34 protein-coding genes and 8 pseudogenes (2 of these 42 running past the window's edge) are annotated in these 57,671 nt (G+C 66.3%); 20 read left to right on the plus strand and 22 right to left on the minus strand.

Annotation, left to right across the window (positions count from 1 at the left end; translation table 11 throughout):
• The 5 genes and pseudogenes from SHTP_RS30770 to SHTP_RS22905 form a co-directional block, all read left to right on the plus strand.
• Window positions 1-2,787, plus strand: the 3' portion of a protein-coding gene (locus tag SHTP_RS30770) for a beta strand repeat-containing protein (RefSeq protein WP_477505894.1). The gene continues 1,686 nt to the left of window position 1, outside the view; only the last 2,787 of its 4,473 coding nucleotides appear in the window; its start codon lies beyond the left edge, outside the window; the stop codon is at window positions 2,785-2,787.
• Between the two features lie 123 nt (window positions 2,788-2,910).
• Window positions 2,911-4,113 (plus strand): ISAs1-like element IS2404/ISMul1 family transposase, encoded by a 1,203-nt coding sequence (locus tag SHTP_RS22895; protein WP_420873042.1) that lies wholly within the window; start codon window positions 2,911-2,913, stop codon window positions 4,111-4,113.
• Window positions 4,114-4,169: 56 nt separating this feature from the next.
• Window positions 4,170-4,382 (plus strand): hypothetical protein, encoded by a 213-nt coding sequence (locus SHTP_RS22900; RefSeq protein ID WP_096371875.1) that lies wholly within the window; start codon window positions 4,170-4,172, stop codon window positions 4,380-4,382.
• Window positions 4,383-4,754: 372 nt separating this feature from the next.
• A pseudogene (locus SHTP_RS30775) lies at window positions 4,755-5,150 on the plus strand (PPE family protein); the annotation flags it as partial.
• 180 nt (window positions 5,151-5,330) lie between these two features.
• A pseudogene (locus SHTP_RS22905) lies at window positions 5,331-11,276 on the plus strand (PPE family protein); the annotation flags it as partial.
• 675 nt (window positions 11,277-11,951) lie between these two features.
• Here SHTP_RS22905 and SHTP_RS22910 read toward each other — a convergent pair.
• From SHTP_RS22910 to dnaK, 4 genes are read right to left on the minus strand one after another with little or no spacing between them, the layout of a single operon-like run.
• Window positions 11,952-12,338: a heat shock protein transcriptional repressor HspR gene (locus SHTP_RS22910; RefSeq protein ID WP_012392599.1), complete on the minus strand. Its 387-nt coding sequence runs from the start codon at window positions 12,336-12,338 to the stop codon at window positions 11,952-11,954.
• Window positions 12,339-13,529, minus strand: coding sequence for a molecular chaperone DnaJ (gene dnaJ, locus SHTP_RS22915; protein ID WP_096371877.1), 1,191 nt, complete (start codon window positions 13,527-13,529; stop codon window positions 12,339-12,341).
• Window positions 13,530-13,586: 57 nt separating this feature from the next.
• A complete protein-coding gene (gene grpE, locus SHTP_RS22920; RefSeq protein WP_012392597.1) occupies window positions 13,587-14,240 on the minus strand; it encodes a nucleotide exchange factor GrpE in 654 nt (217 codons plus the stop codon).
• Entirely contained in the window at window positions 14,237-16,105 is a 1,869-nt protein-coding gene (dnaK, locus tag SHTP_RS22925) for a molecular chaperone DnaK (protein ID WP_096371878.1), read from the minus strand. Before dnaK ends, grpE begins: the two co-directional genes overlap by 4 nt.
• Before the next feature lie 342 nt (window positions 16,106-16,447).
• Here dnaK and SHTP_RS22930 point away from each other — a divergent pair, with 342 nt between their 5' ends.
• Both SHTP_RS22930 and SHTP_RS22935 read left to right on the plus strand, forming a co-directional pair.
• Window positions 16,448-17,911: an amino acid permease gene (locus tag SHTP_RS22930; RefSeq protein WP_096371879.1), complete on the plus strand. Its 1,464-nt coding sequence runs from the start codon at window positions 16,448-16,450 to the stop codon at window positions 17,909-17,911.
• A 196-nt stretch (window positions 17,912-18,107) separates the two neighbouring features.
• Window positions 18,108-18,485, plus strand: a complete 378-nt coding sequence (locus SHTP_RS22935; protein WP_020731633.1) for a PE family protein — start codon at window positions 18,108-18,110, stop codon at window positions 18,483-18,485.
• Between the two features lie 15 nt (window positions 18,486-18,500).
• Here SHTP_RS22935 and SHTP_RS22940 read toward each other — a convergent pair whose 3' ends face one another.
• Window positions 18,501-19,049 carry a nucleotidyltransferase family protein gene (locus SHTP_RS22940; protein WP_096371880.1) on the minus strand — a complete coding sequence of 183 codons (549 nt, stop codon included), beginning with the start codon at window positions 19,047-19,049 and terminating at the stop codon, window positions 18,501-18,503.
• 159 nt (window positions 19,050-19,208) lie between these two features.
• On the opposite strand from SHTP_RS22940, the gene SHTP_RS22945 reads away from it, so the two are divergent.
• The 5 genes from SHTP_RS22945 (at window position 19,209) to SHTP_RS22965 (ending at window position 24,165) form a co-directional block, all read left to right on the plus strand.
• Entirely contained in the window at window positions 19,209-21,539 is a 2,331-nt protein-coding gene (locus SHTP_RS22945) for a xanthine dehydrogenase family protein molybdopterin-binding subunit (protein ID WP_096371881.1), read from the plus strand.
• Window positions 21,536-22,423: an FAD binding domain-containing protein gene (locus SHTP_RS22950; RefSeq protein WP_096371882.1), complete on the plus strand. Its 888-nt coding sequence runs from the start codon at window positions 21,536-21,538 to the stop codon at window positions 22,421-22,423. The genes SHTP_RS22945 and SHTP_RS22950 overlap by 4 nt, the downstream gene beginning before the upstream one ends.
• Window positions 22,416-22,892: a (2Fe-2S)-binding protein gene (locus SHTP_RS22955; RefSeq protein WP_020788863.1), complete on the plus strand. Its 477-nt coding sequence runs from the start codon at window positions 22,416-22,418 to the stop codon at window positions 22,890-22,892. The genes SHTP_RS22950 and SHTP_RS22955 overlap by 8 nt, the downstream gene beginning before the upstream one ends.
• A gap of 91 nt (window positions 22,893-22,983) precedes the next feature.
• The gene (locus SHTP_RS22960; protein ID WP_096371883.1) at window positions 22,984-23,547 is read left to right on the plus strand and encodes a hypothetical protein; all 564 of its coding nucleotides are present in this window, start codon (window positions 22,984-22,986) and stop codon (window positions 23,545-23,547) included.
• A gap of 36 nt (window positions 23,548-23,583) precedes the next feature.
• Window positions 23,584-24,165 carry a hypothetical protein gene (locus tag SHTP_RS22965; protein ID WP_096371884.1) on the plus strand — a complete coding sequence of 194 codons (582 nt, stop codon included), beginning with the start codon at window positions 23,584-23,586 and terminating at the stop codon, window positions 24,163-24,165.
• Between the two features lie 190 nt (window positions 24,166-24,355).
• Here SHTP_RS22965 and SHTP_RS30530 read toward each other — a convergent pair whose 3' ends face one another.
• On the minus strand, window positions 24,356-24,769 hold the full coding sequence (locus SHTP_RS30530; protein WP_172900591.1) for a hypothetical protein: 414 nt from the start codon (window positions 24,767-24,769) through the stop codon (window positions 24,356-24,358).
• Window positions 24,770-24,888: 119 nt separating this feature from the next.
• Here SHTP_RS30530 and SHTP_RS22975 point away from each other — a divergent pair, with 119 nt between their 5' ends.
• On the plus strand, window positions 24,889-26,721 hold the full coding sequence (locus tag SHTP_RS22975) for an Hsp70 family protein (protein ID WP_096371885.1): 1,833 nt from the start codon (window positions 24,889-24,891) through the stop codon (window positions 26,719-26,721).
• Between the two features lie 4 nt (window positions 26,722-26,725).
• Here SHTP_RS22975 and iniC read toward each other — a convergent pair whose 3' ends face one another.
• The 7 genes from iniC to SHTP_RS23010 all read right to left on the minus strand — a co-directional run bounded on the left by iniC (window position 26,726) and on the right by SHTP_RS23010 (window position 33,920).
• Window positions 26,726-28,207 carry an isoniazid-induced dynamin-like GTPase IniC gene (gene iniC, locus SHTP_RS22980; RefSeq protein WP_096371886.1) on the minus strand — a complete coding sequence of 494 codons (1,482 nt, stop codon included), beginning with the start codon at window positions 28,205-28,207 and terminating at the stop codon, window positions 26,726-26,728.
• Window positions 28,204-30,045, minus strand: a complete 1,842-nt coding sequence (gene iniA, locus SHTP_RS22985; protein ID WP_096371887.1) for an isoniazid-induced dynamin-like GTPase IniA — start codon at window positions 30,043-30,045, stop codon at window positions 28,204-28,206. Before iniA ends, iniC begins: the two co-directional genes overlap by 4 nt.
• 100 nt (window positions 30,046-30,145) lie before the next feature.
• A complete protein-coding gene (locus tag SHTP_RS30780) occupies window positions 30,146-31,714 on the minus strand; it encodes a hypothetical protein (RefSeq protein ID WP_477505897.1) in 1,569 nt (522 codons plus the stop codon).
• The gene (locus SHTP_RS30540) at window positions 31,597-31,953 is read right to left on the minus strand and encodes a hypothetical protein (protein WP_420872920.1); all 357 of its coding nucleotides are present in this window, start codon (window positions 31,951-31,953) and stop codon (window positions 31,597-31,599) included. The genes SHTP_RS30780 and SHTP_RS30540 overlap by 118 nt, the downstream gene beginning before the upstream one ends.
• A 12-nt stretch (window positions 31,954-31,965) precedes the next feature.
• Complete coding sequence (locus tag SHTP_RS30545; protein WP_420872921.1) at window positions 31,966-32,121, minus strand: hypothetical protein; 156 nt, start codon at window positions 32,119-32,121, stop codon at window positions 31,966-31,968.
• Window positions 32,118-33,098: an IniB N-terminal domain-containing protein gene (locus SHTP_RS30550; protein ID WP_231991199.1), complete on the minus strand. Its 981-nt coding sequence runs from the start codon at window positions 33,096-33,098 to the stop codon at window positions 32,118-32,120. Before SHTP_RS30550 ends, SHTP_RS30545 begins: the two co-directional genes overlap by 4 nt.
• A gap of 282 nt (window positions 33,099-33,380) precedes the next feature.
• Window positions 33,381-33,920, minus strand: coding sequence for an Rv0340 family IniB-related protein (locus tag SHTP_RS23010; RefSeq protein ID WP_096371891.1), 540 nt, complete (start codon window positions 33,918-33,920; stop codon window positions 33,381-33,383).
• A 203-nt stretch (window positions 33,921-34,123) separates the two neighbouring features.
• Here SHTP_RS23010 and iniR point away from each other — a divergent pair.
• Window positions 34,124-36,298: pseudogene (gene iniR / locus SHTP_RS23015) on the plus strand (isoniazid response ATPase/transcriptional regulator IniR); the annotation flags it as partial.
• Between the two features lie 16 nt (window positions 36,299-36,314).
• On the opposite strand, the gene SHTP_RS23020 reads toward iniR, so the two are convergent.
• Window positions 36,315-37,517, minus strand: coding sequence for an ISAs1-like element IS2404/ISMul1 family transposase (locus tag SHTP_RS23020; protein WP_420873043.1), 1,203 nt, complete (start codon window positions 37,515-37,517; stop codon window positions 36,315-36,317).
• Between the two features lie 64 nt (window positions 37,518-37,581).
• On the opposite strand from SHTP_RS23020, the pseudogene SHTP_RS23025 reads away from it, so the two are divergent.
• The 3 genes and pseudogenes from SHTP_RS23025 to SHTP_RS23035 all read left to right on the plus strand — a co-directional run.
• A pseudogene (locus tag SHTP_RS23025) lies at window positions 37,582-37,953 on the plus strand (LuxR C-terminal-related transcriptional regulator); the annotation flags it as partial.
• Between the two features lie 129 nt (window positions 37,954-38,082).
• Window positions 38,083-41,031, plus strand: coding sequence for a (Fe-S)-binding protein (locus SHTP_RS23030; protein WP_096371893.1), 2,949 nt, complete (start codon window positions 38,083-38,085; stop codon window positions 41,029-41,031).
• A 30-nt stretch (window positions 41,032-41,061) separates the two neighbouring features.
• Complete coding sequence (locus tag SHTP_RS23035) at window positions 41,062-42,351, plus strand: pyridoxal phosphate-dependent aminotransferase (RefSeq protein WP_096371894.1); 1,290 nt, start codon at window positions 41,062-41,064, stop codon at window positions 42,349-42,351.
• 93 nt (window positions 42,352-42,444) lie between these two features.
• Here the strand turns inward: SHTP_RS23035 and SHTP_RS23040 are convergent, their stop codons facing one another.
• Window positions 42,445-45,501 carry a PE family protein gene (locus SHTP_RS23040; protein WP_096371895.1) on the minus strand — a complete coding sequence of 1,019 codons (3,057 nt, stop codon included), beginning with the start codon at window positions 45,499-45,501 and terminating at the stop codon, window positions 42,445-42,447.
• A 434-nt stretch (window positions 45,502-45,935) separates the two neighbouring features.
• Between SHTP_RS23040 and SHTP_RS23045 the strand changes: the two genes are divergently transcribed.
• The 3 genes and pseudogenes from SHTP_RS23045 (at window position 45,936) to SHTP_RS23055 (ending at window position 50,239) form a co-directional block, all read left to right on the plus strand.
• Window positions 45,936-47,138: an ISAs1-like element IS2404/ISMul1 family transposase gene (locus SHTP_RS23045; RefSeq protein WP_420873005.1), complete on the plus strand. Its 1,203-nt coding sequence runs from the start codon at window positions 45,936-45,938 to the stop codon at window positions 47,136-47,138.
• A gap of 131 nt (window positions 47,139-47,269) precedes the next feature.
• Window positions 47,270-47,794, plus strand: a pseudogene (locus SHTP_RS29325) (PE family protein); the annotation flags it as partial.
• A 1,006-nt stretch (window positions 47,795-48,800) separates the two neighbouring features.
• Window positions 48,801-50,239 (plus strand): annotated as a pseudogene (locus tag SHTP_RS23055) (PE family protein).
• Between the two features lie 36 nt (window positions 50,240-50,275).
• Here SHTP_RS23055 and rfbA read toward each other — a convergent pair.
• From rfbA to dcd, 7 genes and pseudogenes are all read right to left on the minus strand, one after another.
• Window positions 50,276-51,142 carry a glucose-1-phosphate thymidylyltransferase RfbA gene (rfbA, locus tag SHTP_RS23060; RefSeq protein WP_096371898.1) on the minus strand — a complete coding sequence of 289 codons (867 nt, stop codon included), beginning with the start codon at window positions 51,140-51,142 and terminating at the stop codon, window positions 50,276-50,278.
• Window positions 51,143-51,171: 29 nt separating this feature from the next.
• A pseudogene (locus SHTP_RS23065) lies at window positions 51,172-51,547 on the minus strand (nuclear transport factor 2 family protein).
• A gap of 35 nt (window positions 51,548-51,582) precedes the next feature.
• Window positions 51,583-52,338, minus strand: a complete 756-nt coding sequence (locus SHTP_RS23070) for a maleylpyruvate isomerase family mycothiol-dependent enzyme (RefSeq protein ID WP_015354322.1) — start codon at window positions 52,336-52,338, stop codon at window positions 51,583-51,585.
• A 61-nt stretch (window positions 52,339-52,399) separates the two neighbouring features.
• Window positions 52,400-53,734, minus strand: a pseudogene (locus SHTP_RS23075) (UDP-glucose dehydrogenase family protein).
• A 76-nt stretch (window positions 53,735-53,810) separates the two neighbouring features.
• The gene (locus tag SHTP_RS23080; protein WP_096371899.1) at window positions 53,811-55,337 is read right to left on the minus strand and encodes a DUF7159 family protein; all 1,527 of its coding nucleotides are present in this window, start codon (window positions 55,335-55,337) and stop codon (window positions 53,811-53,813) included.
• 155 nt (window positions 55,338-55,492) lie between these two features.
• Complete coding sequence (locus tag SHTP_RS28090; RefSeq protein WP_231991668.1) at window positions 55,493-57,139, minus strand: DUF7159 family protein; 1,647 nt, start codon at window positions 57,137-57,139, stop codon at window positions 55,493-55,495.
• Window positions 57,140-57,228: 89 nt separating this feature from the next.
• On the minus strand, window positions 57,229-57,671 hold the 3' portion of the coding sequence (gene dcd / locus SHTP_RS23090) for a dCTP deaminase (RefSeq protein WP_012392561.1). It continues 130 nt past the right edge of the window; 443 of the gene's 573 nt are visible here — the last part of the coding sequence; the start codon falls outside the window, past its right edge — the gene reads right to left on this strand; it ends in the stop codon at window positions 57,229-57,231.

Consider the following 57,671-nt stretch of genomic DNA (forward strand, 5'->3'; position numbering starts at 1 on the left):
GGCAATGGCAACCTCGGCTTCGGCAACACCGGCAACGGCAACATCGGCATCGGGCTCAGCGGCGACGGCCAGATCGGGTTCGGCCCGCTCAATGACGGCGTCGGCAACGCGGGCCTGTTCAACCTGGGCGACTTCAACACGGGACTGGCCAACGCCGGCAACGACAACCAGGGCTGGTCGAACACCGGAAGCAACAACATCGGGCTGTTCAACACCGGGGACAACAACGTCGGCATCGGGCTCATCGGCGACGGCCGAGTCGGGTTCGGGTCGCTGAGTTCGGGTGCCGGCAACACCGGCTTCTTCAACTCCGGGACCTCGAATGCCGGCATGTTCAACTCCGGCACCGGCAACGTCGGCTTCTTCAACTCCGGCACCGGCAACGTCGGCATCGGGAACATGGGTACCGGCGGCATCGGCATCGGTCTGCAGGGTGACAACCTGGTGGGCATCGGCGGCCTGAACTCGGGCAGCTTCAACGTCGGCCTCTTCAACTCCGGCACCGGCAATGTCGGCATCGGCAACTCCGGCACCGGCAACTGGGGCATCGGAAACTCCGGCAGCCACAACAGCGGCATCGGCAACACGGGCAGCTACAACACCAGCTTGTTCAACTCCGGTTCCTTCAACACCGGCATCGCCAACCCCGGCAATTTCAACACCGGCTTGTTCAACATCGGCGTCTTCAACACCGGCATCGCCAACCCCGGCGACTACAACACCGGCTTCTACAACACCGGTGACTACAACACCGGCCTGGCAAACATCGGCAACTTCGACACCGGCGCCTTCATCACCGGCAACATGGCCAACGGCGTCTTCTGGCGGGCCAACAGCATGGGGCAGCTGTCCGCCCACTACGCCATCACGGTCAACAGGATTCCGGCATTCATGACCATCGATGCCCCGGTCAACATCCCTATCACCGGCACCATCACCGACATCTCGATCCCGGCCGTGACCTTCCCGAAAGTGCCCGCCACGGGCAAGGTCGACCTCGCCATCATCAGTGGCACGGTCATCGCACCGATCGGCCCCATCACCATCCACGGTGGCGACGCGTCGGCCCCGTTGAACACACCCATCGTCATCGACTTCGGCACCCAACCGGCGTTGCAGCTCAATCTCGGTAATCCCGATGGTTCCACCGTCGTTCACGTCGGTGGCTACTTCAACTTCGGCCCCGGCCAGATCCCGCTCATCGACATCAAACCGGCCGCCGGCTTCTTCAACGCGACCACCGGCCCGTCGTCGGGCTTCTTCAACCTGGGCGACGGAAGCGCGTCCGGCTTCGCCAACGTGGGTGCCAACAACTCGGGCATCTGGAACGTCGCCACCGCCGCCCTGGGCAACTCCGGCTTCCAAAACATCGGGTCGCAGCAATCCGGCCTGGCCAACCTCGGCAACGCCATCTCCGGTTTCCTCAACACCGGTGGCGCAACGCCGGCCAACCTCTCCGGATTCCAAAACATCGGCACCGACCTGGCCGGCTGGTACCGCAATGGGCCGGACGCAACGACCTTCAGCTTCGGCATCGCAAACCCCGGATTCTGGAACGTGGGCAGCGCCAACATCGGCAGCTACAACCTCGGAAACGCCAACATCGGCGATTCCAACTTCGGCTTCGGCAACCTCGGCAGCGCCAACCTCGGCAGCGCCAATCTCGGCGGCTTCAACCTCGGCAGCGCCAACATCGGCAGCTACAACTTCGGCTTCGCCAACACCGGCCCGGCGCTGTCGGACGCCATCGGCAACATCGGGTTCGGCAACACCGGAAGCTACAACATCGGGTTCGGCAACCCCGGCAACGGCAACCTCGGCTTCGCTAACACCGGCGACGGAAACATCGGGATCGGACTCGCCGGTGACACTATGACCGGATTCGGGGGCTGGAACTCGGGCAGCGGCAACATCGGCTTGTTCAACTCCGGCACCAACAACATCGGCTTCGGAAATTCCGGCACCGGCAACTGGGGCATCGGCAACTCCGGCAGCTACAACACCGGCATCGGCAACACCGGCACAACCAACACCGGGTTCTTCAACTCCGGCATGGTCAACACCGGCATCGGCAACGCGGGCAACTACAACACCGGCTGCTACAACAGCGGCGACTTCAATACCGGCAGTTTCAACCCGGGCGACTACAACACCGGCGGCTTCAATCCGGGCAACTACAACACCGGCTACTTCAACGAGGGCAATTCCAACACCGGCCTGGCCAACTCCGGCAACGTCAACACCGGCGCGTTCATCTCGGGCAATTACAGCAACGGGTTGCTGTGGCGCGGCGATTACCAGGGCCTGCTCGGCTTCACCTACGAGTCCACCGTTCCAGCGATCCCGTGGAATATCGGGGTGCACTCCGACATCGACATACCGATTACCGGCGCGATCAACACCATCACCCAGGACATGTTCACCATCGCCGAATTCGAGATACCAATCAGTCTGGAGACCACGATCTGCCTGATCTATGTTCCGTTCGTCGGCTGTGTGCTGCACGTATCGGTCACCGTTCCGATTACCACCGAACACGTCGGGCCGTTCGTCATCGATCCCAGTGTGATCAACCCGCAAAGCCCGATAAACACGGCCATCACGGACACCATCGACTTCTCCGACGCGGGCACCGTCGGCCCCGCCACCTTCGGCTTCAACTGGCAGCAGAGCCCTGGATTCTTCAACTCGTCGGACACGCCGTCGTCGGGCTTCTTCAATTCCGGAGCCGGAGGCGCGTCGGGCTTGCTCAACGACGCCCAAGGGGCAGGGCTCCGGCGTTGTTGATTAGCAGGCTTGTGAGCTGGGTTGATGATCTTTGGTGCCGCGCTATTGGGGCCGGAGTGTAGGCACGGGCTATCTGGAGAACGATCGAGTTGGTTACTGTTCGTCGTTGGTCTGGAGTTGCCCGTGCCTACCGTTTCAGTATTGCCTGTGTCGTCGGTTCCAGAGGTGTTCGACCGCTGGAGTCCTGGTGAGCGCAGCGAGCTCATCGGATCGGAGTTTCTCGATGTGTTGGCCTCGGTGCCAGACCCGAGGGACCCACGCGGTCGGAGGTATTCGCTGATGGCTTTGTTGGCGATCGCGGTTCTGGTCACTGCCGCGGGGATGCGCGGCTATGCTGGTTTTGCCACATGGGCGGCCACCGCTCCCGATGATGTGTTGGCCCAATTAGGGGTCCGGTTCCGGCGGCCCAGTGAGAAGACCTTCCGCGCTGTTTTGTCTCGGCTAGACCCCGCCGACCTCAACGCCAGGATGGGCAGTTACTTCACTGCACACGTGGCCAGCAGCGACCCCAGCGGATTGGTGCCGATCGCGTTGGACGGCAAGATGCTGCGTGGTGCTTTACGCGCCAAAGCGACAGCCACGCATCTCGTGTCGGTGTTCGCCCACCGTGCCCGATTGGTGCTCGGTCAACTCGCTGTCGCCGAGAAAAGCAATGAAATTCCCTGCGTACGTGCCCTGCTCACGCTGCTGCCGGGTAGCTTGCGGTGGCTGGTCACCGTGGATGCGATGCATACCCAGGTCGTCACCGCGAAGTTGATCTGCGCCACCTTGAAGTCGCACTACCTGATGATCGTCAAGTCCAACCAAGCCAAAATACTTGCGCGTATCACCGCGCTGCCCTGGGCCGAGGTGCCCGCAGCCGCTACCGACGACTCCCGCGGCCACGGCCGTGTCGAGACCCGCACCCTGCAAATCATCACCGCTGCACGAGGAATCGGCTTCCCCTACGCAAAACAAATCATCCGGATCACTCGTGAACGCTTGATCACCGCCACCGACCAGCGCAGCGTGGAGGTGGTCTATGCCATCTGCAGCCTGCCGTTCGAGCACGCCCGCCCTACCGCGATCATGACCTGGATGCGTCAACACTGGGGAATCGAGAACAGCCTGCACTGGATACGCGGCGTCACCTTCGACGAAGACCGTCAAAGGGCACATACCGGAAACGGCGCACAGGTCCTAGCAACGCTACGCAACACTGCGATCAATCTGCACCGCCTCAACGGCGCCGACAACATCGCCGAAGCCTGCCGGATCACCGCTTTGACCGCCAACCGCCGCCTAGACCTCCTCAATCCACAATTCCCCAGCTCACAAGCCTGCTAATCAACAACGCCGGAGCCCTGGCCCAAGGGGCCGTCTCGGGGATCGGAAACGCCTTCTTGGAGAGTTCGGGATTCTTCAACGCGGGCGGCCCGGGACTGTCCGGCCTCCAAAACGTCGGCACGCTCGAATCAGGCTGGGCGAACTTCGGCAACTCGCTGTCGGGCATCTACAACACCAGCATTCTGAACCTGATGGCCCAGGCCTTTGTCTCCGGCTTGGGCAACACCGGCCATGAGCTTTCCGGCTTCCTGAACGACGCGATGGCGTAACGGCACCCGGACCCGCGATCGGGGACGTCGCTCAATCCACCTGCGGCACCGCCTGATCGGCCGCGCCTGCCGCAAGTTGGCCCAGCGGACAATTCGAGGTGCGGCAACGGACAAAGCCGCATCGAATATCCCGCCGATTCCTGCCGAACCAATCCAAATCCAAAACGGACAAGACAAATCGGGCTAGCCTGGCCAGCAGAGAGTAGCCATTGGACATTGTGAATAGGTTTCACATTTTGCTATGCGAATGGTTTTCGCATTTGCTGTGTGCGCGGGGAGTGTTATGAGACAGCTCGCCATCCGCTTAGTAGCGGCGAGTAGGCGTTTTCGATGAGTTTTGTGCTGTTGCCGCCGGAGATCAATTCGGCCCGGATGCACCTCGGTGCTGGGCCGGGGCCCATGCTGGCGGCAGCGACGGCCTGGGATGGGCTGGCGGCCGAGTTGTTCGCCGCGGCAAGTGCGTTCGGGGCGGTGACCTCCGGCCTGGCGGGCGGGTCTTGGCAAGGTCCGGCGTCGACCGCGATGGCCAGCGCCGCACAGCCCTATCTGGTGTGGCTGACCACGGCAAGCGCCCAGGCCGAGCAGGCCGCCAGTCAGGTCCGGGCGGCGTTGGCTTCTTTCGAAGCGGCGCTGGTGGCCACGGTCAGTCCGCCGGCTATCGACGCAAACCGCACCGTCCTGACCGCACTGGTGAATGCGAACGTGCTGGGCCTGGCCGCGCCGGCGATCGCGGCCGTCGAAGCACAGTACGAGCAAATGTGGGCCCAGGACGTCGCCGCCATGCTCGGTTACCACGCCGGCGCCTCGGCGGCCGCCTCAGCATTGACGCCCTTTGCCGTGAGCGGATTGGTGCGCCAGCTTGGCAACGCCGCCGCCGCGAGCCTGGCCAGCGCGGCCCCGGCCAGCGCGGCGGTGGCCGCCGCCGCCGAGGCCGCGGTCGCCGACCCGGTGAGCGCGCTGGGCCTGCCCAGCTTGGGCCTGGCCGCCGCGACCCCGTTGAACCTGGGGGCGGCCAACGTCGGCACATCCAATCTGGGCTTCGGGAACATCGGTAGCGGGAACATCGGAAACGGCAATAACGGTGATGGCAACCTCGGTGGCGGCAACCTCGGCAGCTATAACCTCGGTTGGGGCAACCTAGGCGGCGCCAACCAGGGCTTTGGCAACGCGGGCAGCAACAACCAGGGTTTCGCCAACACCGGCAGCAACAACCAGGGCTTCGCCAACACCGGCAGCTTCAACGTCGGCTTCGGCAACACCGGCAGCAACAACATCGGCATCGGGCTCAGTGGTGACGGCAAGATCGGGTTCGGCTCCTTGAATTCCGGGAGCGGCAACATCGGGCTGTTCAACTCGGGCACCAACAACATCGGCTTCTTCAACTCGGGCACCGGCAATTTCGGTGTGTTGAACTCGGGCAGCTACAACACGGGCTTCGGCAACTCGGGTGAGGCCAGTACCGGGGTGTTCAACCCGGGCAACGCCAACACCGGCTGGGCGAACACCGGCAACCACAACACGGGCAGCTTCAACGTCGGAAACACCAACACCGGCGGCTTCAACCCGGGCAACCTCAACACCGGCTGGGCCAATACCGGCGATGTCGATACCGGCGCATTCATCTCGGGCAGCTATAGCAACGGCCTGTTCTGGCAGGACGATTACCGGCTGCTCGGCATCGATCTAAAGATCAACTTCGGCGGAACCAGCGGCGACTACGCCGTCAGCATCCCCCTGGACAACACGTTCAGCGCCACCGTGCCCACGATCACCACCCCGGGCACCACCATTCCCAAGCAGACCTTCCTCAACGGGGGATACATCGGCCCCATCACCATCCCATCGATCACGATCGTCGGTCCCCCGATCAATGCCACCGTGGGCCCCGCAACGCTGGATCTGTCCCTTTCCTATGACGTCAGCCCCATCCAGCTGCAACTTCTCTACATCCCGCCGACCACGGGGCTTGGGAACACGAGCTCGAGCCCGTCGTCGGGATTCTTCAACCAGGGCGACGGCGGCTCGTCGGGCTTGTTCAACACCACCTCCGGCCCGTTCGGCGTCTCCGGGCTGCTCAATTACGGCGATCTGGAATCGGGCGCGCTGAACTTCGGCAACACGATCTCGGGCATTCACAACACCAGTGGGCTCGAACTCGCGACCCTGGAGCCGGCCCGGATATCGGGAGTCGGCAACATCGGCAGCGATCTGGCCGGTGTGTTTCGGGACGGCCCGGACGCGACCACCTTCAACGTGGGCGTCGGCAACGACGGCGGGCTGAACTTCGGTAGCGCAAACATCGGCGACTACAACTTCGGCAACGCGAACATCGGCAACCTCAACCTCGGCAGCGCAAACATCGGGTTCGGCAACATCGGCGGCGGCAACGTCGGCGACTACAACCTCGGCAGCGGAAACCTCGGCAGCGCCAACATCGGATTCGGCAACGCCGGTCCCGGGTTGACGGCCGCCTTCAACAACATCGGCTTCGGCAACACCGGCGACAACAACATCGGCTTCGGCAACACCGGCAACGGCAACATCGGCTTCGGCAACACCGGCAACGGCATCATCGGCATCGGGCTCAACGAAGACGGCCTGCAGGGTTTCGGCGGCTGGAACTCGGGCAGCGGCAACATCGGCTTGTTCAACTCCGGCACCGACAACGTCGGCATCGGCAACTCGGGCACCGGAAACTCCGGCATCGGCAACACCGGCAGCTACAACACCGGCATCGGCAACGTGGGCGTGGCCAACACGGGCCTGTTCAACATCGGCAACCTCAACACCGGCATCGGCAACCCGGGCAACTACAACTCGGGTGCGCACAATGTGGGCAGCACCAACACCGGCGGCGCCAACCAGGGCGACTACAACACCGGCTGGTTGAACCTGGGTGATTACAACACCGGACTGGCAAACGTCGGCAACGTCAACACCGGCGCCCTGATCAGCGGCAACTACGACAACGGCATCTTGTGGAGATCCGACTACCGGGCGCAAGGCGGCTTCAGCTACGCGATTGGCCTGGTGCCCATCACCACCAGCCTCAACCTCAGCGTCCCGATAGACATCCCCATCAGCGCCACCGTCGGCAACACCGTGATCGAGGGCTTCACCATTCCGGAGATCCCGATCGGCGCGTACGGAGTGGTCAGCGGCAACATCGGGCCGGAAACCTTCCCGACCATCACGATTGTCGGTCCAACGATAGACATCGGCGTGGGCGGGACACAGTCCGTGTTCACGCCCAGCTTTGTTGTCGACACGGGGCTGGTCCAGGCGATCGTCCTCGACCTGCCTTCTGGCCCGGGAGTCGGCAATTCGACCAGCGTCGAGTCGTCGGGTTTCTTCAACTCGGGTGACGGTAGCGCGTCGGGCTTCGGGAACGGGGGCGGCAGCAACTCCGGCTTCCTGAACTTTGCCACCGACAGTCTCGGAAACTCCGGTTTCAAGAACTACGGCACGCTGGAGTCCGGCATCGCAAACCTGGGCAACAGCGTATCCGGTGTGTTCAACACGAGCGCGCTGGACCTGCTGACGGCGGCCAATGTGTCGGGTGTTTCAAACTTCGGCAGCAACCTTTCGGGCTTCTTCCTCGCCGGTGACTCTGCCGATCGAATCTTCAACGTGGGTGTGGCCAATGACGGCAGTTTCAACATCGGCAGCGCCAACCTCGGCGACTACAACTTCGGTCTGGGCAACGTCGGTAACACCAACTTCGGCCCCGGGAACCTCGGCAGCACCAACATCGGCGGGGCAAACATCGGCGACACCAACTTCGGCTTCGGCAACATCGGCGCCAACAACTTCGGCTTCGGCAACTCCGGCGCCTCGTTGACCGACGGCAACCACAACATCGGCTTCGGCAACACCGGCAGCAACAACATCGGAATCGGCAACACCGGCGACGGCAACATCGGCTTCGGCAACACCGGCAACGACAACACCGGAATCGGGCTCAACGGAGACGGTCTGCAGGGTTTCGGCGGCTGGAACTCGGGCAGCGGCAACATCGGCGTGTTCAACTCCGGCACCGACAACGTCGGCATCGGCAACTCCGGCACCGGGAACTCCGGAATCGGGAACTCCGGCAGCTACAACACCGGCATCGGCAACTCGGGCCTGGCCAACACGGGGTTGTTCAACTCCGGTTCCTTCAACACCGGCATCGGCAACGTGGGCAGCTACAACACCGGGACCTTCAACGTCGGCGACCACAACACCGGCAATTTCAACACAGGCCAAAGCAACACGGGGTCGCTGAATGTGGGTGACCTCAACACGGGGTGGGCCAACACCGGCAACGTCAACACCGGGGCCCTCATCTCCGGCGACTACAACAATGGCCTGTTGTGGCGCGGCGACTACCAGGGCAACCTGGGTGCTTTCAATTACACGGTCACGGTTCCGACCACCACCGCGGACTTGAATCTGAGCTTCCCGATCAGCCTGCCGATCAGCATCGACATCGGAAAGATCGTCATCGAGAGCTTTACCCTGCCCAAAATCACCGCCAACCTCGACGGAAAAATAAAGTACAAGATCCCGGGTGTTGGCAAGGTAAATGTCAAGCTCTATTGGGACCTGAAAATCAGTCCCATCACGTTCTCCGACATCACGATTTCCGGGCCCACGCTGACCAGCACCATCGGAAACACCGACGGTTCCACCGTGTTGGGGGTAGACACCGACGGCACTATCGGCCCCTTGACGATCCCACTCATCGATATTCCAGCGGGTCCCGGCTTCGGCAACTCGAGCACCAGCCCCTCGTCGGGATTCTTCAACTCGGGCGATGGCAGCTCGTCGGGCTTCGGAAACGTCGGCATCAACAACTCGGGCTTTTTCAATGTCAGCTTCATCGACGGAAATTCGGGCCTGAGAAACTACGGAAACCTCGAATCCGGGCTGGGCAACCTCGGCAACAGCATCTCGGGATTGCTCAATACCAGCACCTTGGACATCGATACACCGGCCGTCGTCTCAGGTATTGGAAACATCGGCACCAACCTGTCCGGCTTCTACAACGACGCCTCGGGCAATGCGCCCGATTCGACGTTCAACTTGGGCTTCGCCGACATCGGCATCTTCAATGCGGGTGCGGCCAACACCGGCAACTACAACCTGGGCTTCGGAAACATCGGAGACGGGAACGTCGGCGCCGCCAACGTCGGCAACTTCAACTTTGGCGGCGCAAATATCGGCGACACCAACTTCGGCTTCGGCAACATCGGTAACAACAACTTCGGCTTCGGCAACTCCGGCGCCTCGTTGACCAACGGCAACCATAACATCGGCTTCGGCAACACCGGCAGCAACAACTTCGGCTTCGGCAACACCGGTGACGGCAACATCGGCTTCGGCAACACCGGCGATGGCAACATCGGAATCGGGCTCAGCGGCGACGGTTTGCGCGGGTTCGGCGCCCTGAACACCGGCAGCGGCAACATCGGCCTGTTCAACTCCGGCACCAACAACATCGGCCTGTTCAACTCGGGCAGCGACAACATCGGCATCGGGAACTCGGGCATCGTGAACGCCGGGCTGTTCAACTCGGGCAACTACGACACCGGCGTGTTCAACGCGGGCATCGTCAACACGGGCATCGGCAACGCCGGAGACTTCAACACCGGAACCTTCAACGCCGGCGACGCCAACACCGGCAACGCGAATTCGGGCAGCTACAACACCGGCGGCTTCAACTCGGGTAACTACGACACCGGTTGGGCCAACACGGGCGATGTCGACACCGGCATCTTCATCTCCGGCAACTACAGCAACGGCATCCTGGCAATGGGCGACTACCAGGGCTTGGTCGGCGTCCCACTGTTCGACATCGCCGCCGCGCCGGGCTTCGGAAACACGACCACCAGCTACTCTTCGGGCTTCTTCAACAACGGTGCTGGCAGCGGATCGGGCTTCTTCAACTCCGGCACCGACGTATCGGGCTACGGAAACCTGGGCGCGGTGCAATCCGGCCTGGCCAACTACGGCAACAGCGTCTCGGGCCTGTTCAACACCAGCAGCCTGGACACCGCGACGGCGGCCTACGTCTCCGGCGTCGGAAATGCCGGCGCCAACTTTGCCGGGTTGTTCCGGGACTCCGCGGGCGGCACCACCCTCAACGTGGGCTTCGCCAACCTGGACGTCCTGAACCTCGGTACCGCCAACGTCGGCGACTACAACGTGGGCACCGCAAACGTCGGCGGCATCAACTTCGGTGGCGCAAACATCGGCGACCTCAACTTCGGCGCCGGAAACCTCGGCAGCACCAACTTCGGCTTCGGGAACCTGGGCAGCAATAACTTCGGCTTCGGCAACTCCGGCGTCTCGCTGGCCAACGGCAACCACAACTTCGGCTTCGGCAACACCGGCAGCAACAACTTCGGCTTCGGCAACACCGGCGACGGCAACATCGGCTTCGGCAACACCGGTGACGGCAACATCGGCTTCGGGTTAAACGGCGACGGCTTGCGCGGTTTCGAAGCCCTCAACAGCGGCACCGACAATGTCGGCTTGTTCAACTCCGGCACCGGCAACGTCGGCATCGGCAACTCGGGCACCGGAAACTGGGGCATCGGAAATTCGGGCAACTACAACACCGGCGTCGGGAACACCGGCGCCGCGAACACGGGCATGTTCAACTCCGGCATCGCCAATACCGGCGTGGCCAACGCGGGCAGCTACAACACCGGCAACCTCAACGCCGGCGACATCAACACCGACTCGTTCAACACCGGTGTCGGCAATACCGGCTACTTCAATGTGGGCGACACCAACACCGGAATTGCCAACCTCGGCGATATCAACACCGGTGGTTTCAACTCCGGCAGCATGAACAACGGCTTCTTACTCAGGGGCGACGAGCTAGGCCAGCTGGGCTTCAACTACACGCTCAATATCCCGACTCTGCCCGTGGACCTGGATATTTATGCCAACTTCCAGACACCGATCAGCCTCGACGTCGGTGGAACGACCATCCACAGCTTCGACATTTCAGCGTTCACCATCTCCGGAAAGTACGGCTACTCGTACAAGGTCCTCGGAATCAAGTTCAACTACCCGTTCAAGTATTCCTTCGACATCCCCGCGATCACGATCCCGAGCATCCAGATCGGCGGGTCCAGCCAGAACTTCACGGTGGGTCCCCCGGCTCTCAATACCACCATCAATTTCGATGGCGGGCCACTGAACATCGCGGTCGACATGGACCCGGCGCCGGGCTTCTTCAACTTCACCAACAACGACTCGTCGGGATTCTTCAACTCCGGTAAGGGCTTCACGTCGGGGCTTGGCAACATCGGCGGCTACGACTCGGGTTTCCTCAACGGCAGCATGGATCCGTTCGGCTCCGGAAGCAGCCAGACCTCGGGCGTCTACAACTTCGGCGAGCTGCAATCGGGCCTGGTGAACGTGGGCAACACCGTCTCGGGCTTCTTCAACACCAGCAAGGTCAAAGACGCCGCAGCTTACATCTCGGGCTTCTTCAACACCGGATCCAACCTCTCCGGGTTCTTCAATACCGGCACCGGGCCGTAGCCCGGCGGGGTGTGGCGGAAAGCCGGCTCAGCGGGGCCGGCGCGGCTGCCACACGACCAGCGCCGTGCTCTTGGGCACCAGCGCCACCTCGCGGCGCTGCTTTGCCCGCATCGTCTCGAGCTCGTCGGCCATTTCCTGCAACCTCGACTGCAGCGCCTCGACCTGGTTGGTCAGCTCGATGATGCGCTTGATGCCCGCGAGGTTGACCCCCTCTTCCTGAGAGAGCTGCTGAACCTGACGCAGCAGATTGACGTCATGTTCCGAATAGCGGCGCCCGCCACCGGATGTCCGGCGCGGGCTGACCAGACCAAGCCTGTCATAGGTGCGCAGCGTCTGCGCGTGCATTCCGGCGAGCTCCGCCGCCACCGAAATCAGAAACGTTCGGGCTTCCCCTTCTCTCGAGTTCTTAGCCATCTAGCGATTACCTGCCCAACCGGCCCTGGGATCGAACCCACTGGACCGCTCGGCCGCCGCGTAGGCTTCCAGCGCCTCCTTGGCAGCCCCTTCCAAATTCGGCGGGACGGCCACCTTGACCGTGACGAGCAGGTCGCCGCTACCTCCGCTGCGTTTGGGCACGCCACGGCCGCGAACCCGCAGGATGCGCCCGTCGGCGGTGCCCTGCGGCACCTTGACACCGACGCTGCCGTCCAGCGTTGGCACCGAAAGCGTTGAGCCCAAAGCTAGTTCGGTGAAGCTGACCGGAACCGTGACGGTGAGGTCGTCGCCGTCACGGCCGAAGACCTGGTGCGGCCGCACGTGCACGGTGACATAGAGATCTCCCGACGGTGCACCGCGCAACCCGGCCTCGCCCTGCCCGGCCAACCTGATCCGCTGCCCGTCCTCCACGCCGGGTGGAATCCGGACATTGATGGTGCGGGTGCGGGTCGTGACGCCGGTGCCTTTGCACTCGTCGCAGGGGTGCTCGATGATCGAGCCGCTTCCCCGGCAATCGGTGCAAGGTTCGGAGAAACCGAACGCGCCCTGGTTGCGGTTGACCACACCGGCACCGTTGCAGTTGGGACACACCTTCGGGCTGGTGCCCGGCCGCGCGCCACTGCCGTGGCAGTTCGTACACGGCGCCGGACTGGTCAGCCGCAGTGGCATCGCCACGCCTTTGGCTGCCTCCACGAAGTCCAGTTCGGTCTCGGTCTCCAGGTCGTTGCCGCGGCGGGGCCGGCTCGGACGAGCGCTGCCGCCGCGTCCGAACAGGCCGCCGAACAAGTCGCCGATGTTGGTGCCCCCGGACCGGCCGGCGGCGTCGAACAAGTCATTGAGGTTCAACTCGGCGCCATCGGAGCCATATGCGGGCCCCCCTGTGAAGCCGCCGAAGCCACCCGTGTCGAAGCGGCGGCCCCCGAATCCGCCTCCCGCAAAGAGCCGACGAGTCTCGTCGTACTCCTTGCGTTTGGCCGGATCCGTGAGCACCTCTTTGGCCTCGGATACCGCCTTGTAGCGGTCCTCGGCCGACTTGTTCCCCGGGTTGCGGTCGGGATGATTCTCGGCGAGCAGCTTGCGAGCCGCCCGCTTGATCTCTTCAGGTGCGGCGTCGGAGGAGACGCCCAACTCCTTGTAGAAGTCCTTCTCGACCCATTCACGCTGGGCCATGCCGCGTCACCTCCTTACCTTCATGTCCATTTTTTGTTGTCGTCCTGATTCTGGGCCCTATTCAGCTGGGGCGTCGGCGTTATCGGCGGTGTCGGGTCGCCCGGCTTCGCCGCTATCGGCCGGCTGCTGAGTGGATCCCGCTTCGGAGGTGTCGTCGGCAATCGTTTCGACGACCGCGACCAGCGCGTTTCGCAACACGTGCTCACCGAGCTGGTAACCCTGACGCATGACGGTGCCGATCACCGGTTTGGCGTCCTGCCCGCCGTCGCCCTCGTGTTGCACGGCCTCGTGGAGCACGGGGTCGAAGTCCTCGCCCTCGGCGCCAAACGACTTGAGCCCCAGCCCGGTCAACACACTCATCATCTTGTCGGCGACCGCCTTGAGCGGACCGGAATCCAGGTCCCCGTGTTTGCGCGCCCGTTCGATGTCGTCGACGGCATGCAGCAATTCGCTGACCACCGAGGCCTTGGCCCGATCCGCGGCGGCCTGCTGATCGCGCAACGCCCGCTTGCGATAGTTGGCGAAGTCAGCCTGCACGCGTTGCAGATCGGCGGTCAGCTCGGCGACTTTGGCGGCCGAACTGTCCGCGCCCGCCGGAGGCGTCCCTCCCGGCGTATCGCCGGGAGGGACGTGCCGGACTTCACCGGTCTCGGGATCGACCCGCCGCTTGTCGGTAACAGTTACCTGTTCCTGTGGATTGCCCTCGCTCACTTGGACTCCTGGTCGTCGTCGACCACCTCCGCGTCCACCACGTCGTCGGCGCCGGGCTCGGCACCGCCGGGTTGGCCGCCGGGTACGCCTGCAGCCGCCGCGTCAGCCTGGGTGGCTTCGTAGATGGCCTGCCCCAGCGCCTGCGACTCCTGGCCGAGCTTCTCCATCGCCGACTTGATTGCGGCAATGTCGGTGCCGGCCAGCGCCGACTTGGCTTCCGCCACGGCTGCATCCACCTTGTTGAGCGTGTCCTCGGGAACCTTGGACCCGCCCTCGGCTTCGCGCTGTTCCTTGACGAACTTCTCCGTCTGGTAGACCAGCGTCTCGGCCTGGTTGCGGACGTCGGCTTCCTCGCGACGCTTGTGGTCCTCGGCGGCGTGCGCCTCAGCGTCCTTGATCATCCGGTCGATCTCGTCCTTGGACAGGCCCGAGCCTTCCTGGATTCGGATGGTGTTCTCTTTGCCGGTGCCCTTGTCCTTGGCCGTGACGTGCACGATGCCGTTGGCGTCGATGTCGAAGGTGACCTCGATCTGGGACACACCGCGCGGGGCCGGCGGGATGCCGGTCAGCTCGAAGGACCCGAGCAGCTTGTTGTGCGCGGCGATCTCGCGTTCACCCTGATACACCTGGATCTGCACCGACGGCTGATTGTCGTCGGCGGTGGTGAAGGTCTCCGACCGCTTGGTCGGGATCGTGGTGTTGCGCTCGATCAGCTTGGTCATCACGCCACCCTTGGTCTCGATACCGAGCGACAACGGCGTGACGTCCAGCAGCAGAACGTCTTTCACCTCACCCTTGAGCACACCCGCCTGCAGCGCGGCGCCCACGGCAACCACCTCATCGGGGTTGACGCCCTTGTTGGGCTCCTTGCCGCCGGTGAGCTCCTTGACCAGTTCGGTGACCGCCGGCATACGGGTCGAGCCGCCGACGAGCACCACGTGGTCGATGTCGGACACCGAGATGCCGGTGTCGGCGATGACCGACTGGAACGGCTTGCGGGTGCGGTCCAGCAGGTCTTGCGTGATGCGCTGGAACTCGGCGCGGGTCAGCTGCTCGTCGAGGAACAGCGGGTTCTTGTCCGCGTCAACGGTGATGTAGGGCAGGTTGATCGAGGTGCTCTGCGAGCTCGAGAGCTCGATCTTAGCCTTCTCGGCGGCTTCCCGAAGCCGCTGCATGGCCATTTTGTCCTTGGTCAGGTCGATGCCGCTGGTGCCCTTGAACTTGTCGACGAGCCACTCGACAACGCGGTCGTCCCAGTCGTCGCCGCCCAGGTGGTTGTCACCCGAGGTGGCACGCACCTCAACCACACCCTCGCCGATCTCCAGCAGGGAGACGTCGAAGGTGCCACCGCCGAGGTCGAAGACCAGGATGGTCTGTTCCTTCTCGCCCTTGTCCAGGCCGTAGGCCAGCGCGGCCGCGGTCGGCTCGTTGACGATCCGCAGCACATTGAGGCCGGCGATCTGACCGGCATCCTTGGTGGCCTGACGCTGGGCGTCGTTGAAGTACGCCGGGACGGTGATCACCGCGTCGGCGATGTCCTCACCGAGGTAGGCCTCGGCGTCGCGCTTCAACTTCATCAGCACGCGGGCACTGATCTCCGGCGTGGTGTACTTCTTGTCATCGATCTCGATGGACCAGTCGCCACCCATGTGGCGCTTGACCGAGCGAATAGTCCGGTCGACGTTGGTCACCGCCTGGTTCTTGGCGGGCTGGCCGACCAGCACTTCACCGTTACGAGCGAACGCCACGACGGACGGAGTCGTCCTAGAGCCCTCGGAGTTGGCGACGACGACAGGGTCGCCACCTTCTAGAACCGCGACGACGGAGTTGGTGGTCCCGAGGTCGATACCGACCGCACGAGCCATAGTGATTCCTCCTGAGTAGGTAGATCTTGTTACTGCACTATGCTGAGTGAACCCCGCTCAAGCCTGCTCCGGCCGCAGCAAGGCTGTCAACCTCAAGGTTGAGTATGGTTCGCTCAACTTGTCGAACATGTTAACGCCGGTCCATCGCGTCTTGTTCCCGGGGGTACGCACTCCCCCATCCGGCCCGCCGCAGCGCATGGTCGGAGTGAGCCCAGATGGCGAAATGTTCCGTACCGGTTAACGCTGGGCCATCAGCGCAATCGTGCGCTAGCCTGACACCCATCCGTTGCTTGGGGGTGTTCGCGTCGACGCGTTCCGGGAAGCCATGACAGCAGGAGCTTGATGCCACCGCTAGACACCGCCGCGACCGCGAGACTCACCCGCGAAGACAGGGGCTATCACAAGTCCCTCAAGAACCGCCAGCTGCAGATGATCGCGCTCGGCGGGGCGATCGGGACCGGACTCTTCCTCGGCGCGGGCGGTCGGCTCGCATTCGCAGGACCCGGCTTGTTCCTGGTCTACGGGATCTGCGGCTTCTTCGTCTTCTTGATCCTGCGAGCCCTGGGCGAACTCGTCCTGCACCGCCCCTCGTCAGGATCTTTCGTGTCCTACGCCCGCGAATTCTTCGGCGAGAAGGTGGCCTTCGTCGCGGGCTGGATGTACTTCCTGAACTGGGCCATGACAGGGGTCGTGGACACCACCGCGATCGCCCACTACTGCCATTACTGGAAAGCGCTGCAATTCGTCCCGCAGTGGACATTGGCGCTGGTCGCGCTGGTGAGCGTGTTGTTGATGAACCTGATCTCGGTCAAGCTCTTCGGCGAGCTGGAATTCTGGGCAGCCCTGATCAAGGTGATAGCGCTGGTGATATTCCTGATCATCGGGTCGATCTTCCTAGCGGGAGGCTTCCACGTCGACGGTCAGGAAACCGGGCTAGGGCTGTGGCGTAGCCACGGCGGATTCTTGCCGACCGGCCTGGTGCCGCTGGTGTTGGTCACTTCTGGGGTGGTGTTCGCCTATGCCGCCATCGAATTGGTCGGTACCGCCGCCGGAGAGGCGGCCGAGCCCGAGAAGATCATGCCGCGTGCGATCAACTCGGTGGTGTTCCGCATCGGGCTTTTCTATCTAGGGTCGACAGTTCTGCTGGCCCTGCTGCTGCCCTACACGGCCTACCGCGAACACGTCAGCCCGTTCGTGACGTTCTTTTCCAAGGTCGGAATTGAGGGCGCGGGCAGCGTGATGAACATCGTCGTGCTCACCGCCGCTCTCTCGAGCCTGAACGCCGGCTTGTATTCGACGGGCCGGATCCTGCGATCGATGGCCATCAACGGCAGTGGCCCTAAATTCACCGCGCCGATGTCGAAGAATGGGGTGCCGTACGGCGGAATCCTGCTGACCGCCGGGATCGGCATGTTGGGCATCGTGCTCAACGCCGTCAAACCCAGTCAGGCCTTCGAGATCGTGCTGCACATCGCGGCGACGGGGGTAATCGCCGCCTGGGCCACCATCGTTGCCTGCCAGCTGCGCTTCCACCGGTTGACCATCAGCGGCGTGCTGCAACGGCCGAGTTTCCGGATGCCGTTGTCCCCCTACAGCGGCTGGATCACGCTGGCTTTCCTGGCGAGCGTGCTGATTCTGATGCTGTTCGACGAGACCTACGGTCGCTGGATGCTGGCCGCCATCTTGGTGGGTGTCCCCGCGCTGGTCGGCGGTTGGTATCTGGTTCGAAACCGGGTAAAAGTGGCCGCCCGCGATACCCTCGAACCGGCCCAGCCGGAGAGTGGTCACACCGGTTTACCCATGTGATGCCCGCTGGGCTCCACCAGCCGGCACGTCCGTCGTGGCCACCGCCGGTAGACACGGGCATCCCCGCAACGCCGAAGCCGCGCCCACCGACGGCGCGGGGAATATTTGACCTTGGCAAGAACGCGAGCGCCCGCGGCGTCATCGGCTAACTGGCGACCTATCGTGATTTCGTCGACATGATCGACGGGAGATCGTTATGTCGTTTGTGGTTGCCACGCCGGAGATGTTGGTGGGGGCGGCGACGCAGATGGAGCGCATCGGCTCGGCGCTGGGCGCGGCCAATGTGGTGGCGGCGCCAGCGATCACGAGCGTGGTCGCCGCCGCCGAAGATGAGGTTTCGGCAGCCATTGCGTCGTTGTTCTCCGAGTGCGCCCAGGCTTACCGGGTGCTCAGCATCCATGCAGCGGAGTTTCATGGCTCGTTCGTGCAGGCCGTGAAGTGCGCAGCGGAACGGTATCAAGCCGCTGAGGCCGAGTTCTACGCCCTGCTTGCGGCCCGGCAAGCCGAGCGCGCGTCCCTTCCGAGCCCGCAACCAGACCCCAATCACGCCAGCCCCGCCGGTGGCGGCGGCTAGCGCCCACGAATCAGGTCAGACGGGTCGGTCAATGTCGCTGCCGCTGGCCAGATCAAGACAGTCAACGTTTTCGACGTCTCGCCGGGCAGCCAGGTAGGCGGCCGCGCCATGGTCGCCGGTCATGCGGGCCAGTATCTCCGGCCAGTGACGGCGGGCGATAACGACGGGGTGGCCGGGGCGATCCCCGAAGTACGCCCGCGCCAGACCGCTACTTGATCCCAACGCACGACCAACAACTCGTGCTACTACCGCCGCATCGACATCGGGTGTATCGATCACGTGCAATACGACGTAATCGGCCTTCATCCGGTCGGCCTGCACCAAGCCGGCGCGAACCGACGCACTCAGGCCCTGCTGCCAATCCGGGGCGGTGACGGCGGTGACGCCCGAGGGAACGGCCGCCGGGGCCGCGCCCAGCACCACCACCACATCGGCACAACCGCCGCCGCGCAGCGCGGCCACCGCGGTCTCCAGCCAACCCTCAACCAGAACTTTCGGCTTCCCGTAGCGCCGGCCGGCCCCCGCGGCCAGCAACACCGCTACGACGCGGGTCAGCTCGCACATCGCCGGCGACTGTCAACTCCGATCACCACCACACCGCCCATGATGTCATCGCGCCCCCAACCTGCGACGGCACGCGCAATGGCGACTATCGACTACGGTAACGACACTCTCCTAGGATGACATTGAGCTTCTCATTGGGCGACAATCGGACGGAGCGGCATGACCCAGGACATGCAAGAGGCCCCCGCACCCCGGTACGCGGGGACCCGCGTACCGCGCGTTGAAGACGGCCGGCTGCTGACCGGTCACGGCAGCTTCGTCGACGACATCTCGCGGCCCGGCATGCTGCACGCCTGCTTCGTCCGCAGCCCCTTCGCCCACGCCCGGATCAACGGCATCGACACCACCGCGGCACTGGCTCTACCCGGCGTGCACGCGGTATTCACCGCGGCCGACCTCAACGCGGACGTCAAGGAGGCCTGGCACGCCGTCGCGGGCAGGGATGTTGCGGACACACCCCGACCGCCGCTGGCCGAGCGGGACGCGAAATTCGTCGGGGACCCGGTTGCTCTGGTCGTCGCCGAGAGCCGCTATGTCGCCGAGGATGCGATCGAGCTCGTCGACATCGACTACGAACCGCTGCCCGCGATCACCGATTTCACCCGAGCCCAATCGTCGGATGTGCTGGTGCACGAGAGCTACCCCGACAATGTCGCGGGTGGCCTGGCCGGGGCGCCACCCGACGAGCAGACCTTCGCCACATCGCCGTGCGTCGTGACCGAGAACATCTACCAACAGATGTACGCGCCGGTCCCGATCGAGACCCGCGGGCTGGTCGCCGAATGGGCGCGCGCCTCCGAAGAACTCACCCTCTGGGCTTCCACCCAGACGCCCCATGAGCTCCGGGCATTCTGCGCACGCCTGTTAGGCATGGCCGCACAACGGGTTCGAGTCATCATGCGCGATACCGGCGGCGGCTTTGGCCAGAAGGTCGTCCCGATGCGCGAGGACATGTGCATCATGCTGGCGGCCCGCAAGGTACCCGGGGCGCTGAAATGGATCGAGGATCGGCGCGAAAACCTGATGTCGGCCGGGCAAGCCCGCCACGTTGACGGCACCGCACGGATGGCCTTCGACAGCGACGGCAACATCCAGGCGGCCGATGTCGACTTCATCATGGACATCGGCGCGTATCCGACGCCGTATCCGGTGTTGACCACGGCCGCCATCGGAATGTTCTTCCCTGGGCCATACCGGATACCCAAAGCCAGCTTCAGCTACAAGACGGTCTTCTCCAACACCAGCGGGTTGGCCGCTTACCGAGGTCCCTGGCAATACGAAACGCTGGCGCGCGAGATCCTTCTCGACATCGCGGCCCGCAAGATGGGTATCGATCCGATCGAACTGCGCCGGCGCAACCTGCTGCGGCGCGAAGAAATGCCCTACGTCAACCCCAACGGCATGCCCTACGACCACGTCGCCCCGATCGAGACGTTCGAACAGGCCGTGAAAATCCTTGATTACGAAGGCTTTCGTCGCGAACAGCGAGAGGCGCTGGCACACGGCCGATACCTCGGTCTCGGGCTTTCGGCCTACATCGAGCCAACCGGCGCCGCCACCGGCCATCTGGCCACCGAAGGGGCCACAATTCGCATGGAACCGACCGGCAAGGTCAACGTCTACGTCAACGGCGGGTCAAGCGGAAACAGCCTGGAAACCAACGTCATTCAGTTGACCGCCGACGCGCTCGGCGCCGATATCGACGACGTGGCCACGATCCAGGGCGATACCGCGATCACGCCCTACGGCGCCGGGACCCAAGGCTCCCGTAGCGGCCCGATGACCGCCGGAGCCGTCAACGAGGCGGGAAAGATCCTGCGCGAGAAAATCGTGGCGCTGGCCGCGCACCACCTCGAGGTGGCCGAATCCGAAGTGGAGTTGGCGCATTCGAAAGCAGCGGTGCGCGGCGATCCGGCAAGGCAGGTGATCTTTGGCGAGCTGGCCTATACCGCCTACTACTCGCCGCAGCAGTTGCCGTCAGCGATGTCGACCGAGTTGGAGGGGACCGCTCGGTTCAACTCGCCCAATCCCATTCACTGGGCCAACGCAACACACGCCTGCACCTGCGAAGTCGATACCCAGACAGGCAAAGTCACGTTGCTGCGCTACGTGGTCAGCGAAGACGTGGGACCGATGATCAACCCCGCGGTGGTAGAGGGGCAGATCGCCGGCGGCACGGTGCAGGGCATCGGTGGCGCGTTGATGGAAAACCTCGCCTACGACGACGACGGAAACCCCCTGGCTACCACGTTTGTCGACTACCTGCTGCCGACCGCCACCGAGGTCCCACCGATCGAGTACGGCCACGTCGAAATACCCGGCCCGGGGCCGGGCGGCTACAAGGGCGCCGGCGAAGGCGGGGCGATCGGTTCCGCGCCTGCGGTCATCAACGCCATCAACGACGCCCTGGCACCGTTGGGGGTGACCGTCACCCGGTTGCCGGCCAGCCCCGCATCGGTGGCCTCGCTGCTGGCCGGAGCGTCCCGATGAAGCCGGCGTCGTTCGACTATCACCGCCCCGATACAGCCGAGGAAGCCGTGGGCCTCCTGGCCGAATTGGGTGAGGACGCCAAGATTCTGCCGGGCGGGCAGAGCCTGGTGCCAATGCTGTCGATGCGCCTGGCCTTCTTCGACCATCTCATCGACATTTCCCGGTTAGGGGAACTGCAGGGAATCCAGCTCCGCGACGATCAACTGTGGATCGGCGCGGGGACTCCAGACAGCAAGGTGGGGACCAATTCCCAAGTGCACCAGTCGATTCCGCTACTAGCCCGGGCAACCCCCTACATCGGGCACTTTCAGATCCGCAACCGGGGCACGTTGGGTGGTTCGATCGCGCATGCCGATGCCGCGGGCGAATACCCGACGGTGGCGCTCACCCTCGATGCGGTCATGGAGGTGCTGTCACCACGCGGACACCGCGAGATCCCCGCAGCGGAGTTCTTCACCGGGCTCTGGGAGACCGCGATGGAGCCCGATGAGGTGCTCACCGGGGTCCGCTTTCCCACCTGGACGGGCAAGTCCGGCTTCGCGATGCGGGAATTCTCGCGCCGGCACGGCGACTTTGCGATCGCCGGCGCGGCGGTCGCCGTCCAACTCGACGACGAGCACCGGGTATCGCGCTGCGCGATAGGGCTACTCGGCCTGGACCCTACCCCTCGGCGGGCGACGGCGGCGGAGGCGGCCGTTCTCGGCAAGCCGATCGACGAGCTGGTACCCGAGCAGATCGGCCAGAGCGCCATGTCCGGCCTGGATGACATTGCGTCCGATCTGCAGGGGTCAGCGTCCTACCGCGCCCAGGTGGGTGCGGTCATGACGGCCCGCGCCTGGTCGCGGGCCGTCCAGGAAGCGAACGCGGAGACCGCCCATGCATGAACGATCAGTCCAGTTGTCAGTCAACGGCAGTCGCGTTGCCGCCAGGGTCGAACCGCGGATGACATTGGCCGACTTTCTACGGGAGAAGTGCGGACTCACCGGTACCCATCTGGGCTGCGAGCACGGGGCGTGCGGCGCCTGCACGGTGTTGGTGGGAGGCGATGCCGTGCGCTCGTGCCTGCTGTTCGCGGTGCAGGCGGACGGGGCCGACGTGACGACGGTGGAGGGCATCGCGTCAGCTGACGGCGAGCTCTCGCCGGTGCAGTCGGCTTTGCGGGAGTGCCATGGACTTCAGTGCGGCTTTTGCACCCCTGGTTTCGTCGTGTCGATAACCGCGCTGTTGCGCGACAATCCCGATCCCACCGACGAGCAGATACGTGAAGGCCTGTCCGGGAATTTCTGTCGTTGCACCGGCTACCAGGGCATTGTCGCGGCTACCCGACGGGCCTCGGAGCTGATGTCGCAATGATGGGCTGGTCCCAAGGTGCGTCACTGCGGTGACTTGCGTTCGCTCGTGCGTAATCTGAATTCTGATATCTGGATTTCTCGGGGAGTAACGCGTGCGTTTACCGCAAAAAACACGGTGGGGCCTGCTGGCCCTGTCGGCTGCTGCTGTGCTGGCCGCCGGGTGCGACGCCACCATCGACGGCAAACCGATCGCTACTCCGGGAGCGGGGCCAACCGAGCCGTCTTTTCCGACGCGCCGACCAACGACGTCGCCGCCGACCAGCACGTCACCCAGCCAGCCCACGTCGCCGGCCAGCCCGACCTCGCCCGCCGGCGCCATCCCGTTGCCGCCCGACGACAACGGTTATGTCTTCATCGAGACCAAATCCGGCCAGACACGCTGCCAGATCAACCACGACAGCGTGGGCTGCGAAGCGCCGTTCACCAATTCCCCTATCAAGGACGGGGAGCACGCCAACGGTGTGCACATCACCTCGGCCGGCAACGTGCAGTGGGTGCTGGGCAACCTCGGCGCGATCCCGACCGTCACCATCGACTACAAGACCTATGACGCGCAAGGCTGGATCATCACCGCCACCACCGACGGCACCCGCTTCCAGAACAACAGCACCGGGCACGGCATGTTCGTCAGCATCGACAAGGTAGAGACGTTCTGACCTGACTGGCGCCGCGGCGTCAGTACCATCGGTTCCGTGGCACGCTACGGCCCACCTGACGACTTCCACAGCCAACCGACCCAATACGGCGGCTACCCGGCGGGCGGAAGGCCGCCGGCCGGTGCCCCACCGTCGCGGCCGGCCGGCCCGCAGTCCGGGCCACCCCCGCAGGCCCCGCCGGGCCCCGATTCACCCAATCCGTCCGAGCAGTTCGCATCCGCTGAGGGCTACGACCAGGAGAAGCCGGAGGCCGAGCCCAAGCCGTGGTATCGCAATCCGGTGACGCTGACCGGCTGGGCACTGCTGGTCATGATCCTGATCGCGCTGATCGTCTACGGCATCATCGAGCTGATCAGCGACCGGCTGGGCACCGGCAACCCGAGCACGACGACGCCTTCCACCACCACGTCGACCACCACCGCCGAGACGGCCACCACAACCCCGCCGACCACCACGACGACGACGGTCGCGCCGGCCACTACCCCCCGGGTCCAGCCGCCACCCCAACAACCCACGCATCCCCCGACGCATCGCTTCCCGCATCTGCCGCCGCTGCCGTCTGTGATCACCATCCCGGGAGTGCCGACGACGATCACCCTGCCGCCCCACCTGCCCTAGCCGTCAATGCCCAGGCCGACCGGCTAGAGACGCAATTGGGCTACCGTCCGGTAACGAACCGCGTTGCTGCGGGGTCGGGCTGACCGCAGCGGCTACCATCAGCGGCCGTGGCAAGGCACGATCCGCCGGACTACGGCGCCGGTGATCCAACCGCGTACGGCAACTACGGTTACGGCGACCAAGGTGGCGGCTACGGCCAACAGCCACCGCCCGAACCCACCCCGGGGTGGCGCAAGCCCCTGGCGTTGGCGAGTTGGGGCGTGTTGATCGCGGTCCTGATCGGGCTGATCATTTTCGGCATCATCCAGCTTGCCCATGGTCGCCCCACCCCCGCGTCGGTAACCAAGACGGTGACCGCCACCATGACCACCACGACGCCGACCACCACCACGGCGCCGACCAAGACGACCAACACAACCACCACCACGACGACCACCACCACGACCACCACGACCACCACCACGACGACAACCACCACCACGACGCCGACCACCACCACGACGACCACCACGGCGCCGACCACCACCACGACGACCACGACAAACCCGATGTCCCCCGGAGCGATGCCAACTTTCCCTTCGCAGCTCACGCCGTCGATACCCACCGTGATCAATTTGCCGCCGGGCCTGTGAGCCGATTTCGCCGCATCAGCGGCGGTTATGGTGGGGAACGGCCAGCGGCCAGCGATCGCTGGCAAAGACAAGGGACACAGGGGTGTAGGATATGAGCGAGTCGCTCGGGCTGTCGATCGGGGTGGCCAACCTGGTCGCTACCCGGGCAGGCGGCGCCCCGCTGCGACGTGCATCGGTGTTGCATCTATTTCAGCACCAAGCGGCCGAAGTCGGTCTGCCAGAGGAAAACCCCGGCCTCGCCGGCGCTGGCCTAGTGCTACGGGGATTCGTCGAACGAGTTGGGGACCAGTCGCCGCTGATCGCGGCCGACGGCACCAAATACCTCGGCGAGGCGCTGGCCGTGCAAGCCCTGAGCGCGTTGGCGCGCACGGTCGGCTACGGTTCGCCGGTCACAATCGCCGCACCCGCGTATTGGTCGGGGGCTCAACTTGGCGCGTTGCGCGGGGCGTTGCTGACCGAGCCGGCCTTGGCGCCCAACGGTGTTGCTGCGGCGGTAGTCTCGGATGCGGCGGCCGCACTGGCAGCGCTGCGGCCCACACCGGGATTCCCGGCCAGCGGCGTGGTGGCGCTGTGCGATTTCGGCGCCGGCGGCACCAGCGTAACGCTGGCCCAAGTTGGTTCGAGTCTTCAGCAGATCGGCCCGACCTTCCGGTACCGGGAGTTCTCCGGCGACGAGATCGACCAACTCATCTTGAATCATCTCCTGACGGTCACCCCCGGTATCGACAGCGCCGAGGTTTCCGGTACGGCGACCAGCATGGGGTCGGTCACGCTTCTGCTCGGCGGGTGCCGGTTCGCCAAAGAACACCTGTCGGCGGCGCCGGTGGCCACCATCGCAACGGGCGCGGCGGGGCAGCCGGGTGCCGATATCAGGTTTTCCCGCAACGAGCTTGAACAGCTCATCACCCAACCCCTGGACCGATTCATCGGCTCGGTCGAAGACATGCTGCAGCGCAGCGGAGTGCCACGGCCCAGCCTGGCCGCGGTGGCGGCCGTGGGCGGAGGCGCTGCCATCCCGCTGATCGGCAACCGGCTGTCGGAACGCCTGCAGGTACCCGTATTCACCACGGCACAACCGATATTCAGCGCGGCCATCGGCGCGGCGATGCTCGGCCAAGATCAATCGTCGGCCGGTGCTCCCACCGGCGCCGGGCCCGCGGTCGACATGCCAACCAACATTGTCGGCGCCGCCGGCACGATCGGCGCCATGACCGAGGTCTCGCCCACAGCGTGGGCGAACCAGGCCGGCAGTGCGGCGGCCTCCGAATCCGCATCTGACAACGCCAAATCGGCGACATATCGAGCCCTCGCCTGGTCCCAGGACGCGGACACCGGCAACGAACCGGTGCCCTACACCGGCCCCGACGCCACCGGCGAATACGGCCGGGAGCCAGCCACCGACTACGCGCCCCGCTACGACTACCCCGATCAGGACCGCTACGCCGAAGCCGCCCCCTTGCCGTGGTACAAACGCGCGGCGGTGGTGTTCAGCCTGGCCGCGGCCGGGCTAGCCATCTTGGTCGCGGTGGTGTTGGGGCTGACGCTGGGCACGTCCAACAACAAGCCGGTCAACACCACGGTTCCGGCGCCCCCACCGGAACCCATCACGACGACGATCTTGGGGCCCAACAGCAGCCCCACCGTGACCGTGATAACCCCGACGCCGCCCTCCACGACCACCACATCGCCGTCGGCGACCACCACGACCACCCAGCCCACCACTACGACAACGACAACGACAACGACCACGACCACGCCGACCACCACGACGACGACCACGACCACGCCCCCGACCACCCAGCCGACCACCACCCGAACCACGACCACGCAGCCAACGACCACCGCCCCGCCGACCACCACCCAACAACCGTCGACGACGACGGCCGCGCCCATCACGCCGACCACCGAGGCGCCAGGGGCCTAGCCGATCAGCGGCGTGCGGCGAACTCCGCCACCATCGCCTCGGCGCTGCGCACCGCGGCGCGGCAGGCTCTGGTGGTGAATGGGTCGTTGAGCGGATGATCCGCACGCCGGCGCCAGCGTTGCGCCGCGGCGAAAGCGGCCCGCGGACCGTCGTGCCGGTGCTGCGGATCCAACCCCAACCGGGCGGCGGGACTGGTGCCTGAGCCGCCAATGATGCGCCGCAGCGAGACGAGTTCTTCGTCATTCAATGTCGTTGCTTGCGAAGGCAACAGGCTCAGCACACGCAGTTCCTCAAAGGCGTGTGTGTCGGCCAGCAGTGGATCGATATCGGCGATCACGGACGGCGTCGCCATGACCGGGTGCGCCTGCACGAACCGGCGCAGCGAGACCAGCGCCGTATGTGCCTTGAGCATGTCTGAGCGCTGCGCGAACTGCTGATCGATCACCTCCCGCAGGGCCACCAGCCCACTGCGTTCGAGCAGTTCGGCGGCCAGCCCAGCCGAATCCGCGATCCCCGCCGCCAGGCCGGCGATCGAGATACGAATTCCGAACATGCCAAACCGCTCCAACAGCTGCGCGCGGGTGCCCGCGTGCACCGGCAACGGACTATCCGGCCGGACAAAGCGATCCACGCTGAGCAGTGCCTTGTTGAGTTCGGTGCTGTCGGCGCCGGCCAGCTTCTTCAGCGCCGCGAATTCACTCTGGCGCAGCGTGCGTGCGGTGAGCGCGAGCAGTCCGGATACCGGCACCACGGCCTGACAGATGCCCGTCTGACTCAGCTCGGCGGTGAATCGCTTCGCCACGTCTTGGGCCGAGGACATGGCATCGATCCGGCCCGCACCGATCTCATCGGCCCGTGAGGCGACCCCAATGATGCCCAGCGCTCCCGCCGAGTCCCCCACCAAGCCGCCAATCTGTTTGAGCAGCGCGATATCCGCGGCGTTGAGGGTTCGCAGCAGGAAGACCACGGCATCCGCCCTGGGCACCCCGTCCGCGGGCACCAACAGCCGCAACGTGCGTTCGGAGGTATCCCGGTTCAGCGACGACGTTCCGGGGGTGTCGATGATCGTGGTATTGACGAGTTCTTCTGCTGGCCATTCGACGTCCAAATCCGCGATCTCGGCCGGGTTGAGCCGGCGCAGATCGAAGCTGAGACCATCCCGGTGGGTGATGGGCACGTTGACGCGGCGCCCGCCACGGTGGTTGGCCGTCACCCTGGGAGTAGGGCCGTGCCGGAACTCGGTGACGATACGGGTGGCCTCGGTGGCGTCCGTCAGCGCGATATCGTCGCCGACCAACGCGTTGACGAGCGTGGATTTGCCCGCCTTGAGGGTGCCGGCCAGCGCGATGCAGATCGGTTCGCTCAGCCGGGCACCAATGCGGTCGAGTTCGTAGAAGACGTCCGCGCGCTGGCGGTAGGCCGGCTCACCACGGTAGGCCTGAATGGTTCCGCCCAGAATTGCGCGGACCCGATCGCTGGTGCTCACGCTCGTCCTAGGTTCGCCCGGGGGCTCAATTTCAGCAGGTTGTCGGTGACCTGGCCGAGGATGTTGCGCTGTCGCTCGAGTTCGCGAACCCTGTTGTCGCGCTCGGATTCTTCCAAGTGCGAGGCGGTGACCGTGGCCTGCAGCGATTCGTTCAACGACCGAGTGATCTCGTTCGCGATTTCGCGGTAGTGGTCACGCAGGGTCCGCTGGATCATCTTGAGACGGTCGCGCGATTCCTTGCCAACCACGAACGAGACATCGTCGACGAAGCGCCGCACGTTGGTCTTGGCCTCAGCACGCGCGCGCAGCAGCCGATTTTCACGGTCTTCCTTGTAGGCCATCCGGCCGAGTATCAACCCGGCCCCCACTGACACGGGATTGAACAGACCCAGCCCAGCCACCGAGGACAACATGCCGATCATCACGACGCCGCCGTAGGAACCCCGCAAGCCGGTCACCACTTTCTGGGCCTTGCCGGCCGGCTTGGCTTCCAGTTGGGCGGGGGCCTTGAGCTGACCGAACTCGGCCCCCATGGCCCGCTTGCTCAGTTCCGGGGACAGCACCGAGTCCAGACCGGCGTCGGCGAAAGACCTGGCAACGTCGTCGGCCAATGCCTCGCCGCGCTGATATGCCCAGACGAAGTTGTCGCCGACGGCGGTGGCGATCGCGTTCTCCACATCGGTGCCGATCTCCGCCCAGTGCAGGGTCGGATCGCAGGAATCTATCTGACGCTCAGCGTCTTCGGTAACGGCACGGAACCGGGCCCGCAGATCATGATCCACATCGGTACTCAGGTCGGTGAATCCGTCGTTGAGCACCTGCTGCCAGAGTGCGGTCTGCTGCAAGGCATCGTTGGCTTCGCGCTTGCGGCGCTCCAGGTCGCCCGCCAACCTGTCCCGCAGTGCGGGATCGTTGATGACCGCCAGCTCGGAGTCCACGGAGATCGTTAATTGCTCGGCAGCCGAACGTATTTCGCGCAGCACCTCATCGCGCACCCGGTCGGTTTCACGGGAGAGCACCTTTTCGCTGAGGAATTTGACGATCGCCGGGAAGTTGGATTCCTCGTTGAGTTCCTTGTCGTTGAGCGTGACCGCATGACTGCGCAATAGCGACGAGACGGGAATGATCGGCATTGGCACCCGAGCGCGCTGCAGGTGCGCGGCATTGGTGTTGACGATCTCGCGCCAGTGCGGATAGAGGTCGGTCTTGGTCGCAACCACCACCCCGGCCGGACAGAGCTGATGCGCCTTTCGCAGAAACCACATCTCCGGTTCGGTGAATTCTTGGCTGGCGTCACTGACCATCAACATGGCGTCAGCGTCTGGCAACAGCCCCAGAGTCGCAGACAGATGGGGCTGCCCGTGGCCGCCGACGCCAGGGGTATCGATGAAAGCCGACCCGCCTTGCAGCAGCGGGCTGCGTGCGCCGATCTCGACCCGCAGGACTTCGCGGCCACCCGCCTGCGGCGCCCGGCGCAAGTCGGTGTTGATGTCGTCGACTGGGACGTCGATCGAGGTGGTTTCGCCGTTGGGCCCGGCGGCCACGATGATCCGGGCCGAGGGCTGCGGGCTGTAGCTGACCACCGTGACCACCACGGTGGCCTCGTCATCTCCCACTCGCGCCACGGGCAGGTTGAGCAGAGCGTTGAGCAGTTGGCTCTTGCCCTGTTTGAGCTGCCCAGCGATCACCACACGGATCTGTGGATCGGTGATCCGCTGGCGAGCACGGCGCAAGCGCCCCACCAGGTCATTGCGCTCGTTGAGTTCTGCGATCGCGATGGTGTGGTCGATGAGTTCGACAACCACGCCGACCCGACGCGGGTCATCGGGTTGGGTCACCGCATTGCCCCACTTTCTCGGTCGCTGTGTATTTCAGATCACGGTATGCGCATAAACCGGCGGGGACCACGAAGGTCCCCGCCGGTTTCGCGATTACGGCTCAGAACCCGTGCGGGTCAACCGGACCGTGTGACGGCGGATCGACATGCACCGGCGGTGTGTGGGTCACCGGAGGCTCGTGACCGAACACCGAGGGGCTCGGCGGCTCGTGATGCGCCGGCTGTTCGGCCGGCACGTGCGGTTGCGGTGTCACCACCGGTGCGTGCTCAACCGGCGGAGTGTGCGCCGGCGTCGGCGTCGCGACGTGCGGCGCGGGCGCATTGATCACCGGCGGGTTCGCGCCACCGTGACCGGCACCGGCGCCCGGGCTCTGGATGACGGGACCGTTGCCCGACGGTGGGCTCACCTGACCGCCGGCCCCGGCTCCGGCACCCCCGCCGCCCTGGATGACGGGCCCTTGACCGGTAGGGATGGTCGGCCCGTGCTCTACCGGCGGGATCCCGCCGCTGACGCCGCCGTTGCCCCCGAGGGTGGTGCCTTCCTGGCCAAGGATGTCTCCATGGCCCACCGATCCACCCGCGGTGCTCCCGCCACCGAGGCCGGCCTGGCCGCCAGCGGTGCTCCCGCCGCCGAGGCCTACCTGGCCGCCAGCGTGTGTGCAACCGCCAACTCCGGCGCCCATTCCGGCTCCCGGGCTACCCGCCGTGCCACCCAGCTCCGTTCCCGCGCCGCCCGCCGCGCTGCCACCCAGCCCGGCCTGGCCGCCAATGTGGGTACCGCCACCAAATCCGCCAGCCGCCTCGGCGCCTGCACCGCCCGCGACGCTGCCGCCCAGCCCGGCGGCCATTCCGCCGCCCGCACCGGAATGGGCCCCTATGCCCGTACCACCGGCTGCGCCCAGGGCGGCGGGCTGCGGATTGGGATGCCCGCCCAAGGTGGTGCTGTCACCACTCAGGATGCTGCCCCGGCTGCCAGCCCCGAGGCCCAAGCCCGCACCGCCGGCTGCGCCGGCCTGACCGCCAACTCCCACACCGCCCAACGGGCCTGAAACATGTGGGGTGGCAGCACCATTGAGCGCGGCGCCTTCGCTGGCAATCAATCCGGCTTGACCGGTGGCTCCCAGCGATGCGTTGCCACCGATGCCGGTCAGGCCGCTGACGTTGCCCACGCCGGCAAGCCCGCCACCGACCGCGGCACCCGCTTGCCCACCCAGCGCCGCCTGGCCACCAATACCCAGACCGGCCTGGCTGGCGATACCTGCCGAACCACCGGCAGCAAGACCTGCCTGACTGGCGATACCGGCCTGGCTGGCGATACCGGCCTGGCTAGCGATGCCCGCTTGACCGGCAAGACCGGCCTGACTGGCAATGCCCGCCTGACCGGCAAGACCGGCTTGACCAGCAAGACCTGCCTGACTGGCGATGCCCGCCTGACCAGCAAGACCCGCCTGACCAGCAAGACCCGCCTGACCAGCAAGACCGGCCTGACCAGCAATGCCGCCACCTGCCTGGCCAGCGATGCCGCCGCCCGCTTGGCCCGCGATGCCACCGCCTACCTGGCCACCGGCGCCAACCTGGCCATTGCCAACGACGCGGCTTCCAAAGCCCGCACCTGCGCCAACCGCACCGCCGGCGCTACCGCCAACAGCGGCGCCAGCCTGACCACCCACGCCAGCCCCACCGCCGAAGCCACCGCCGATCGCACCACCAGCACTACCGCCGACCGCACCACCGGCCTGGCCACCAACACCGGCACCAACACCGACGCCAGCCTGACCACCCACGCCAGCCCCACCACCAAAGCCACCGTCGATCGCACCACCAGCACTACCGCCGACCGCACCACCAGCCTGGCCACCAACACCGGCACCAACACCGACGCCAGCCTGAGCGCCCAGCTGCGCGTCAAACCCAGCCTGGCTCACAAACCCACCCCCCAAACCAAGCCCAGCCTGACCACCCACGCCAGCTCCACCACCGAAGCCACCGCCGATCGCACCGCCAGCGCTACCGCCGACCGCACCACCGGCCTGGCCACCAACACCGACGCCAGCCTGACCACCCAGCTGCCCGTCAAACCCAGCCTGGCTCACAAACCCACCCCCCCAAACCAAGCCCGGCCTGACCGCCGAGCACGCCACCAACATCAAGACCAGCATTGCCGCCGATCCCGGCGCCAACCGTGGCGCCGGCCTGAGCGCCCAGCTGCGCGTCAAACCCAGCCTGGCTCACAAATCCACCGCCCAGACCAAACTCACCAGCGCCGCCGAACCCGCCGCCGAGACCAAGCCCAGCCTGACCACCCAACCCGCCGCCGAGTCCAAGTCCGAGCCCACCACCGACAGCGGTCTGACCGGCAAATCCCCCCTCAAAACCGGCTCCGATGCCCAGGCCGGTTTGTGCGCCCAGGCCGGTCTGGGCGCCGAACCCGAGCCCGAGACCGGCACTGGCTTGCGCACCGAACCCGGCCTGAATACCGGCCCCGAAGCCCCGGCCGACCTGGCTGGCAAGCCCAACCTGGCCGCCGAAGTCTCCGGTTGCCTGCGTGTAGGCAAGGCCCGGAACAACTCCGCCGACACCGGTCTGCCACCCGAGGCCACTCTGGCTCCACAACCCAGCTCCCAGACCGCTTGTCAGCCCGCTGGCCAGGCCTGCCCCAATGTCGGCCGCAACGACATTCGCCACCGAGGCACCGATGTCTGCACCGGCAAAGCCCGCATCAGCCGCAGCGACTCCCGCGTCACTCACGACCGCGGCAGCGTCTTGAGCAACGACAGCACCCGCATCTTGAGCAACGTAGCTCGACGCGGCGCCCACCTCCGAGGCCGGCGCAAGCCCGTATTGGTCCGCCACCGCTTGCTGCAATCCCCCAATCGGGTCCCCAGCACCAAGGTTAAGAAATGGCAGCGCATTGGCCGCGGCCGACGAGATCTCCACCGAAGACACGTTGACCAGTCCGGCGTTGGTCATGGCCTGCCCGGGAGATGCGACGAACGACCGTGCCGCGTCTTCGCTGCGAAACAGGCTCAGGATGTAGTCGACAAGCGAGGTCATCTTCATTGTCCCTTCAATCGAATGTGTGAAGTTGTTCGCCGAAACGACCGGCGCTCTGCCATAAACGCTATGGATTTGGCCCTTCCTCGAAATCGGGGCCAGATCCCCCAGCCCAACGAGTACCCACCGGGATCGACCGGGCCACCCCATTAGGGGATTAGGGGAAATTGAGCACCCCCAATGCGCATGCGGGAACCGCCCCAAAAAAACCAGCATTTCTACACGTCACATACCAATGACGGGCCGCAAGAGGCGGCTAGCTAGATCACTAGCGAACGGCGTTCACCCGTGGATGCCGAAGCCGTGGTGATCGGGCTCGGTGACATGCGGGTGATCGACTGGGTGATCCCAGATAGCCGGATCAGCCGCCGGCAGGACGCCGTGGTCAAAGGTCGGGTCGGGCGTCTCAGCACCCGTGAACAGCACTGATGGCTGATGGGGTTCGAACGCTACGGGATGCGGATCGGCGGTTACTTCACCGGAGGCGACGGGTGTTGGTTCGTTGATCACGCCGCCCGACGGTTGGTGCTGTGGGACGACCGCCCCGGCAACATGCGGCGAGAACGAGTCCAGCGCGGCCGCCGCCGCACCGCTCGCCCAAACGTTGCCGTGATCGGCAGGTTGTGCCCCGGCAATCGCCCCGCTCGGGCCGGCCATGGACAGTGAATCCGACACCATCGGGATCAGATTGTTGACGTCGGCGCTGGTCACGTCCGTAAGGTGGGCATCGGCGATAGCCTGCGCGGGGTTGGCCGCATACCGTGCGGCCGCCGCGGGGTCACGCACCAGCTCGATGACGAAATCGAGCAACGAGTTAGCCATCTCGCGCCTCCAAATCGCACATTTTCCGCGTCGGGGACGATGCTATCCGGTGATGCCACCAATGTGTTCGGTGTCCAACCCGCGTATCCCGCGACCCCATTAGGGGGTGGCGCGTTAGGGGATTTTGGGGTTCCGGGGTAAGAAACAGTATGGCCAGAAATCCGCTGTCACCCGCAAGTGATGCCCGGGGAGAGCGAGATGGAGTGTCCGAGGGCCACGCTTCGCGCGACGACACGTCGGCGCCCCCTAACTCGGCCGCGGTTCCCGCTCCCGCACGCGGGCTGATCGATGAACTCGCAAGCGGCGGCGCGACCCCGGTGAAGGCGTTGATCGGCGGCGGCATCGGGACCGGCAAGACAACCGTGCTGGGCACCGTCCGCGACGCCCTGCGCCGCACCGGGGTTACCGTCCGTACCCATCCCACCAAGGACTGCGAACCCTCCGAGGCGGCGCTCGTGGTCGACGACGCCCACCTACTCACCGAGGACGAACTACTGCGCCTGGCCGAGTGGGCCGCAGATCCCCAGGCCACCGTGGTGGTGGGCACACAGCTTTATCAGCAACACCCCACGCTGCGTGCGCTCGCGACGACCATAGAACGCGAACGACCCCAGATATCGCTGGGTCCGTTGCCGGTCGCCGACCAACTTCGGGATAGCACCGCGGGTATGCCGTTCTTGGTCGAGGCGGTATCCCGCGAGACCGACTCCCCGGTACCGGCGGCCAGGTTTGCCCTCATCGAGCGGTTGCGCCGACTCGACGAACCCACCCTGGATGCGCTGCTCATCATGTCGTTGACCCAGGAATCGGGAACCACTGACGTGGCCGCCGCGCTTGGCGTGTCCACCTCGGAAGCGCGTCAGCTCGTCGATCGTGTGCACGCCAGCGGACTGGTCGAGCCGTCACATCCGCCCGCCTTCCTGCGGCTGGTACATGAGGCGGTCGTACACATCGTCGGCAACACACACCACCATGAGGTCGAGACCTCCCTGCTGCGATCACAACTCGACATCTCGCCGATGTCACAAGATCTCGTGCTGCGGCTGGCCGAGCACGGGCTGCACGGTGAGCGATTGGCGACCGCCCTCGCCGGATACGCCTCGGCCGCGCGCGGTGAACCCGCGCAGACGGCGCGGCTCTACCGGGCGGCCGTCAGTGCCGGCGCAACAGAACTGAAATCCCAATTGGCCGATGCGCTGGCCCGCACCGGCGACTGTGCGGGCGCGGCGGCGTTGGCCGACGAGCTGCTTGGCTCCGCGGATTCCGCGCAACGCGCCGCGGCGGTGCGGATCGCGGCCAGCGTGGCGACCCATGAGGGCAACGCGGGTCAAGCGGCCGAGCTGTTCGGGTGGTTGGGCCCCTACCCGGATGCGGTCGTTGGTTCGTCAGCGGCGATCGTGCTCGCTGCGGTGGGTGATCTGGAGACCGCCCGCGCCGCGCTAGACGTGAACGACACCGGCCCGCCGACCATGGCGGCGCGGGCCGCGCGCGGTCTTGCCGACGGACTGCTGCTGACCATGGATCAGCCATATCCGGTGGCCATGGCGAAGCTGGGGCAGGCCATCGCGGCGGACCAACCGATCACCGAGGCAATCCCCGACAGCCCGGCCGCGCTGGTGACGTTGGCCGCGATTCATGGCGGTGATCCGGTCCGCGCACGCAGCGTGATCGGGCGTGCGGTGCGCTCCGGAACCGACCAGGTGTTCCATCAGCGCCACCTGCTGCTATCCGGCTGGATCAAGATGCAAGAGGGGCAACTCCCGTCGGCCAGTGCTGATGTCACCGCGGCTTGCTCCGGTGCACCAATGCATCGACGCGACGCACTGTGGGCCGCGGCACTTGAAACCGCGATCGCACGCCGCAGTGGTGATGCCGGTGCACTGCAAAAGCATTGGAATGCGGCCATGGAGGTGCTCGGCGAGTATTCCCTCGACCTGTTCGCATTGCTGCCGTTGGGCGAATTGTGGGTAGCGGCCGCCCGTAATCGCCAGGTGGACCAGCTTCAACACACTTTGGATCAGGCCTTTTCGCTGCTGAATTCACTTGGCAACCCGGTCTTGTGGTCAAACTCACTTCATTGGGCCGGGGTGCATGCGGGAATCCTGGCCAACTCGCCAGGTGCTGTTGCACCACACGGACGGGCGCTTGGCGCAGCCGCTGCCGAGAACGCTCTGGCGCATGTCCTGTCGGTCGCCGGACGGACGTGGCTGCGAGTGCTGGCCGACCAGCTGGATGTCGAGGAGGTCACCGTCGCCGCCCGGTCATTGTCGGGCGTGGGAATGACGTCTGACGCGACCAAGCTGGCCGGTCAAGCCGCCCTGCAGACGCCCGATGCCCGGGTCTCTGGAGCCATGTTGCAACTGGCTCGAGACCTCAGGGCTCCGGCGTTGTTGATTAGCAGGCTTGTGAGCTGGGGAATTGTGGATTGAGGAGGTCTAGGCGGCGGTTGGCGGTCAAAGCGGTGATCCGGCAGGCTTCGGCGATGTTGTCGGCGCCGTTGAGGCGGTGCAGATTGATCGCAGTGTTGCGTAGCGTTGCTAGGACCTGTGCGCCGTTTCCGGTATGTGCCCTTTGACGGTCTTCGTCGAAGGTGACGTCGCGTATCCAGTGCAGGCTGTTCTCGATTCCCCAGTGTTGACGCATCCAGGTCATGATCGCGGTAGGGCGGGCGTGCTCGAACGGCAGGCTGCAGATGGCATAGACCACCTCCACGCTGCGCTGGTCGGTGGCGGTGATCAAGCGTTCACGAGTGATCCGGATGATTTGTTTTGCGTAGGGGAAGCCGATTCCTCGTGCAGCGGTGATGATTTGCAGGGTGCGGGTCTCGACACGGCCGTGGCCGCGGGAGTCGTCGGTAGCGGCTGCGGGCACCTCGGCCCAGGGCAGCGCGGTGATACGCGCAAGTATTTTGGCTTGGTTGGACTTGACGATCATCAGGTAGTGCGACTTCAAGGTGGCGCAGATCAACTTCGCGGTGACGACCTGGGTATGCATCGCATCCACGGTGACCAGCCACCGCAAGCTACCCGGCAGCAGCGTGAGCAGGGCACGTACGCAGGGAATTTCATTGCTTTTCTCGGCGACAGCGAGTTGACCGAGCACCAATCGGGCACGGTGGGCGAACACCGACACGAGATGCGTGGCTGTCGCTTTGGCGCGTAAAGCACCACGCAGCATCTTGCCGTCCAACGCGATCGGCACCAATCCACTGGGGTCGCTGCTGGCCACGTGTGCAGTGAAGTAACTGCCCATCCTGGCGTTGAGGTCGGCGGGGTCTAGCCGAGACAAAACAGCGCGGAAGGTCTTCTCACTGGGCCGCCGGAACCGGACCCCTAATTGGGCCAACACATCATCGGGAGCGGTGGCCGCCCATGTGGCAAAACCAGCATAGCCGCGCATCCCCGCGGCAGTGGCCAGAACCGCGATCGCCAACAAAGCCATCAGCGAATACCTCCGACCGCGTGGGTCCCTCGGGTCTGGCGCCGAGGCCAACACATCGAAAAACTCCGATCCGATGAGCTCGCTGCGCTCACCAGGACTCCAGCGGTCGAACACCTCTGGAACCGACGACACAGGCAATACTGAAACGGTAGGCACGGGCAACTCCAGACCAACGACGAACAGTAACCAACTCGATCGTTCTCCAGATAGCCCGTGCCTACACTCCGGCCCCAATAGCGCGGCACCAAAGATCATCAACCCAGCTCACAAGCCTGCTAATCAACAACGCCGGAGCCCTGCTCGAGACCTGAAGCTGGCCAGCGGCTTTGACGATCTCACCGATGCGGAACCGGTCGCCGGTGCGGCGCCCGCACCCCGCCAGCCACCGGCCGGATCCCCTCTATCCGATCGCGAACGTGAAGTCGCCGAGCTACTGCTGTTGGGCATGCCTTACCGCGACATCGGCACCCAGCTGTTCATCTCCGCGAAGACGGTTGAACACCACGTCGCGCGGATCCGTCGTCGCCTCGGCGCGGGCTCTCGCTCGGAGATGTTGTCGATGCTGCGGGCGATGTTGACGGCACCGGGCTGAGACAAAAATGTCCTAAAGCGAGCGAGCCTAGGTTAGGACAGCCTTTCTCGCGGCGAATTAACCAAAGATGTCAGTATGAGCAGGTCGAGCTGCCAGTAAGCACACTGAAATGCATTGGAGAGTACTTCGGTGACCACGCAGATGCTCATCAGACTGACAGTTGGAATGGGCATGACCGCGGTCGTGGTCGTGCTCGCACTGCGTCGGGTCTGGTGGCTGTACAAGCTGATCATGTCTGGGCAACCAGCCTCGGGACGTACCGATGACATCGGCGCCCGGATCTGGACGCAGATCGCCGAGGTGTTCGGTCAGCGGCGGCTTCTGAGATGGTCGATCCCCGGCATCGCGCACTTCTTCACCATGTGGGGCTTCTTCATCCTGCTCACGGTCTACATCGAGGCCTACGGGTTCCTGTTCGTGGAGAACTTCTCCATCCCGGTGATCGGCCACTGGGACGCGCTGGGCTTCCTGCAGGACTTCTTCGCCACCGCGGTGTTCCTGGGCATCGCTACCTTCGCCATCATCCGGATCAAGCGGAACCCGCGCGAGATCGGTAGGGCGTCGCGCTTCTATGGCTCGCACAACAGCGGTGCGTGGCTCGTTCTGTTCATGATCTTCAACGTCATCTGGACTTACGTCTTGGTCCGGGGCTCAGCGGTCAACAACGAAACGCTTCCTTACGGCAAGGGCGCATTCCTGTCCCAGCTGTTCGCGGCGATCCTGCGCCCGCTTGGTCAGCCCGCCAACGAGATCATCGAAACCACGGCGCTGTTGGCGCACATCGCGGTCATGCTCGCGTTCTTGATCATCGTGCTGCACTCCAAGCACCTGCACATCTTCTTGGCTCCGATCAACGTCACCTTCAAGCGGCTGCCCGACGGGCTGGGTCCGCTGCTGCCGGTGGAAGCCGACGGCAAGCCGGTCGACTTCGAGAACCCGCCCGACGACGCCATTTTCGGCCGCGGCAAGATCGAGGACTTCACCTGGAAGGGCATGCTCGACTTCGCGACCTGCACCGAGTGCGGGCGCTGCCAGTCACAGTGTCCGGCCTGGAATACCGGCAAGCCGTTGTCGCCCAAGCTGGTCATCATGGACCTGCGCGACCACTGGATGGCCAAGGCGCCCTACATCCTGGGTGAGAAGACCGCGGATCTGCTCGAGGGTCTTGACCTCGAGACCGCCGCCGAAGAAGGCCACCACGTGCCCGAATCCGGCTTCGGCCGGGTGCCCGGAGACGGTCCCGAGCAGGCCGCGCGCCCGCTGGTCGGTACCGCCGAACAGGGTGGTGTCATCGATCCCGACGTGTTGTGGTCCTGCGTGAGCTGCGGCGCCTGCGTCGAACAATGCCCGGTGGACATCGAGCACATCGATCACATCGTCGATATGCGCCGCTACCAGGTGATGATGGAGTCGGAGTTCCCCTCCGAGCTGTCGGTGCTGTTCAAGAACCTGGAGAACAAGGGCAATCCGTGGGGCCAGAACGCTTCGGACCGGACCAACTGGATCGACGAAGTCGACTTCGATGTCCCGGTCTACGGCGAGGACGTGGATAGCTTCGACGGCTACGAGTACCTGTTCTGGGTGGGCTGCGCCGGCGCCTACGACGACAAGGCCAAGAAGACCACCAAGGCCGTCGCCGAGCTGCTCGCCACCGCGGGTGTGAAGTTCATGGTGCTGGGCGCCGGGGAGACCTGCAACGGTGACTCCGCCCGCCGGTCCGGCAACGAGTTCCTGTTCCAGCAGCTGGCCCAGCAAGCCATCGAGACCCTCGACGGCGTCTTCGAGGGCGTGGAGACCGTCGACCGCAAGGTCGTCGTCACCTGCCCGCACTGCTTCAACACCCTGGGCAAGGAATACCGGCAGCTGGGCAGCAACTACAGCGTGCTGCACCACACCCAGCTGCTCAACCGGCTGATCCGCGACAAGAAGTTGGTCCCGGTCACCCCGGTTTCCCAAGATGTCACCTATCACGACCCGTGCTACCTGGGTCGGCACAACAAGGTCTACGAGGCGCCGCGTGAGCTGATCGGCGCCGCCGGGGCCAACCTTGCCGAGATGCCACGCCACGCCGAGCGCAGCTTCTGCTGTGGCGCCGGCGGGGCCCGCATGTGGATGGAAGAACACATCGGCAAGCGGATCAACCACGAACGCGTCGACGAGGCGCTGGCCACCAACGCTTCCACCATCGCCACCGCGTGCCCGTTCTGCCGGGTGATGGTGACCGACGGTGTCAACGACCGGCAGGAAGAAGCGGGCCGTTCCGGTGTCGAGGTACTCGACGTGGCCCAGGTGCTGCTCGGCTCGCTCGACCGCGAAAAGGCAACGCTGCCGGAGAAAGGCACGGCCGCAAAGGAAGCCGAAAAGCGGGCGAAAGCTGCGCCTAAGGCCGCCGCCCCGGCCGCGCCCGCCCCGGCGCCCGCCGAGGCACCCGCGAAGGCTGCTGAGGCCCCGGCCGCCGCCACAGCGGCCAGCCCGGCCGCACCGGCCAAGGGGCTGGGCATGGCTGGTGGCGCGAAACGACCGGGCGCCAAGAAGGCGGCTCCGGCGCCAGCAGCCGAAACCGCGGCAGCGGAGGCCCCGGCCGCACCGGCCAAGGGCCTTGGTATGGCCGCGGGCGCCAAGAAACCCGGCGCCAACAAGGCGGCCGCGCCCACCGGCGAAACCAAGCCGGCCGAGGCGGCCGCACCCGCCGCACCGGTCAAGGGGTTGGGTATGGCCTCGGGCGCGAAGCGACCTGGGGCCAAGAAGGCAGCGCCACCAGCTGCTGCGGCACCGGAAGCGGCCGCGACGGCACCGGCTCCCGAGGCCACGGCCGCGCCCGCGGAACCTGCCGCACCCGCCGCCCCGGTCAAAGGGCTGGGAATCGCCACCGGCGCCAAGCGTCCGGGGGCGAAGAAGGCACCCGCGCGGGCGGAAGCGCCCTCCGCGGCGGCCCCCGCCCAGCCGGAGCCCGAGGCAACGCCGGAACCCGAGCCGGCCAGCAAGCAGGATGGGGAACCGACTCCACCTGCGGCGCCGGCCGCCCCGGTCAAGGGTCTGGGCATGGCACGGGGTGCGCGTCCGCCGGGCAAGCGCTGACCGTGGCTTGACACCTGTCAGCAAATATCAGTGGACAGCGATGAGACCATGGTTGACGTGACCACTCACCAGCTGCCCTGGCACTCCTCCAACCACCAGCGCCAGCGTTCCTTCGCGCAGTCGTCCAAGCTTCAGGACGTCCTGTACGAAATCCGCGGTCCGGTGCACCAGCAGGCCGCGCGGCTGGAGACCGAAGGGCATCGGATCCTCAAGCTCAATATCGGCAACCCCGCGCCGTTTGGCTTCGAGGCGCCGGACGTGATCATGCGCGACATGATCCAGGCGCTGCCCTATGCGCAGGGGTACTCCGACTCGCAAGGGATCCTGCCGGCCCGACGTGCCGTGGTCACCCGCTACGAGCTCGTCGACGGCTTTCCCCAATTCGACGTCGACGATGTCTACCTGGGCAACGGTGTCTCCGAGCTGATCACCATGACGCTGCAGGCCTTGCTCGACAACGGCGATCAGGTGCTGATTCCCGCACCCGACTATCCCCTGTGGACGGCGTCGACCTCGTTGGCCGGCGGCACTCCGGTGCATTACCTATGCGACGAGACGCAGGACTGGCAGCCCGACATCGCCGATCTGGAGTCCAAGATCACCGAGCGCACCAAGGCGCTGGTGATCATCAACCCCAACAACCCCACCGGCGCGGTCTACAGCCACGAAATCCTCACCCAGATGGTGGAGCTGGCCCGCAAGCATGAACTGTTGCTGCTCGCCGACGAGATCTACGACAAGATCCTCTACGATGACGCCAAGCACATCAGCGTGGCCACGCTCGCCCCGGACATGCTGTGCCTGACCTTCAATGGCCTGTCCAAGGCCTACCGCGTTGCCGGATACCGGGCGGGTTGGCTGGCGATCACCGGCCCCAAGGAGCACGCCAGCAGCTTCATCGAGGGAATCAGCCTGCTGGCCAACATGCGCTTGTGCCCGAACGTCCCGGCCCAGCATGCGATCCAGGTTGCCCTGGGCGGCCACCAAAACATCGATGATCTGGTGCTCCCCGGCGGTCGTCTGCTCGAACAGCGTGACGTCGCCTGGTCCAAGCTCAACGAAATTCCCGGGGTGTCCTGCGTCAAGCCCAAGGGTGCGCTGTATGCGTTTCCCCGGCTGGACCCGGAGGTCTACGACATCGCCGACGACGAACAACTCGTGCTCGATCTCCTGCTGTCCGAGAAGATCCTGGTCACCCAGGGGACCGGGTTCAATTGGCCGGAGCCGGATCACCTGCGCCTGGTGACCTTGCCGTCGTCGCGTGATCTGGCAGCGGCCATCGAGCGCCTGGGCAACTTCCTAGTCAGCTACCGGCAGTAGCACCGAATCCGGAGTTGCGGGCGCCCCGCTCGTTGTCGATTCGGCGCATCCGCCGGTGCCGATCCCGTTTGCACCACCGTGGCGCATTGCCGGCTATACGACGATGCCGTCCGCGCCGTTCGGGCCGGGCTTACCCCCGGGTCCGGGGTTACCGCCTTTGCCACCGACGCCGGGGACGGGACTGCCCGCGGGCGCGTGGGCATTACCGCCAACCCCGCCGGTGCCGCCGGTGGCGACGGTTGCCGTACCGTCGCCCCCGCGACCGCCATTGCCGGCACTAGCGGTTCCGGTTCCCGTGGTCGAGGCATAACCGCCGGCGCCGCCGTTTCCGCCGTTGGAACCGTTGGCTGTGCCACCGTCACCACCGTTCCCGCCGATGCCGCCGGTGGCCGTGGCAGTCGAGGCGCCATTAAGGGTGTATGCGGCACCGCCGGCACCGCCGGTCCCCCCGACGCCGGTGGTGCCGGCGGTGCCGGCCGCGCCAGCGCTACCGGTGGCATCTCCGGTTCCGTAGCTGTACGCGGCACCGCCTTGGCCGCCGTCACCCCCGACGGCGCCGGTACCGCCGGCGCCTGGGGCGCCCCCGATGGCCTCTCCGCTTCCGTTGTTGATCCCAACACCTCCGACGCCGCCGGTCCCGCCGCGGCCGGTGCCGCCGCTGCCGCCATCACCACCGGCTCCGCCGGTGGCGGCGAGCACTGAGGCGCTGCTGTCGATTTCCGTGAATCCACCGGCACCGCCGGCCCCGCCATCGGTGGCGCCATCGCCGCCGTGACCGCCGGCACCGCCCTGCGGGACAACCGTGAAGGCGCCGTTGTTGATGTCCGCGCCGCCACCCGAACCGCCGATCCCACCGACTCCGGTGCTGCCGGTGCCACCATCACCGCCGACGCCGGCGATGATATTTCCGGTCCCGAAGGTGAAGGCAAAACCGCCCGACCCCCCGTTTCCGCCGTCGGTACCGTCGCCACCGGCACCGCCGCTGCCGCTGGTAGCAGTGGCGGTCGAGGCGCTGTTGAGGACGCTTGCGGCGCCGCCGGACCCGCCGGACCCGCCGGCTCCGGTAATGCCGTCGGTGCCGGCCGCTCCGTCGGCTCCGGTGGCGTTTCCGGTTCCGTAGTTGTACGCCGCACCGCCCGAGCCGCCGTTGCCGCCGACGACACCGGTGCCGCCCTTCCCAGCGGCGCCACCGAAGGCGTCGCCGGCTCCGTAGTTGATCGCGGTGCCGCCGGGACCGCCACCCCCACCGTGGCCGGTACCGCCGTTGCCGCCGTCCCCGCCAGTGCCGCCGGTGGCGGTGGCCCTGGAGCCAGCGCCATCGATAGTGGTCCTGCCGCCATCCCCACCGGCGCCGCCGTCCGTGGCGCCGTCCCCACCGTGGCCACCGGCGCCGCCGACGAAGGAAACCGTAGAAGCGTCGTTATTGACTTCCACGTTCCCGCCGTCACCGCCGGAACCGCCGTTGCCGGTGCTGCCTGTGCCGCCATCGCCGCCGGTGCCGCCGGTGACGTTTCCAGCCCCCCTAGTCGACGCAGCACCGCCCACACCGGCGTTGCCGCCATCGTTCCCGTCGCCACCGGCACCCCCGGCACCGCCCGTGGCAGTAGCGGCCGAGGCGCCATTGAGGATCTGCGCGGCGCCGCCCCCACCCCCGGCACCGCCAGTGCCCCCGGTACCCCTGCTACCGGCGCCGCCATCGCCACCCGCGCCACCGGTGGCGTTTGCGGTTCCGTAGCTAGTTGCGTTGCCGCCGCCGCCACCGGCCCCGCCGTTGGTGCCGACGCCGCCAGCGCCGCCCCGACCGCCGCTGCTTCCCATCGCACCGCTGTCGCCGCCGGTGCCGCCATTGCCGCCGTTCCCGCCGCCGGGTGCGGAGTTACCACCGGCCCCGCCAGCACCGCCGCTGCCGTAGAAGCCGCCCGCGCCACCATGTCCGCCGTCGCCACCGTTGCCGATGGCGGGGCCGGCAGGGCCATCGGCGGCATAGCCGGCCCCGCCGGCACCGCCATTTCCTCCGTTGCCGGCGATGATGGTGCCGGCGGCACCGCTGGCACCAGCGACCGCACCCGCGCCACCGGCCGCCCCGCTGTTGCCGCCACCGCCGACCGCGCCGGGGTCACCACCGGTGCCGCCCATGCCCCCGGAGGTGGCCGCGTCGGGGCCGACCCCACCGGTACCACCGTTGCCGGGCGCCCCCGGGTTTCCGCCGGCGCCACCGGCCCCGCCGTTGCCGTTCGCGCCTTCCGCGCCAAACAAGGCCGACCCATGCCCGCCGGCCCCGCCCGCGCCCCCGTTACCGCCAGCGCCCCCGCCACCGCTGTCGCCGCCGTCGCCACCGGTGGCCGCAAGCACTCCGGCGGCGGTGGCGTCCCAGCCTGCGCCGCCAACACCGCCCGCCGAAGTCGAGGTCCCCGCGGTACCGGCGGCGCCCACGGCGCCGTCCGCGCCGGCCCCACCCATGCCCCCTGCCCCGCCGTTGCCGAACAGCATCGCGTTGCCACCGGTTCCGCCGACTCCACCGCTCACACCTGCGCCGCCGACGACACCGGCCCCGCCGGCCCCGCCGTTGCCCAACAACCAGCCGCCGCTGCCGCCCATCCCGCCGGCCCCGCCGCCGGCCCCACCCATACCCCCAGCACCCCCGGTGCCGATCAGGCCGGCCGCTCCCCCGGCCCCGCCGGCCTGGCCAGCCGCGCCGGATCCGCCGTTGCCACCGTTGCCCCACAAGAGCCCCCCGGCACCACCGGCGGCTCCGGTTCCCGCCAGTCCATCGGTGCCATTGCCGATCAACGGACGCCCCAACAACGCGTTGGTGGGCGCGTTGATCACCGCCAGCACCTCCTGCTCCGCGGCCTGCAACGGCGAAGCATTGGCCGCTTCGGCGGCCGCGTAGGCGCCGCCCGCTCCGGTCAAGGCCCGCAGAAACTGGTCGTGAAACGCCGCCGCCTGGGCACTGATCGCCTGGTAAGCCTGGCCATGGCCGGAAAACAACGCCGCAATCGCGACCGACACCTCATCATCGGCAGCGGCCATCACCCCGGTCGTCGCCCCCACGGCCGCGGTGTTGGCCGCGCCGACCGATGAGCCGATGCCAGCCACATCGGCGGCCGCCGATGCCAGCATGTCCGGTATTGCCACCACATACGACATCGCAAGTCTCCCAACCGATTAGCCGTCGACTACTGGTGAATCGCGCTCAGAATCAGCAGAGGGTAACCCCGGCGAACTCAGAGCTTTGACCACACAGGTTTTTTTGCGAAATGACACAGCAAACTCGCAGCAGAAACCTCGCGGCGCAGGTCAGTACCGAGGACACGACCGGCTTGAATCCGCCCCCGAGACGGCCCTCGCATTACGCGGCCGGGGCGGCGCGATCACGAGGAATCTTGTGCGTGCCGCATTAATACTTTGCGAATTTGCCCAATTGGCTGCGCCCAGCAGCAGGGCTCCGGCGTTGTTGATTAGCAGGCTTGTGAGCTGGGTTGATGATCTTTGGTGCCGCGCTATTGGGGCCGGAGTGTAGGCACGGGCTATCTGGAGAACGATCGAGTTGGTTACTGTTCGTCGTTGGTCTGGAGTTGCTCGTGCCTACCGTTTCAGTATTGCCTGTGTCGTCGGTTCCAGAGGTGTTCGACCGCTGGAGTCCTGGTGGGCGCAGCGAGCTCATCGGATCGGAGTTTCTCGATGTGTTGGCCTCGGTGCCAGACCCGAGGGACCCACGCGGTCGGAGGTATTCGCTGATGGCTTTGTTGGCGATCGCGGTTCTGGCCACTGCCGCGGGGATGCGCGGCTATGCTGGTTTTGCCACATGGGCGGCCACCGCTCCCGATGATGTGTTGGCCCAATTAGGGGTCCGGTTCCGGCGGCCCAGTGAGAAGACCTTCCGCGCTGTTTTGTCTCGGCTAGACCCCGCCGACCTCAACGCCAGGATGGGCAGTTACTTCACTGCACACGTGGCCAGCAGCGACCCCAGTGGATTGGTGCCGATCGCGTTGGACGGCAAGATGCTGCGTGGTGCTTTACGCGCCAAAGCGACAGCCACGCATCTCGTGTCGGTGTTCGCCCACCGTGCCCGATTGGTGCTCGGTCAACTCGCTGTCGCCGAGAAAAGCAATGAAATTCCCTGCGTACGTGCCCTGCTCACGCTGCTGCCGGGTAGCTTGCGGTGGCTGGTCACCGTGGATGCGATGCATACCCAGGTCGTCACCGCGAAGTTGATCTGCGCCACCTTGAAGTCGCACTACCTGATGATCGTCAAGTCCAACCAAGCCAAAATACTTGCGCGTATCACCGCGCTGCCCTGGGCCGAGGTGCCCGCAGCCGCTACCGACGACTCCCGCGGCCACGGCCGTGTCGAGACCCGCACCCTGCAAATCATCACCGCTGCACGAGGAATCGGCTTCCCCTACGCAAAACAAATCATCCGGATCACTCGTGAACGCTTGATCACCGCCACCGACCAGCGCAGCGTGGAGGTGGTCTATGCCATCTGCAGCCTGCCGTTCGAGCACGCCCGCCCTACCGCGATCATGACCTGGATGCGTCAACACTGGGGAATCGAGAACAGCCTGCACTGGATACGCGACGTCACCTTCGACGAAGACCGTCAAAGGGCACATACCGGAAACGGCGCACAGGTCCTAGCAACGCTACGCAACACCGCGATCAATCTGCACCGCCTCAACGGCGCCGACAACATCGCCGAAGCCTGCCGGATCACCGCTTTGACCGCCAACCGCCGCCTAGACCTCCTCAATCCACAATTCCCCAGCTCACAAGCCTGCTAATCAACAACGCCGGAGCCCTGCGCCCAGCAGCAACGATGGGTCTAGTCCCGTCGATTGATGGTTAGCAGCGATCGCCGGGACGGCGTTGAACGGTGAGTTATGGGTCGCTACGTGTTGGTGAGGTGGTCGAAATGTCATTTGTGATCACGGCGCCGGAGGCGCTTACTGCGGCAGCTACGGATTTAGCCAGCCTCGGGTCAACGATAGGCGCGGCGAACGCGGCAGCGGTGGCCCCTACCACCGCGGTGCTGGCCGCGGGCGCCGACGAGGTGTCGGCGGCGGTTGCGGCGCTGTTCGACGCGCAGGGCCAAGCCTATCAGTTGCTCAGCGCGCGGGCGGCGGCGTTTCACGAGCAGTTTCTGCAGGCCTTGAGCGGGGGTGGGGCTTCGTATGCGGCCGCCGAGGCTGCGGCCGTATCGCCGCTGCTCGACGCGATCAACGCTCCCGTGCTGGCGGCTACCGGGCGCCCGCTGATCGGTAACGGCGCCAACGGCGGGGCCGCCGGGTGGTTGATCGGCAACGGCGGAGCCGGCGGGTCCGGAACCCCCGGCACGGCAAGCGTCGCCGGCGGAAACGGCGGCAACGGCGGGGCCGGTGGGCTGTTGTTCGGCACCGGCGGAGCCGGCGGTGCCGGCGGCACCGCATCGAGCCTCGTCGGCGCCATACCCGGCGGAAACGGCGGGTATGGCGGGGACGGCGGACTGCTATTCGGCCGCGGCGGCGCGGGCGGTTTCGGCAACAACACCACCGGCGGCATCGGCGGGCTCGGCGGAGCCGGCGGACTGTTCGGCGCTGGAGGCGATGGCGGAGTCGGCGGGTTCGGCACCTTTGCTGGCAATGGCGGCGACGGCGGCACCGGCCTGTTCGCCGCCGGCGGGGACGGCGGGGCCGGCGGGTCCGGCCTGACTCAGGGGGGCGACGGTGGGATCGGCGGGGCCGCCCTTGGACTTTTCGGCGCTGGCGGGGCAGGTGGCACTGGCGGAGAGGGCGGCCTGTTCGGCGGGGCCGGCGGAATGGGCGGCAGCGCCGGCATGCTCTTCGGCAATGGCGGGGACGGCGGCGCCGGCGCCGCGGCGACCATCGGCAACGCGGCTGGGAACGGCGGCGCCGGCGGCAACGCCGGCATGCTCATCGGTGCCGGTGGCGCGGGCGGCAACGGCGGATTCGGCTTCAGCGCCTCCGACGGCGGAGCCGACGGGGCCGGCGGGGCCGGCGGGGACAGTGTGGGCGGTGCCGACGGTGGGGACGGCGGCAACGGTGGCAAGGCCGGACTGGTCGGTCAGGGCGGTGACGGCGGCGCCGGCGGAAACAACAACTCGGGATTCGGCACCGGGGGCTCCTGCGGTAAAGGCGGTGACGCCGTGCTGATCGGCAACGGCGGCAACGCCGGTTCCGGCGGGGTGGGCCCGGGTATCGCCGGCGCCGCCGGCATCGGCGGACTACTCATCGGCGAGGACGGAATGGCGGGGCTGACGCCCTAACCACCCGCATTCAGCGGCAGCAAAATGTAGCCACGAGTGGTCGCGTTACGCGCTTGAATAATGTTCGCGAAAGACCACTACGTGGTGCCGCTGCCAGCATACGATGCGCTTCTATCCAGTCGTTGGTGACCGGGCGGTCCTCCCGCTGTGCCACGCACTGGCCTGAAATGGGAGGGATCACATGGCGTTTCTGTTCGTGGCACCGGAGACATTGACGGCGGCAGCGGCGGACATCGCCGGGATCGGGTCGACGCTGGGCGAGGCCGGCGCGGCCGCGGCCACCCCGACCACCGCGGTACTGGCGGCCGGCGCTGCCGATGTGTCGGCGGCCGTTGCGTCGTTGTTCAGCTCCTACGGACAGGCCTATCAGTCGCTCAGCGCCCAGGCCGCCCAGTTTCATTCCCAGTTTGTGCAGGCAATGCAGGCCGGCGCCGGCTCGTACGCGACAGCTGAAGCAAGCAACGTCGCGCAGACCGCGCTGGACCTCATCAACCAGCCCGTCCTGACGCTGACCGGGCGCCCACTGATCGGCAACGGCGCCAACGGGGCGGCAGGCACCGGCGCCAACGGAGGCGCCGCCGGCTGGTTACTCGGCGACGGCGGGGCGGGCGGGTCCGGAGGCTTGGAGCAGCAGGGCGGCACCGGCGGCGCGGCCGGACTGTTCGGTAACGGCGGCGCGGGCGGTGCCGACGGGGCGTCAACGGTGGGCACCGGTGCGGCCGGCGGCGCGGGTGGGGCCGGCGGGCTCTTGTGGGGCCAGGGCGGCATCGGCGGTACCGGTGGATCCGGAATCGACGGCGGGGCCGGCGGCGCCGGGGGTGCCGGCGGCGCACTATTCGGCATCGGCGGCGCCGGGGGCCAGGGCGGCATCGCCAGCACCGGATTGACCGGGGGTGGCGCCGGCGGAGACGGTGGCGCCGGCGGCCTCTTCGGCAACGGCGGGATCGGCGGTACCGGCGGTCTGGCCAGCGTCGGGCCTGGCGGGGTCGGCGGCAATGGCGGCGCGGCCGGCACCCTGCTCGGCAACGGCGGTGGTGGCGGCGTCGGCGGGTTCGGCGCTACCCAGGGCGGCGACGGCGACGGCGGCGACGGCGGCCCACCGGCATCTTCGGGGGTACCGGCGGTACCGGCGGCGCGGGCGGACAGAGCACCAACGCCCTCGCAGACTCCGTGGGCGGTAACGGAGGCCAAGGCGGCGACGGCCGGCTCTTCGGCAACGGCGGTGCCGGCGGCGTCGGCGGGGCCGCATACACCAGCAACATCCTCATGAACGCCACCGGCGGCAATGGCGGCCAGGGCGGTACCGGCGGCACGCTATTCGGTAACGGTGGTGGCGGCGGCACCGGCGGAGCCGGCTTCGTCGGCCCCAGTTCCGCCGGTGACGGCGGCAACGGCGGTGGCGGTGGTAGGGCCGGGCTGATCGGAAACGGTGGGGCCGGCGGCGCGGGCGGGGCGCCCGGCCCGAACGGCGGCTTCTCCGGCGGAAACGGCGGAAACGGCGGCGATGCCGTGCTGATCGGAAATGGCGGAAACAGCGGCGACGTCGGGCTATCGGGCGCCGGCACCCCGGGCCTTCCGGGCAACGGCGGGCTGTTGATCGGCACGATCGGGAATACCTGATAGTACGAGCCGTCGGGCACCGGATTGGCGCTGAAATCAGTTCCTTTCCAACAACTCCAGCAAGTAGCTGCCGTACCCTGACTTGACCAGGCTGCGTGCGCGCCGCATCAGTTGTTCGTCGTCAATCCAGCCCAACCGCCATGCCACTTCCTCGGGAACACTCACCTTGAGTCCCTGCCGCCGCTCCAGCGTCTGGACGAAATCGGCGGCGTCTAGCAGCGAGTCGAACGTGCCGGTGTCCAGCCAGGCCGTTCCGCGGGCCAGCATCTCGACGTTGAGCCGGCCGTGGTTCAGATAGGCCTGGTTCACCTCGGTGATCTCATACTCGCCGCGCGCGGATTTCTTCAAGCTCCGCGCGATCTCGATCACGTCGTTGTCGTAGAAATACAAGCCTGGCACCGCATAGTGCGACTTCGGGGTGGCCGGTTTCTCCTCCAGGGAGAGCGCGGTCCCGTCGGCGCTGAACTCGACAACACCGTAGGCAGTTGGGTTTGCCACCCAGTACGCGAAAATCGTTCCGCCACTGATGTCTTGAAATCGGCGCAGGCTGGTGCCCAAACCCGGGCCATAAAAGATGTTGTCCCCCAACACCAATGCCACCGAGTCGGTGCCGATGTGGTCGGCGCCGATGACGAATGCCTGGGCCAGACCATCGGGCTGATCCTGGGTTGCATAGGTGATGTTCACGCCGAAATGCGTTCCGTCGCCGAGTAGGCGGTGAAACCCGGCAGCGTCATGGGGGGTGGTGATCAGCTGGATGTCGCGGATGCCGGCCATCATCAGGGTGGTCAGCGGGTAGTAGATCATTGGCTTGTCATAGACCGGCAACAGCTGCTTGCTGATACCCATGGTGATCGGGTACAGGCGGGTGCCCGAACCGCCGGCCAAGATGATCCCGCGCATGAGTGGCTCCTAGTTGCCTTTCGTCGAACTCAATCGACCAGGTCAGCCTCGGTGAGTTCGGTGGCCGCCAGCGCCGACACCAAGTCGTCATGGCGGAAAACCGAGGTGACGTGATCGCGGACCACCCGGAATGCCGAGGCGGCGTTCGCGACGCTGTCGGGGTCGTCGCGGCCGATGATCCGTTGCTCGACCACCACAACACCGTCGTGCACGTACATGCGGCCCATCTCGGCGGTCGTCTGCAGCGAGCTGGCCCAGCGCCGCAGCGCCTCGTGGCCCTGGGCTGCTCCGTGCGCGTCGCCGATGTCGATATCGTCGCTGGACAAGGGCCACCAGGGTGTCAATGTCAGCGGCGTTGAGTGCGTCGCTCCAGGCCAGCACGGTGGCAATCTCCGATGTGGTCATGGCCTGCAAATTACCGTGTTCGCCTAGTCCGCACGCTAAAGAGGCGTGCGCTCCAGCCATTTCTGCCATACGGCCTGGTCGCCGAACACCTCGATCCCGGTGTCGGGCACCGAGACCCGCCGCGTCATCGCCAGCAGAAGCTCCGCGGCGCCGCCGCGCACGGCCACGGTGCCTTTGCCGTGCTCAGGCGACCAGGTGATGTGGCCGTCCTCGACGGCGGCGGTCCATTCCCCGACGTCACCGAGACCGGGATCGGTGGCGTGCAGATGCACGGTGTCGCCGTCCTCGATCGGCAGCGGCGCGCCGTCGCGCCCCGCCTGGACCGCAATGCGTTCCAGAAACTCGCTGATGCCGTCGGCCGCGATCTCGGGTTCCAGGACGAATTGCTGCCCGAGCGCGATGGCGGCGTCAGCCCGATGCACCACCACCTCGTGCAGCCGGCGCCTAACCCACCAGTGCGCCGGGCGCGGCCCAAGAAATGTCCACACCGGCGTTTCCGCGCCCGCCTGCTCGACGGCGTCGACCATCAGCTGCGCGCCGTCTTGCAGCCAGGCGATCGCGTCGTCCACAGCTGCCGGCGGCTTTCCGCCTGCCACATTGCGGGGATCCAGAAAACTGTCCAGCCGGTCGCGCACGATCTGGGCCGCCCACCGATCGCCGCGTCCGACATGACGGAACAGCTGCCCGAGGTTCCATCCCGGGCAGCTGGGCACTGGCGTGGATTGGTCATTGTCGCCGATGAGTTCGCCGAAAGCACGGGTCTGGTCAAGGTATGCCGCCACCTGGTCCACCCCGGTAACGCTACTCGTGCCGGGTTGCCCGCAGCCCGAATTCGCCGACGGACGCGGCCGACTAGGACGCCGCCCGAATCCGAGCCCCCAGCCGGAACACTCGCCAGCCAGCCCGCTCCCAGCGGGAGACATCAAGGCAGTTGCGGCCGTCGACAATGACGCGGGCCCGCACCCGGTCGGCCAGATCGTCGGGGTCGAGGTCGACGAACTCCTGCCATTCGGTGAGTATCAACACGGCGTCGGCTCGCTCGCAGGCCTCGGCAACCGAGACCGCCTAGTTCAGCGTGGGAAACAGTCGGTTCGCGTTGTCCAGGGCCTTGGGGTCATAGACATTGACCGCCGCACCGTTGAGCTGTAGCTGTCCGGCGACGTTGAGCGCGGGAGAATCTCGAACGTCGTCGGATTCGGGTTTGAACGCCGCGCCAAGCACCGCGAGGTTGGCTCCCAGCAGCGAACCGCCACACGCGGTGGTGGCCAGTTCCACCATCCGGGTACGCCGCCGCATGTTGATGCTGTCGACCTCACGCAGGAAGGTCAGCGCCTGGTTGGCACCGAGCTCGCCGGCACGGGCCATGAACGCGCGGATATCTTTGGGCAAGCAGCCGCCACCGAATCCCAAACCCGCATTGAGACATTGGCGCCCGATGCGGGTGTCGTAGCCGAGGGCATCGGCAAGGAGACTGACGTCGGCACCGGCGGCCTCGCATACCTCCGAGATCGCGTTGATGAACGAAATTTTGGTAGCCAGAAAGGCATTGGCGGAGACCTTGACCAATTCCGCGGTCTGCAGATCGGTCACCAAGAAGGGCACCCCGGCCTCCAGCAACGGTCCGTACAGTTCTCGGACGAACTGCTCGGCCAGGATCGAATCATCCTGCACACCAAGCACAATCCGATCCGGACGCAGCGTATCGCGGACCGCGAAACCTTCGCGCAGAAACTCCGGGTTCCAGGCGATCTCCACACCAACGCCGGCCACTACCAGCCCGGCCGCCCGCCGGGCCAACTCGGCCGCCGTCCCGACCGGGACCGTCGATTTGCCAATGAGCACCGACGTTCTGGTCAGCCGCGGCACCAGGGTATCGATGACGGCGTGAATGTGACGCAAGTCGGCGCCGTATTCCCCCCTTTTCTGGGGTGTGCCAACACCCAGAAAGTGCACATCGGCGAACTCGGCGGCCATGTCGTAGTCGGTCGTGAAGTGCAGACGTCCAGCAGCAAGGTTGTCCCTCAACAGCTTTCGCAAACCCGGCTCGTAGAAGGGGATATCGCCCCCGGCCAGCTTGGCCACCTTGCCCGGATCAATGTCGACCCCGACAACCTCGTGCCCAAGTTGCGCCATTCCAACGGCGTGGGTGGCGCCTAGATAGCCGGTGCCAAAGACGGTGCATCGCATAACACCGTGTGTAGGCGACTGCGATGAGCGAACTGCATCGCGACGCTGAACGGCAGATGACAGCTACCCGGCAAGATCAGATACCCGGGATAAACGGGATGTTGAACCCGCCCCGCCCGTGCCCACCGCCGTGACCGCCGCCGTGCCGGCCGCCGCGTCCACCACCACGTCCGCCACGGTCATCGTCACCGCCGGGGAACCCGCCGCCGCCACCGGGACCAAAGATCTGGGGAAGCGGGATCTGAATGGGCACCGGAATGGGCACCGGAGCCGGCACCGGAGCCTCCGGCGCGGGTGCGGGAGCCTGAGGAATCGGAACCGGAACTGGCGCGGGAGCCTGCGGCACGGGCACTGGCGCTTGGGCAACCGGTACCGGCACCGGCGCCGGGGCCTTCGGAGCCGGAACCTGCGCCTGGGGGGCCGGGGCTTGCGGCGCCGGCGCCCGCGGGGCGGGGGCTTGGGGCGCCGGGGCTGGGGCCGGAACCTGGGCCTGGGGCGCCGGGGCTTGGGCTTGGGGCGCCGGAGCCTGCGGTGCCGGGGCCTGGGGTTGAGGGGCCGGGGCCGCGTGCGCCGGCGCGGGCAGGTGTGTGACGACGCTCTGGCCGGGATCGGGGCGGGTGCCGGGTTCGGAGCGGATGCTGACCGCCAGAGACACGGCCAAGGCACCCACACCGATGATGAAGATTGACCCCATGATGCTGGCCAGCAGCGCGAACGGCCTTCGCTCATGCTGCTCTTCGGGCACCGCGCTGTAGGCCAGAGCCTGCTGACCCGTCCCCAACTGGTCCGACACATCGTCGAAGTAGGCGGCATCGAGCCCGTACGGCGCGTGAGAGTAGAGCACCCCGCTGCCGGGATCCTGGGCCCACGCCTGCGCCGCCGTGGATGACGCGAACAGGGGGCTGCTCGCCGCCGCGAGCGCGGCACCGCGGGCAAGCGCGGTATCCGGTTCCTCGGCCGCGGTAACCGGCAATGTGGTCGACGCCTCGAGCGTCGGCTTGATCAATGGCAGATCGATACCCGAGCCCACCAGAAACACCGCGTCGGGACGGGTCGGCAGGCTCTCGGCCTGCGAAATCAACTCCGTCAACTGGCCCACGGCCGTGTCATCGTCGTCTGACAGTGAGAGTCGATGAATGTCGGTAACCGAGCCGTCCGCACTGTCGACAACCGCCAGCGTGGCGGCCTCGGGTTCGATGAACAGCAACGCGGTCTGCGCATAGTTGGTTTCGCTGCCCACCGCGTGAGCCAGCGCGGCGGCGGCCAGGAACGCCGAGACCAGCACGACGTTTTCGATCTTGCGCCGGGCCAAGACGTCGCGCAGGGCGGCGGCTTGGGCCGGGTCTCTCCAGGTCACCCCGGTTGAGGTCAGCTGGTAGCCGCCCCCGGAGGCGCCTTCCCTGGTTCCCAGGATCGCCGAGATCACCTGTTCGGCGGCCCCGATGGTTGCCGCGTCGCCATCACCGCTGACATCGAACGCGTCTTCATCGACCAGCGCGCCATCGCCGTTTTCGCCTTCGACCAGCACCAACCGCACTGCCGTCGGTGCCACAGATACTCCGAGCACGGTGTCCAAGAGCTCCCCCAATACCTGCTCGACCATCGCATACAGCGGGCCTACGCGGGTCCCCCAACCCTGTAGCCGCCGATTTTACGCGCCTCCCGGGGTGCATACCGGAGCCTTGGTTGCCGGATCGGCTTGGGTCAGCACATTTCAGCAGTAAAAGGATGCCTAACCGTCGAACAGACGATTAGCTGTCAGCGTCCCCCGTGGCCGCCACCGAAACCACCACCGTGGCCCCCACCGAAACCTCCACCGTGGCCGCCACCGAATCCTCCGAACCCGCCACCATGGCCACCGCCACCGCGGCCACCGCCGAACCCACCGCCGTGACCGCCGCCGCCGAACTGGCCCCCATGGCCGCCGCCGCCGGACGGACCGCTACGACCGGGAGCGCCGCCGCCGAAGTGCCCGCGCCGGCCAGGACCGAGGCTGCCGCCAGCGGGCCCACGACCGGGGTTGGGTATCCGGCCCAGCCCGGGCAGCCTCAGACCGCCGCGCCCGCGCGGATTCGGACTCACCACCGGCGGGGGCGAGGCTGGAACTTCAACACGGGGGGCGGGCACCTTGGGCTGCTGACGTGGCACCGGCGCTTGGATATTGGGGACAGAGGGGCGCAGGAAGGTGTCGACCCCGCTGGGTACCCGGACCGGCGGCACGACGATGGGCACCAGCGGCGGCACGGCCACCACCGGTTCAGGAATGGCGGGGGCGGGCAACACCGGCACCTCTGGCGCCCTCTGCGCCGGCGCCGCCGGGGCCGGCAGGTGCGGGCTGGCCGCGCGCGGCACCACCCGGGGGCGCGGCAACTCGATCTTCGGCTCGGGAGCGGCCACTTGCGGCGGCGCGGCCGCCTGCTGAGGCGGGGCGACCAGGTGGTTCTCGTTGGGCCTGGGCTGTAGGGCCACCGTCGGGCGGATGTCGATCGCCAGGGCGACTTCCAGCGCCACCACCGCCGCGGTGGCGACCACGGCCAGGCCGCTGCCGATCAAAAGCCCGGATCGGCGTCCGGCGGGTTCCTGGTCGGGCGAGAGCTCGTCGACCAGGTCGCTCTCCGCCAGCGGGTCAGGATCATTGAGGTCCTGCGCATATGCCAGGGCGGCGGTGGTGGCGGCAAACAGGGGCGCATTGCCGCAGGCCAGCGCCGCGCCTCGGGCGAGCGCCATTTCCTGTTCCTCGGACACGCTCACCGTCAGCGACGTCGCCGCATCGAGTGCCGGCTTGATCATGGCGACGTCCACACCCGTGCCGACCACATAGACACCGTCCGGACGCGCCGGCAGAGACTCGGCCGCGGCCACCATGGCGACCACCTCGGCCACCGCCGCGTCGTCGTCTTCGGCCAACAATTGCTGGCGCACCTCGCTGACCGAGCCGTCCGCGGTGTCGACGACGGCCAGGGTCGCCGTATCGGGCTCGATGAACAACACCGCGGTCCGCGCATAGCTGAGGGCGCCGCCGACCGCCTGCCCCAGGGCGGCCGCAGCCAGAAAACCCGAGACCAGCATGACGTTTTCGACCTTGTGCCAGGCCAGCGCATCGCGCAGCGCCGCGGCCTGAACCGGGTCGGTCCATGTCACGCCAATCGAGGACAACCGCAAGCCGGCGTCGGCCGCACCCTCCCGAGTGCCCAGAATCGCCGCGACCACCTGATCGGATGCGCTCGACGTGACCGGATTGCGGTCGAGGTCGAAACTGTCTTCCTCGACGATCAAGCCGTCGCCGTCTTCGCCTTCGACCAACGCCATCCGGACGTCAGCCGCTGCCATCGATACCCCAAGTACGACGTCCAAAACCCCTCCCAAGGTCTTGCAACCCACCACGGTCGCTGCGGAGGAGAACACGGCGCGGATGGCTCCGGATGGCCCGGCAATGGCTCTTGGATAGCCAAGCCAACGGTCTACTAATCCTTATCGCGCAAGCTATGCGGCAGCTATGTAGACCTTATGAAGTTCTGGTACGAACGAGACGGCGTGGGCCCCCGCTGACCCTGGTATTTCGACCCTACTCCGGAACTCCCGTAGGGATGCTCAGACGGACTGGTCAATTTCAAGATGCACAGCTGGCCGATTTTCATGCCGGGCCACAACGTGATCGGGAGGTTGGCGACGTTGGACAGCTCCAGCGTGATGTGCCCACTGAAGCCGGGATCGATGAACCCGGCAGTGGAATGGGTGAGCAAGCCCAGCCGGCCCAGCGACGACTTGCCCTCCAGCCGCCCGGCCAGGTCACCGGGCAGGGAGAAGATCTCCAGCGTGGAACCCAGCACGAACTCGCCCGGGTGCAGCACGAACGGATCCCCCTTGGTCGGTTCCACCACGCTGGTCAACTCGTCCTGGCGCTGCGCCGGGTCAATGTGGGTGTACCGGGTGTTGT

It is taken from the genome of Mycobacterium ulcerans subsp. shinshuense (assembly GCF_002355775.1).
GTDB classification, from domain to species: Bacteria; Actinomycetota; Actinomycetes; order Mycobacteriales; family Mycobacteriaceae; genus Mycobacterium; species Mycobacterium marinum.

Coding starts and splice junctions, on each gene's coding strand:
- SHTP_RS22935 (WP_020731633.1), top strand. CDS start 18,108: ATGTCGTTTGTGGTTGCCACGCCGGAGATGTTGGTGGGGGCGGCGACG.
- SHTP_RS23080 (WP_096371899.1), bottom strand. CDS start 55,337: ATGGTCGAGCAGGTATTGGGGGAGCTCTTGGACACCGTGCTCGGAGTA.
- dnaJ (WP_096371877.1), bottom strand. CDS start 13,529: ATGGCCCAGCGTGAATGGGTCGAGAAGGACTTCTACAAGGAGTTGGGC.
- SHTP_RS22955 (WP_020788863.1), top strand. CDS start 22,416: ATGCATGAACGATCAGTCCAGTTGTCAGTCAACGGCAGTCGCGTTGCC.
- dnaK (WP_096371878.1), bottom strand. CDS start 16,105: ATGGCTCGTGCGGTCGGTATCGACCTCGGGACCACCAACTCCGTCGTC.
- SHTP_RS22940 (WP_096371880.1), bottom strand. CDS start 19,049: ATGTGCGAGCTGACCCGCGTCGTAGCGGTGTTGCTGGCCGCGGGGGCC.
- rfbA (WP_096371898.1), bottom strand. CDS start 51,142: ATGCGCGGGATCATCTTGGCCGGCGGTTCGGGCACCCGCCTGTACCCG.
- SHTP_RS23040 (WP_096371895.1), bottom strand. CDS start 45,501: ATGTCGTATGTGGTGGCAATACCGGACATGCTGGCATCGGCGGCCGCC.
- SHTP_RS22975 (WP_096371885.1), top strand. CDS start 24,889: ATGAGCGAGTCGCTCGGGCTGTCGATCGGGGTGGCCAACCTGGTCGCT.
- SHTP_RS22945 (WP_096371881.1), top strand. CDS start 19,209: ATGACCCAGGACATGCAAGAGGCCCCCGCACCCCGGTACGCGGGGACC.
- SHTP_RS22950 (WP_096371882.1), top strand. CDS start 21,536: ATGAAGCCGGCGTCGTTCGACTATCACCGCCCCGATACAGCCGAGGAA.
- SHTP_RS30550 (WP_231991199.1), bottom strand. CDS start 33,098: ATGACCTCGCTTGTCGACTACATCCTGAGCCTGTTTCGCAGCGAAGAC.
- SHTP_RS22930 (WP_096371879.1), top strand. CDS start 16,448: ATGCCACCGCTAGACACCGCCGCGACCGCGAGACTCACCCGCGAAGAC.
- SHTP_RS22910 (WP_012392599.1), bottom strand. CDS start 12,338: ATGGCTAAGAACTCGAGAGAAGGGGAAGCCCGAACGTTTCTGATTTCG.
- SHTP_RS23010 (WP_096371891.1), bottom strand. CDS start 33,920: ATGGCTAACTCGTTGCTCGATTTCGTCATCGAGCTGGTGCGTGACCCC.